The organism is Devosia sp. XGJD_8 (assembly GCF_046614475.1).
In the GTDB taxonomy this organism is placed as follows: Bacteria; Pseudomonadota; Alphaproteobacteria; order Rhizobiales; family Devosiaceae; genus Devosia.
The window spans coordinates 1,517,777-1,575,447 of sequence record NZ_JBKJHF010000001.1 but is presented as its reverse complement, the minus strand read 5'-3'; the positions used below and the strand labels follow the sequence as shown (position 1 = coordinate 1,575,447).

Genomic DNA, 57,671 nt, shown 5'->3' with positions numbered 1-57,671 from the left:
AGGGTGAGATCACCCCGGACGGGCACCAGAAGACCACCAATGGTGGCGTGGTGGGCTTTTTCAGCCTCGAAATGAGTTCCGAGCAGCTCGCCACCCGTATCCTGGCCGAGCAGGCAGAGATTTCCTCATCCGACATCCGTCGCGGCCGCATCCATGACAGCCAGTTTTCCAAGCTGGTGGATGTTTCCAACATGATGAGCAAACTGCCGCTCTATATCGACGACACCGGCGGCATCAGCGTGGCGCAGCTGGCGGCGCGTGCCCGCCGGCTGAAGCGGCAGAAGGGGCTCGATTTCCTGGTCATCGACTACCTGCAACTGCTGAGCGGCTCGTCCAAGGCGTCGAGCCAGAACCGCGTGCAGGAACTGACCGAGATCACGACGACGCTCAAGGCACTGGCCAAGGAACTGGAAGTGCCGATCGTGGCGCTGTCCCAGCTGTCGCGTCAGGTGGAATCGCGCGATGACAAGCATCCGCAACTGGCGGATTTGCGCGAATCGGGCTCTATCGAGCAGGACGCCGACGTGGTGCTGTTCGTTTACCGCGAAGAGTACTACCTCAAAAACAAGGAGCCCAAAGAGGGCACGCCAGAGCATATGACCTGGCAGGGGGAAATGGAAAAGGTGCACGGCAAGGCCGAAGTCATCATCGCCAAGCAGCGCCACGGCCCCACCGGCACGGTGCAGCTCAGCTTCGAGGCGCAGTTCACGCGCTTCGGCAATCTGGCACGCGCCGATTACCTCCCCGAGCGCATGGAATAGGCATGGCGCTGACGTCGGGCCTCGGGGGGCAACTCAGCATCGATCTCGGGGCACTGGCCCGGAACTGGCGGGCACTGGACAAGGTGAGCGCGGGCGCGCTGACGGGCGCCGTGGTCAAGGCCGACGCCTATGGCACCGGCATCACCATGGCCAGCAAGGCGCTGCATGCCGCCGGTGCGCGGTTCTTCTTTGCAGCGACGCCCGACGAGGGCATGGCGGTGCGCGCCGCAGTGCCGGATGCGCATATTTTCGTGCTGAACGGCCTCTATCCCGGCGCGGCGAACCTTTATATCCGGCAGAACCTGATGCCGATCATCTCCTCGATGGCGATGCTCGAGGAATGGCTGGCCAAGTGCCTGGAGCGCAACGAGGCCTATCCATCGGCCTTCCACTTCGATACCGGCATGAACCGCTTCGGCTTCCGCCTCAACGAGGCGAGCCTCGTGCGTGACCGGATCCAGACGCTGGGCTATGCGCCGCAGATGGTGATGAGCCACCTGGCCTGCGCCGACCAGCCCAACCATGAGAAGAACCGCACGCAGCTGGCGCTGTTCGGCTCGGTGATGAACCAGTTTCCGGGCGTGCCGGCCTCCCTGGCCAATTCGGCCGGGCTGATGACCGGGCGGGACTATCACTTCCAGATGGTGCGGCCGGGCATCGCCCTCTATGGCGGGCGGGCGGTCAATGGCCGCAAGAACCCGATGGCGCCGGTGGTGACCCTGCACGTGCCGATCCTGCAGGTGAAGGAAGCGCGTACCGGAGAGACCGTGGGCTATGGGGCGACCTATTCCCTCTCCCGCGACAGCCGGCTGGCGATCATCGGCCATGGCTATGCCGACGGCTTCTTCCGCTCCCTGTCCGGCAACAATATGCGGCCGGGCGGCAAGGTGGCGATTCGCGGCAAGCTCTGCCCGGTGATCGGTCGCGTCTCGATGGACCAGATCACCGTGGATATCACCGAGCTGGGAACGGACATTCCGAGCCCCGGCGAGGGCGCGGAAGTGCTCGGCAACCTGATCGGGGTGGACGACCAGGCGGATGCCGCCGGCACGATCGGCTACGAAGTGCTGACCTCGCTCAAGGGCCGCTACAGCCGCAACTATATCGGCGATGGCAATCTGCCGGCCTAGGTCTCCGCAAGTTCCTGATTTGTTCTTGCCTGTCAGCGCCAAGTGGGGTATCGAACGGGCAGTTGAAGAGGCGGTGAATGAGCGTCTTTATCGTCCTGCTGCGGGCCATCGGACCGGTGACGCACAAGGTCATGTCGATGGCGCAGTGGCGGGAGGCCGTCGTCGCTGAGGGCTTCGAGGCGCCCGAAACCTACGTGGCGACCGGCAACATGATCGTGGCGGGCGATGGCACGCCGGCAGCGGTAACCCGGCGCATGGACCGCATCGTGCACGCGCTGGGCCTAGGGCCCGGCAACAAGGCGGTGGTGCGCTTGCCGGGGCAATTGCGCACACTGCTGCGCGCCAACCCCTTTCCCGAAGCGGCGCTTGAGCGACCCAGCGAGATCGGTGTCTATTTCTTTGCCGGCGCCGAGCCCGACTTCACCTGGACCGGCGACTATCAGGGACCAGAACGCATCCATGTCGAGGGGCGGCACCTGATCGTCGATTATGATGGGCGCGGATCAAGCTCCCGTCTTCCGGGCATCATCGAGAAGAAATCGGGCCTAGTGACGGCCCGCAACTGGAACACGCTGCGCGGGCTGGTCGAGCGGGCTGCCGCATACAAGCCTTCAGGCAACACTTAAGGAATCGTCTTGGCCAAATCGCGTTCTTCCTTCGTCTGCCAGAGCTGCGGCGCCGTCTCCACGCGCTGGCAGGGGCGGTGCGATGCCTGCGGCGAGTGGAACACCATTGTCGAGGAAATCACCGATAGCGGCGTCGGCGCCGGGCCGAAATCGGCCAAGGCCAATGGGCGGCCAGCCAATCTGGTGCCGCTGTCGGGTGAGACCGAAAGCGCGGCGCGCGTCGTCACGGGCCTGGCGGAACTCGACCGGGTGACCGGTGGCGGCTTCGTGATGGGATCGGCCCTGCTGGTGGGTGGGGACCCCGGCATCGGCAAATCGACGCTTTTGTTGCAGGCCGCAGCGGCGCTGGCCAACCAGGGACGGCGCGTCGTCTATGTTTCGGGCGAGGAGGCGGTGGCACAGGTGCGCCTGCGGGCTCAGCGGCTGGGCCTGGGCGAGGCCAATGTGCTGCTGGCCGCCGAGACCAATGTCGAGATCATCCTGGCGACGCTGGAGAGCGGCCCTGCCCCCGACCTCGTCATCATCGATTCGATCCAGACGTTGTGGACCGACCGCGTCGACAGCGCGCCGGGCACGGTCACGCAGGTGCGCACGTCGGCACAGGCGCTGACGCGCTTTGCCAAGAAGAGCGGCGCGGCAGTAGTGCTGGTCGGGCACGTGACCAAGGACGGGCAGATTGCCGGCCCGCGCGTGGTCGAGCACATGGTCGATGCGGTGCTCTATTTCGAGGGCGACACCAGCCATACCTTCCGCATCCTGCGCGGGGTGAAGAACCGCTATGGCGCGACCGACGAAATCGGTGTCTTTGCCATGACCGAACTGGGGCTGGAGCAGGTCGCCAATCCGTCGGCACTTTTCCTCGATCAGCGCGACGAGGGCGCGGCGGGGTCGGCGGTGTTTGCCGGCATGGAGGGCACGCGGCCCATCCTGATCGAAATCCAGGCTCTGGTGGCGCCCTCCCCGCTGGGCACGCCGCGCCGGGCCGTGGTGGGCTGGGATTCCTCGCGCCTGTCCATGGTGCTGGCAGTGCTCGAGACGCGCTGCGGCGTGCGGATCGGGGCGAACGACATCTATCTCAACGTGGCCGGGGGCCTCAAGATCAACGAGCCGGCGGCGGACCTGGCGGTGGCGGCAGCGCTGATTTCCTCGCTGACCAGTTCGCCGCTGCCGTCGGATTCGGTCTATTTCGGCGAGATTTCGCTGGCGGGCGGGGTGCGGCCGGTGGTGCACGGGTCACTGCGGCTGCGCGAGGCGCAGAAGCTGGGGTTCAAGTCGGTCTCGACCGGCCGGCTGAGCAATGCCGACCGCAATTCCGGGCTGGACGTGTCCGAATTCACCGCCCTATCGGAACTGGTGGGGCGCATTGCCGCCAATGGCAAGCCGCGCGAGCCGGAGCGCGACGAGTGGTAGGGCGGCGACACCGCATCCGCTTTTCGGGGAGATCGCGCGCGCTGATGCCCGGCACCCTTGGCATGGCGACACAAAGCGGCTAAACGAAGCGCCACAATGCCGGGGCGGCAACTGGAGCTAAGCGAAGACATATGCTGACAGCGTTCGACGTTGGTGTGGGTGTGCTGGTGCTGATTTCGGCAATCCTGGCGACCGCGCGCGGTTTGACCCGCGAAGTGCTCTCCCTGGCGACCTGGGCCGGCTCGGCCGCCATCGCCATCTATATGTGGCAGTATCACCCCGAAATCGCGCGGCAGTATATCGCCGAGGCCATCGTTGCCGATATCGCGACCGTGGTCGTGACTTTCATCGTCGCGCTGATCGTGCTGCACCTGTTGACCATGCGCATCGCCGATTTTGTCGTCGACAGCCGCGTCGGACCGATCGACCGGACGCTGGGCTTCGTGTTCGGCGTGCTGCGCGGCGTGCTGATCGCCATTGTCATCACCATTTTCGGCACTTGGCTGCTGCCCAACAATCTGCCGGCCTGGGCTGCGGAATCGCAATCGCTGCCGCATCTGCGCAATATGGGCCAGACGCTGATCTCGCTGCTGCCGGAAGGTCTTGAGCAGCAGGTCACGGACATGCTGCAGGGTGGCACGGGCCTTACCGATGACCCCGAGGCACCAGCCGCACCGGTCGACGAAGGCACGGATGCGACCGAAGACAATACGGTCGAGCCGGCCACAGCACCCGCAACGCCGCAGGTCTGATCATAATCGGGTGAGCGCGCCGCGCTCGCCACAACCCTGACCGTCTTGCGAGGCAATGGTCCGGGTGAGCAAAATGGGCTATTGCGTGGGGACCGCCCGCCCCTCCTGGCCCGGCCGCGCATGGCGGCACGCAGTCCCAGGGCAGCATTGGCATGGAGACCCCGGTGAACCATCCGAGCGACGACAGTTTCAGTCTTGATGGCGACACGCTGCATGAAGAGTGCGGCGTGTTTGGCATTTTGGGGCATAGCGATGCCGCGACGCTGACGGCGCTGGGGCTGCATGCCCTGCAGCATCGCGGCCAGGAAGCAGCCGGCATCGTCAGCTTCGACGGACGACAGTTCTTTACCGAAAAGCGCATGGGCCTGGTGGGCGACCACTATACGGACCCGGCTCTGCTGGCCAAGCTGCCCGGCTCGATGGCCATGGGCCATACGCGCTATTCCACCACTGGCGAAGTGGCGCTGCGTAATGTGCAGCCGCTGTTTGCCGAGCTGGAAGATGGCGGCATTGCTATCGCCCATAACGGCAATTTTACCAATGGACTGACGCTGCGCCGGCAGATCATCGCGACCGGTGCTATCTGCCAGTCGACCTCGGACACGGAAGTCGTGCTGCACCTGGTGGCGCGTTCGCGGCACAGCTCGACCACCGATCGCTTCATCGACGCCATCCGCCAGATGGAAGGCGGCTATGCCATGCTGGCGATGACGCGCACCAAGCTGATTGCAGCGCGCGACCCGATCGGTATAAGGCCGCTGGTGATGGGTGAGCTGAACGGCAAGCCGATCTTCTGCTCGGAGACCTGTGCGCTCGATATCATCGGCGCGAAGTATATCCGCGACGTGGAAAACGGCGAGGTCGTGATCTGCGAAGTGCAGCCGGATGGCTCGATCAGCATCGAGGCGCGCAAGGCGGCGCGACCGGCGCCGGAGCGGCCATGCCTGTTCGAATATGTCTATTTTGCCCGCCCCGACTCGATCGTGGCCGGGCGCAGCGTCTATTCGGCGCGCAAGCGCATGGGCATCAACCTGGCCAAGGAAGCCCCTGTCGAAGCCGATGTGGTGGTGCCGGTGCCCGATGGCGGCACGCCGGCGGCCATCGGCTTTGCGCAGGCCAGCGGCATTCCGTTCGAGCTCGGCATCATCCGCAACCACTATGTCGGGCGCACCTTCATCGAGCCGACGCAGTCGATCCGCGCCTTTGGCGTCAAGCTCAAGCATTCGGCCAATCGCGCCGAGATCGCGGGCAAGCGGGTCGTGCTGATCGACGATTCCATCGTACGCGGGACGACCTCGGTCAAGATCGTGCAGATGATGCGCGAGGCGGGCGCCACGGAGGTCCATATCCGCGTCGCCAGCCCGATGATCTATTTCTCGGACTACTACGGCATCGACACGCCGGACCCGGAAAAGCTGCTGGCCAACCAGCATGAGAGCCTGGAATCGATGTGCAAGTTCATCGGCGCAGATTCGCTGGCTTTCCTTTCCATCGACGGGCTCTATGACGCGGTGGGCGGCGAGAAGCGCAATCCCAAGGCGCCGCAGTTCACCGACCATTATTTCACGGGCGACTATCCGACGCAGTTGACCGATCTCAACGGCCGCTCCAAGAACGAGCCGAAACAAATCTCCCTGCTCAAAGAGGCTGGTTAATGGCTGGAACACAGGACCGGACCGGTCAAGATCTGGCCGGCAAGGTCGTCCTCGTCACCGGTGCATCGCGCGGCATCGGCTATGCGGCCGCCATCGAGGCGGCGCGCCGGGGTGCCCATGTGGTCGCCGTCGCCCGCACCGTGGGTGGGCTCGAGGAACTGGACGACGAAATCCAGGATCTGGGATCGGCAGCAACGCTGGTGCCGCTCGACCTGCGCGATGGCGATGCCATCGACCGGCTGGGCGCGGCGATCTTCGAGCGCTGGGGTGCGCTGGACGGGCTGGTGGCCAATGCGGGGCAGCTGGGCGTGCTCAGTCCCCTGCCCCATGTGAAGCCGGAAGACTTCGACAAGGTGATGGCGGTCAATGTCACCGCCAATTATCGCCTGCTGCGCGCGACCGACCTGCTGCTGCGGCAATCGACAGCGGGCCGGGCCGTGTTCGTCTCCTCATCCGCGTCGCGGTCGGCCAAGCCCTTCTGGGGGCTCTATGCCGCCAGCAAGGCGGCGCTGGACGCACTGGTGAAGTCCTATGCCGGGGAAGTGGCGCAGACCAAGGTGCGCGTCAACGCCTTCTATCCCGGTGCGGTGCGCACGGCGATGCGCGCCAAGGCCATGCCGGGCGAGGACCCCGAGACCCTGCCCAAGCCGGCCGATATCGCGCCCAAGCTCATCGACATGCTCAGCCCCGCGCTGAAGGAGAACGGCAAGCTGTTCGACGTCGTCACAGGCGCGTTCGAGGATATCTAGAGCCATGGTGGCGCTGCGGCCCTATCGCCCCGATGACCTCGAGGCGCTCTACGAAATCTGCCTGCTCACGGCGGATTCAGGCAAGGACGCTTCCCCGCTCCACCATGACCGCAAGGCGATCGGGCATATCTATGCGGCGCCCTATGGGGTGCTGGAGCCCGAGCAGGTGTTCGTCGCCGAAGACGACCAGGGCGTTGCGGGCTATATCGTCGGCACATTCAATACCGATGGCTTCAACGCGCGGCTGGAGCAGGACTGGTGGCCAGCGCTGCGGCAGCATTATGCGGATGTGCCCAAGGCGGAGCTGACCGCGACGGATCGTCAGCGGATCGGCGCGATCATGGAGCCCTCGCTCAACCCGCCCGACATCGTGGCGCAGTATCCCGCCCATATCCATATGAACCTGCTGCCGCGGCTGCGCGGGCAACGGGTGGGCACGGCCTTGCTGGATCGGTGGATCGCCCAGGCCCGCGCGGCGGGTGTGACGGGCATTCACCTCGGGGCCAATCCCGCCAATTCCGGGGGTATCGCCTTCTGGACCCGCAGCGGCTTCAAGCCGCTCCGCACCGATGGCGCTGCATGGTTCGGGATGACGCTCTAGGGCACTGATATCGCGGCCCCCACCCGGCCTCCCCCTGACAGGGGGAGGAGCAATCCTGTTCGGGACAGTATCGAACCCTTAGCCTACCTTGCTCATCAGGACCTTGTCGATGCGGCGGCCGTCCAGGTCGACGACTTCGAATTTCCAGCCATTGTGCTCGAAGGTCTCACCGACCTTGGGCAGGTGATTGATGACCGAGAGCACGTAGCCGGCGACGGTTTCGAACTTGGCGTCGCGGGGGATGGCAATCTTGAGCTTGTCGCCGAACTCGTCGACCGGCATCCAGCCGGCCACGAGGTAAGAGCCGTCCTCGCGCCTGACCAGCGCCGGGTCATCGCCGGTCTCTTCCTGGAACACACCGGTGATGACCTCCAGGATGTCGCCGGAGGTCACGATGCCTTCGAAGTGGCCGTATTCGTCGACGACGAGGGCCATGTGGACGGTGGAGTTGCGAATGGCGCGGACGACGTCCAGCGCCTCGGCATGTTCCATCACCACCGGCACGGGCTGGACGAATTTGCGGATGTCGAGCGGCAGGCCATTGGCGAAGACGCCGATGATGTCCTTGATCGCCACCACGCCAATGATTGAATCGGCGTCGCCGTCCTGAACCAGCAGCCGCGAGCGGTGCGTGCTCAGGATCGTGCTGCGGATTTCGTCGCTATCGTCGGACAGATCGACCACATCGACATCGAGGCGTGGCGTCATCAGGCCGCGCGCGGAGCGGTCGGCCAGGCGCATGACACCCGAAATCATCGAATGCTCGTCCGTCTCGATGACGCCGGCGGTAGTGGCCTCGGCGATGATGGTCTTGACCTCTTCTTCGGTGACCTTTTCCTCGGATTCACCGGACTGCCCCAGCAGGGCCAGGACGCCCTTGCCGGAGACATCGAGCAACCAGACGACGGGTGAGCCGATCGCGGCGACCATCTTCATGGCCGGGGCGACGCGGGCGGCGACGCCTTCTGCGTCGCGCAAGGCGATCTGCTTGGGCACCAGCTCGCCGATGATCAGGGAAATGTAGGTGATGAGCACGACGACAACGCCGACGCCCAGAACGTCGGCGATGTTGCCGGCAACGCCCACCGATTCCAGCCAGTCGGTCAGGCGCAGGCCTAGCGTGGCACCCGAAAAGGCGCCGGAGAGGATGCCGACCAGGGTAATGCCGATCTGCACGGAGGAGAGGAACTTGCCGGGGTCGTCAGCCAGTTCGATGGCGACTGCGGCGCCCTTGTTGCCCTGGTCCGCCATGCCACGCAGGCGGGCGGGGCGGGCGGAAACAACGGCCAGTTCCGACATTGCCAACAGGCCGTTGACGATGGTCAGCACGACGACGATCAATATTTCTGCGTACACGATGTATCTTGGGAATGCGGCCCCGCTCTCAGCATCGGGTCGCTTTGGCCGGGATAATATAAGGCAAGAGCGCGCGATTGCACCATGGGTCTGGGAAATATGTCGCGCCCCGGACGGCGACCGCATATCGCACCGCTATTATGGGATGCGGCGGCAGAGGTTTGCTTTACAAGACCATAGCTGAAACTGGAGCGCGCCCATGCCCTTGATCGACAAGTTGCTGATCCTCGCCATTGCGGCGCAGGTGCTGCTGACGCTGGGCATCCTGATCTGGATGGGGTTCGAACGCGTGCCGCGCGTGGCGCGGGGCGAGATTGCCATCAAGGATATTGCCGTGGAACGGGAGGCCTATCCGCTGCAGGCGCGGCTCCTGTCGAACAGTTTCGACAACCAGTTTCAATTGCCGGTGCTATTCTATGTGGCGGCGCTGATTGCCCTGTGGAGCGGCGGCGCCGGCTGGGTTGAGCTGGCCCTGGCATGGCTGTTCGTGGTGCTGCGCTATGTGCATGCGGGCGTGCATGTCACCACCAATCGCGTCTATCGCCGGTTTGCCGTCTATTGCGCGGGCCTTGTGGTGCTGGCGCTTCTATGGCTATGGCTCGTGCTGCGTATCGTCATCCTAGCCCCGAGTATCTGAATGCGTCTTCCCGGCCGCCTTTCTGCCGCCATTGCCGTGCTGACCGACGTGGAAACGCGCAAGCGCCCCGTGTCCGAGGCTCTGAAGGCCTGGGGGCTGAACAACCGCTTTGCCGGCGCGGGCGATCGCGCCGCCATCGGCAACCTGGTCTATGACGCCCTGCGGCGGCGGGCCTCGCATGCCGCGCTGATGGGTAGCGACACGCCGCGGGCGCTGGTGCTGGCCGTGGCCATGCGCGACTGGAACCAGGACCCTGCCGCGTTGAACGCGTTGTTTGCCGAGGACAGCCATGCGCCCGAGCCGCTGACCGAAGAGGAAATGACGCGGGCTGCCGGACAGCTTTCCGATGACACACCGGGCTGGGCCATGGCCGATATGCCCGAATGGCTGGTGCCGTCGCTGGAGCGGGGCCTGGGCGAGAACTGGATTGCCGAGGGGCAGGCGATGGCCGGGCGGCCATCGCTCGACCTGCGCACCAACCTGCTCAAGGCCAGCCGCGAACGGGTGATGAGATCGCTGGCGCGGTTCAACCCGGCCGAAACGGCGATCTCGCCGGTCGGCGTGACCATGCCGGCCGGTCCGGGCGATGCGCGGACGCCCAATGTCACCACGGACGAGGGCTATCTCAAGGGCTGGTTCGAAGTGCAGGACCAGGGCAGCCAGATCGTGGCGGCCCTGGCGGGCGCCAAGCCGGGCGAGCAGGTGCTCGACCTGTGCGCCGGTGCCGGAGGCAAGACGCTCGCCCTGGCCGCCGCAATGGGCAACAAGGGGCAGATCTTTGCCTATGACAGCGACCGCAGCCGGCTGGCGCCGATCTATGACCGGCTCAAGCGCAATGGCGCGCGCAATGTGCAGGTGCGGGCGCCGCAGCCGGGCGCGCTGGACGATCTTGTCGGCAAGATGGACCGCGTGGTGATCGATGCGCCCTGCACCGGCACCGGCACATGGCGCCGGCGGCCGGACACCAAGTGGAAGCTGTCGCCCGAGCTGCTGGCGCAGCGGGTGACCGAACAGGCGGCGATTCTTGCCGAGGGGCAGCGTTATCTCAAGCCAGGCGGGGTGCTGGTCTATATTACCTGCTCGATCCTGCCCGAGGAGAATGACGACCAGGTTGCGGCATTCATCGCCGCCAATCCCGGCTTTGCCTCGGTGGCTCCAGCCGAGCTGTGGCAGGCGGCCTTTGGGACCGCCCTGCCCCCGAACCTTTCGACCAGCCAGTCGGGCATTGCCCTCACGCCACTTCGCACCGGGACAGACGGGTTCTACTTCAACGCGCTTCGGCTGGCTGCATGATGCCTGACAACCTGGAAACGGGGATTCCCGTCTGGGCGTTTGCAGCAGGGGCCGTTGCGGTGATTGCGGCAGCCTTCGCGGCGGTGTGGTTCATGTTTCCGGCGCCAGACACGCGGCACGATCTCGTGGCGCCATCCGGCAGCGCCCGGATCGAGCTCGGGGAATTGTGCGGTGATGGCGGCTGCAACCGTGTCGCCATTCTCGATGTTGGCGGGGTGCGAACCGGCTGTCCGCTGGCGCTTTCCGGCAACCGGCCGCTGTTCGGCGATGTGACGGCACAGTGGTCGGCCGATGAAGCCAGTGTGGTGGTGGCCTACGCTGCCGTGGACGGCAGCACGGGCACTCTGACGATTGCGCGGGCGGACTGTACGCTGACCCAATAGTGAACCAGCCGTGCCGGGCGTGCGTTCAAGGGGGAGCTGATCGCAACACGAGCACAACAATGACCACCCCTTCCCTGGCTGACTACAAGTCGCCCCGTTCCTGGCTCACGCTGGGGATATTCCTGGTTGTCGTGATCGGCGTTGGTGCGCTTATCGGCACGCAGTCCGTGCCCGGCGCCTGGTATGAAGGCCTGACCAAGCCCCCGTTCAATCCGCCCAACTGGATTTTTGGCCCGGTCTGGTTCACGCTTTACGTGATGATCGCGGCGGCAGGCTGGCGCATCTGGATGATTGCCCCCGACAGCGGCGCCATGAAGCTGTGGTTCGCGCAGATGGCAGTGAACTGGGTATGGTCGCCGATCTGGTTCATCGGACAGATGCTGTGGCCGGCCTTTGCAGTGATCGTCGTGCTGCTGGCGCTGATCGTGGCGTTCATCGTCGCGGCCCGGCGGCATGATGGGATCGCCGCCTGGCTGTTCGCGCCCTATCTGGCCTGGGTGAGCTTTGCCAGCGTGCTGAACCTGTCCATCGCCCTGCTGAACTAGCCGGGACGGGCTTCGAGCCCGCGAGCCCAACGGACAACCGGACGCTCGAGCAGGTAGAAGCTCAGCGTGCCCAGGGCCACGCTGAGCGTTATGGCGAGCGCGCTCGACCACAGCCAGATGGTCCAGCCACCGTCGAGCCAGGTCTGGAAGGCAGGGGGCAGAAGGCGCGCCACGAGGCCAATGACCAGGAAATGCCAGACATAGATGCCGAAGGATATGTTGGCGAGGAACCTGCTCGGCGGGTTGTCGAGCAGTCGTCCTGCGGCGACTGACGAGGGCAGCGCGATGAGGGCGACGCCGATGGCCAGGGGCATCCAGGGATAGGCATAGGGAATACCCAGCAGGCCATAGCCTTCGCTGGGGCTGCCAATATGGGCGGCCATGATCCAGATGGTTGCCGCGATGGCGAGCAGGCCGACCAGATCAAACAGCCAGTGACGCATGGTGGCCAGCGCAACCTGGATGCCGGCCGCCAGGGCGCCCAGTGCGAAGATGGCAAAGAATCCGAGCGGGTTGAAGCGCGGCATCCAGGCCTTGGCGCCGCCGATCAGGCCATGCTCCCAGCCCCGCGCGACCTCGTCGATGGGTGCCCATTGCACGATCATCCAATGCAGCGCCAACGCCAGGCCGATCACCGCGATCCAGGCGAGCCGCGCCGCATGCCCCCTGAGGCGCAGCGCGAAAAGGGCAGCGAGGCAGAGCGGCAGCAGCAGGTAGGCGGTGACTTCGAAACCGATCGACCAGAGGGGGCCATTGTTGTCGACAGGGAACAGGGTCACCCAGTGCCAGTCACTGACGAGCAGGAAGCCGGCGAGGAAGCGCAAAACGTGCTCAGTATCGAGCGGGGAGCCGCTGATTGTGACGCTGAGGGTGAAGCTGACGATGAGGGCCAGCCAGAAGCCGGGCAGGATGCGGGCCGCGCGCCGCAGCGCGTAGATGCGCAGCGAGGGCATGGGGGCGTTGCGGTCCAGCGCCAGCCAGAATGGACGCGCCAGCAGGAAGCCGCTCAGCACGAAGAAGATGGAGACGCCGAAGCTGCCAGTGACCAGGAAGCCCATGATGGGACGCGCTGCCGAGGGGACATTGCCCATATCCATCCTGAACGCCAGGTGATGGAACAACACCATGAGACAGGCGGCGGCACGCAGGAAATCCGCGCCAAGCAGTCGCTGTTGGGTCAATTGGCAATCCTGCACCGTTGCGGCGACAGGCCTGCCCGAGCCTATGGCCGCGGTCAAGCGGGTTGCGGTGCCGACAACCTGCCTGCGTGTTCGAAGCGGCGCGCCCAGAGCATGATCGGCGCCTCCATCCAGCGATAGGACAGTGTGGCAATGACCATCGAGATGGCGATGATCACGAGGCTTGCAACGAGGAATTTGGCGGGGTCGGCAATCGTGCCTTGGGTGAGTTCGGGCACCCAGTAGAGACGGACCAGTTCGAGTACCAGATAGTGCCAGACATAGATGCCGAAGGAGATGCGGGCGAGATAGGCGACGGGCGGATTGTCCAGAACGCGCCCCACGAGGCGGCCCGAAGGCGCAAAGGCGAGCGCAGAGGCGACGAGCAGTTGAAAGGTCGGGAATTCATGGGGGACGCGCAGCCAGCCGTAGAATTCTCCGCCGCCTGCGAGGCCGCTGACCCAGATCATCCAGCCGGCCGCCGCGATGGCAGCCACGGCGAGAAGATCGAAGATGAACGAGCGGCGATGCGCCAGAAGGGTCTGGATGCCGCCGGCCCACGCGCCGATGGCGAACATGGCGAAGAAAGCGAAGGGGTTGAACCAGGGCATCCAGGTCTTGGCGCCGCCCTGCAGGCCGTAGTTCCAGCCCTTGCGGAAGGGGTCGACCACGACCGTGTTGCTGAAGATCCAGTGGCCCCCCAGCGCAGCAGCGATCACGACCAGCCAGGCCAGGCGGGCCGGCCAGCCCGCTATCCTGCCCCGGGCGAGGCCCAAGAGGGCGAGGAAGCCCAGGGGCAGCAGCACATAGGATGTCACCTCGAAGCCGATGGACCAGAGCGGGCCATTGATCTCGACGGGGAAGAGCGTCGTCCAGTGCCAGTCGCTGACCAGCAGGAGCCCGGCGACGTAGCGCAGCCAGAGCCAGGCATCGAGCGCGAAGCCGAAGACCGTGACGCTCAGGATGAAGGTCACGGTCAGCGCCAGCCAGAAGCCGGGCGCGATGCGGGCGGCCCGGCGCAGCGCATAGATGCGCAGCGACGGCAGGGGCCGGCCGGCATCCAGGGCCTGCCAGAATGGCCGGGCGAGGAGGAAGCCACTCAGGACGAAGAACATGGCAACGCCAAAGCCGCCCACGCTGTTGAAGACCTGGGCGAAGGGATTGCTGCCGAGTTCGCTGCGGAAATCGATGCGTTGCGCCAGATGATGGAAGAGCACGATGAAGCAGGCGCTGGCCCGCATGAAATCGGCGCCATAGAGGCGGTTTTCGCTGTCGCTCATCTGTCTCCCCCAGATGTGCCATTCGGCATCTGTCTGTGGGGATTACAGCTGCCATTGTTGGCGGCAATCCGCAATGCTGTCCTGCTGCAGTTGGACTTGCGGAATCTGTGCCGGGACGATATGGCCTCGCCATGAAAACCCCCGAGACTGCCGCCCCCGACGCCATCCTCATCGTGGACTTCGGTTCGCAGGTCACCCAGCTGATCGCGCGCCGCATTCGAGAGACGGGTGTCTATTGCGAAATCCACCCGTTCAACAAGGCGGCAGAGGCCTTTGCGGCGCTGCGGCCCAAGGGTGTCATCTTTTCGGGCGGACCGGCTTCGGTGACCGAGGAGGGCAGCCCCAGGGCGCCACAGGCGATCATCGATTCCGGACTTCCCATCCTGGCCATCTGCTATGGGCAGCAGACTTTCTGCCTGCAGCTGGGCGGCAAGGTCGAGGGCGGGCACCATCGGGAATTCGGCCGGGCCGATGTCGAAATCCTCGAGCCCAGCGCGCTCTATGAGGGTATCTGGCAGGTCGGCGGCAAGTATCCAGTCTGGATGAGTCACGGCGACCGCGTCACCGAGCTGCCCGAGGGCTTCAAGGTCATGGCGACCTCGCCCAATGCACCATTCGCCATTGCCGGCGACGAGGCGCGCAAGTGCTACACGACCATGTTCCATCCCGAGGTCGTGCATACGCCCGATGGCGGCAAGCTCTTGGCCAATTTCGTGCACAAGATCGTCGGGCTGCAGTCCGACTGGAACATGCATGCCTATCGGCAGAAGATGGTCGAGAAGATCCGCGCCCAGGTCGGCACGGGCAAGGTGATCTGCGGGCTCTCCGGCGGCGTCGATTCCTCGGTTGCGGCCGTGCTGATCCATGAGGCAATCGGCGACCAGCTGACCTGCATCTATGTCGACCACGGGCTGATGCGTCTCAACGAGAGCGAACAGGTCGTGACCATGTTCCGCGACCAGTACAATATCCCGCTGGTGCATGTGGACGCGTCCAAGGTGTTCCTGCGCGAGCTTGATGGGCAGTCGGACCCCGAGACCAAGCGCAAGATCATCGGGCGGCTGTTTATCGAGACCTTCGAGGAAGAAGCCCGGAAGCTGGGCGGCGCGCAGTTCCTGGCGCAGGGCACGCTTTATCCGGACGTGATCGAGTCGGTGTCGTTTACCGGCGGCCCCTCGGTGACCATCAAGAGCCACCACAATGTGGGCGGGCTGCCCGAGCGCATGAACATGCAGTTGGTCGAGCCGCTGCGCGAGCTGTTCAAGGACGAGGTCCGGGTGCTTGGCCGCGAACTGGGCCTGCCCGAGAGCTTTATCGGTCGCCACCCCTTCCCCGGCCCCGGCCTTGCCATTCGCTGCCCGGGCGGCATCACGCCCGAAAAGCTGGATATCCTGCGCCAGGCCGATGCCATCTATCTCGACGAGATCCGCAAGTCGGGCCAGTATGACAAGATCTGGCAGGCCTTTGCCGTGCTGCTGCCGGTGCAGACGGTGGGCGTGATGGGCGACGGGCGGACCTATGAGTTTGTCTGCGCGCTGCGGGCGGTGACCTCGGTCGACGGGATGACGGCGGACTTCTACCAGTTCGACATGAACTTCCTCGGCAAGACGGCGACCCGCATCATCAACGAGGTGCGCGGCATCAATCGCGTCGTCTACGACGTGACCAGCAAGCCGCCCGGCACGATCGAGTGGGAATAGCAGGCAAAACGCAGGAAATTCGCCAGCATGCTTGCAGCAATCCGCCGGATTGCTGGCGTTTGCTTTCCACCGGCAGCATGTTAAACGTGCGCCCGAATTCACTGATGACCTAGGCAGGCCATGTCCGAACAGAATATTTTCCGCGAAGTCGACGAGGAGCTGCGCAGCGATCGCATGCGCGCCCTGTGGCGTCGTTTCGCGCCCTATGTGATCGGCGCCGCCGTGGGCGTGGTCGCCATCGTGGCGGTCAATGAAGGCTGGTCTTGGTATCACGCCAACAATGCCGCGCAGTCTTCCGACGAACTTTACACCGCGTTCGACCTCATCGATGGCGGCGACCTGCCTGGCGCCCAGAGCCAGCTCGACGCGCTGATCGCCCACGGTTCGGGCAGCTACCCGGTGCTGGCGCAGTTCCGCAAGGCGGGCGTTCTGGCCAGGGAAGGCGCGACGGCAGATGCCGTTGCCGCCTATGACGCGCTGGCCAATGGCCAGTCCAATCCCCGCCTGCGCGAGCTGGCGCTGGTGCTGGGCGGCACGCTGCTGGTCGATAGCGGCACACTGGCCGATGTCGAATCCCGCGTGGGCAGCATTGCCGTCGAAGGCAGCCCGCTGCGCAATGCAGCGCGCGAAGCGCTGGGACTGGCACAATACAAGGCCGGCGATTTCACTGCGGCGCAGGAAAGCTTTGAGGCCGTCATCAACGATCCGATGACGCAGAGCAGCACGCGCAACCGCATGGGCTATTACCTGGCCCAGCTGCTGGCGCAGGGCGCCGTTGCGGCAGCGCCGGAAGCGGACGCTGCCGATGCGGCAGCGACCGCCATTGACGAAATTGTCAGCGATGAAGCCCCTGCCGCCGAAGCCCCGGCCGAGGTGGCCCCTGCTGAAACAACCGAGGCCGTGCCGGCCGCGCAATAGCGGCCGCCACACCTCACGCCGGATCGGAACCCAGAACGCATGACCGTCACCGTTGCCATTGTCGGTCGTCCCAACGTCGGCAAATCCACCCTGTTCAATCGCCTCGTTGGTCGCAAGATCGCGCTGGTCGATGATACGCCGGGCGTGACCCGCGACCGCCGCGAGGCGGAGGGCCGGATTGCGGACCTGACCTTCCGCATTCTCGACACGGCCGGCTATGAGGACGTGACCGACGGGAGCCTGGAAGACCGGATGCGCCAGCAGACCGAGCTGGCGATCAAGGAAGCCGATGTCATCCTGTTCATGATCGATGCGCGGGCCGGCGTGGTGCCGCTCGACGAGCGCTTCGCGCAGGTCCTGCGCAAGGCGGGCAAGGATGTGCACCTGGTCGGCAACAAGGCCGAGAGCGGCGCGGCCGAGGCCGGGCTGGTGGAAGCCTACCGGCTGGGCTTTGGCGAGGCCATTGCGCTGTCGGCCGAGCACGGGCTCGGCCTGGCGGAGCTCTATTCCATTGTGTCGGCGGCCATTGACCGCGTCGCCGCCGAGAAGGAAGGGACCGAGATCGGCGATCTCGACGAAATGCCCGAGGTTGATGTCGACATCACCGAGGACATGCTGGAAGGCGAAGGCGAAGAGGCGACGCTGCGCTGGAATCCCAAGCGCTACCTCAACGTGGCCATTGTCGGCCGCCCCAATGCCGGCAAGTCGACGCTGATCAACCGCATGGTGGGTGAAGACCGCGTGCTGGTCGGGCCCGAGGCCGGCATTACCCGCGACAGCATCCTGGTGCCGTGGGAATGGGAAGGCCGGGTGATCAACCTGGTCGACACCGCCGGCATCCGCCGCCGCGCCCGGGTGACCGAGAAGCTCGAGAAGCTGGCCGTGGGCGACAGCCTGCGCTCGATCCAGTATGCCGAAGTCGTCGTGCTGATGCTCGATGCGACCATTCCCTTCGAGAAGCAGGACCTGGCGCTGGCGGACCTCGTGGAACGCGAGGGGCGCGCCCTGGTCATTGCGCTCAACAAGTGGGACCTGATCGAGGACAAGAACGAAGCCCTCAAGGTGCTGCGCGAAGAGTGCGAGCGGCTGCTGCCGCAGCTGCGCGGCGTGCCGCTGGTGACCCTGTCGGGCCTGACGGGCAAGAATATCGACAAGCTGATGGACGCGATCTTCAAGATCGAGCGCAACTGGAATTCGCATGTGTCCACCGCGCGGCTCAACCGCTGGCTGGCCGGGATGGTCGAGGGGCACCCGCCTCCGGCCGTGTCGGGCCGCCGGCTCAAGCTGCGCTACATGACGCAGGCCAAGACCAGGCCGCCGAGCTTCATCCTGTTCGCGTCGCGGCCGGATGTGCTGCCGACCTCGTATCAGCGCTACCTGGTCAACGGGCTGCGCGACGCCTTCGACATCAAGGGGACGCCGATCCGGCTCTGGGTGCGTGGCGGCAGCGAGAACCCCTATAACGACAAGCAGAAGCGCCGACTTGGATAACAAAAAACCCGCGGATCGCTCCGCGGGTTTCTTGTTTCTGGACGGTGCTATCGCCCGCTGCGGTAGTTGGGGGCTTCCCTCGTGATGATGACGTCGTGGACGTGGCTTTCGCTGAGGGCGGCGCCGGAGATCTTCACGAAGACGGAGTTGTCGCGGAAGTCCTTGAGGTTGTGGGCGCCCGTATAGCCCATGGAGGCGCGCAGGCCTCCGGCGAGCTGGTGCAGCACGGCGCCGGCGGCGCCCTTGTAGGGCACCTGGCCCTCGATGCCCTCGGGGACCAGCTTCATCTGGTCGCGCACATCCTGCTGGAAGTAGCGATCGGCAGAGCCGGAACCCATGGCGCCGACCGAGCCCATGCCGCGATAGGATTTGTAGGAGCGGCCCTGGTAGAGGTAGACTTCGCCCGGGCTCTCGTCGGTGCCCGCAAGGAGTGAGCCAATCATGACGCAGGAGGCGCCACCGGCCAGGGCCTTGGCCATATCGCCGGAGAACTTGATGCCGCCATCGGCGATGACGGGAATGCCCTGGCGGGCCCCCTCCTCCGCGCAGGCCATGACGGCCGCCAGCTGGGGGACACCGACGCCGGCGACGATGCGAGTGGTGCAGATCGAGCCGGGGCCGATGCCCACCTTGATGGAATCGGCGCCAGCATCGATCAGCGCCTTGACGGCCTCGGCGGTGGCGACATTGCCGGCGACGATGCGGGTGGAATTGCTCTCGCGCTTGACGCGCTCGACGGCCTCGGCGACGCGCACGGAATGACCGTGGGCGGTATCGATGACCAGGAGGTCCACGCCAGCGTCGATGAGCGCCAGCGAGCGCTCGAAGCCCTGGTCGCCGACCGTGGAGGCGGCAGCGACGCGCAGGCGCCCCTGATCGTCCTTGACGGCGTTGGGATTGAGCTGGGCCTTTTCGATGTCCTTGACGGTGATGAGACCGGTGCAGCGGTAGTCGGCATCGACGACCAGCAGCTTTTCGATGCGGTGCTTGTGCAGGAGCACCTTGGCTTCGTCCTTGCTGACGCCGTCACGTACGGTGACCAGTTTTTCGAAGGTCATCAGCTCGCGGATGGGCTGGGCCGGATGTGAGGCGAAGCGCACGTCGCGATTGGTGAGGATGCCGACCAGCTTGCCGATGGCGCGACCGCCCTTGCCGCCATTCTCGACAACTGGGATGCCGGAGATGCGGTTGGACTGCATCAGAGCCAGGGCATCGGCCAGAGTGGCGTCGGGGCCGATGGTGATGGGGTTGATCACCATCCCGCTCTCGAAGGACTTGACCATGCGAACCTGCTCGGCCTGCTCGGCGGCGGTGAGGTTCTTGTGGATCACGCCCATGCCGCCGGCCTGGGCCATGGCAATGGCCATGGCGCTCTCGGTGACGGTATCCATGGCCGAAGACAGGATGGGAAGATTGAGCGCTATGTCCTTGGTGACATAGGTGGAAATGTCGGTTTCGGTGGGCAGGACATCGGACCGCGCCGGCTGCAGCAGCACGTCGTCAAAGGTCAAAGCCGCATCGCCGGTGATGGTGGTAATAATCTTCGCCAAGGCCAGACCTTTCCTGCCTTCTGATCGGATCAGAAATGTTGGAATGTGAACCGGCCGATGGACTCGGCGGGCTCGGGTTGGCGAGGGTCAATAGCACCGGGCGGGCGGCTTGCATAGGGGTGGGCGATGCAGGCCAGCCGGGGCGGCCCCGCCCTGGCTGCATGCCTTGGGACGCCGGGCGATCAAATCTACCATACAAGCGCCCTTTCAGCTTTTCAGCTTTGGCTACGGGGTCCATAGTTGTACCGGTCGCATTCGCGCCCTGCCCCGATTCCTCCCGGTCTGCTTGTCGTGATCCGCGTCACCCCCCTCATCCTGGCGGTCGCCCTGTTCATGGAACAGATGGACTCGACCGTCATCGCCACGTCGCTGCCGGCGATCGCGGCCGATATCGGCACCGAGCCGATCGCGCTCAAGCTGGCGCTGACGGCCTATTTCGTGGCGCTGGCCATCTTCATTCCGATCAGCGGCTGGATGGCCGACCGGTTTGGCGCCAAGAACATCTTCCGGCTGGCGATCCTCGTCTTCATGCTGGGGTCGCTCGCCTGCTCGTTTTCGTTCTCGCTCGAGAGCTTCGTGGTGTCGCGGTTCTTCCAGGGCATTGGCAGCTCGATGATGACGCCGGTGGGGCGGCTGCTGCTGGTGCGCTCGACGCCGCGGAGCGAACTGGTGGGGGCCATGGCCTGGCTGACCATTCCGGCCCTGCTGGGGCCCCTGACCGGCCCGCTCATCGGGGGCTTTCTCACCACCTATCTGAGCTGGCACTGGATCTTCTGGATCAATATTCCGATCGGCATCGCCGGGATCATCCTGGCCGGCATTTTCCTCAAGGTGCCGGACGCGCGCATTCCCCGGCCGATCGACGCCGTGGGGTTCATCCTGGCCGGCATCGCCTTTGCCGGCTGCGTGTTCGGCCTGTCCGTCGTCAGCCTGCCCGCTTTGCCGCTGGTCTATGGCTACCTGACCATCGCCATCGGGGCCGTTTCGGGCATTTTCTATTTCCTGCATGCCAAGCGAACGACATTCCCGCTGCTGGACCCGGCGCTGCTGCGGCACAAGCTGTTTCGCGCCTCGATCCTGGGCGGATCGTTCTTCCGCATCGGCGTTGGGGCGGTGCCCTTCCTGCTGCCGCTGATGCTGCAGCTGGGATTTGGGCTCAATCCGTTTCAGTCGGGGGCCATTACCTTCGTTTCGGCCATTGGCGCGATCATGAGCAAGTTCATCGCCGAGCGGGTGTTCGCGCGCTTCGGCTTTCCGCGCATATTGGGGTTCGCGGCGCTGTTCGGCGGGTTGCTGATCGCGGCGCAGGGGCTGTTCAGTATCGATACGCCGATCCCGGTAATGATGGCGGTGTTGCTGGCGGGCGGCGTGCTGCGCTCGGTATTCTTCACCGGCACCAATGCGCTGGGCTATGCCGATGTGAGCGACGAGGAGGCGAGCCAGGCGACAGCGATCGTTGCCGTGTGCCAGCAGCTCAGCATCGCCTTTGGCGTGGCAGTGGCCGGCGGCATTCTCGAAGTCAGCACCCGCATGCATGGCGGGGAGCTGTCGCTATTTGATTTTCAGCTTGCGTTTTTCGTGGTCGGCGGGCTCAGCGCGCTGGCCGGATTGATTTATTGGCGACTGCCAGCCGATGCCGGGCACGATGTTTCGGGCCACAAGGCTATCGCAAAGGAGTGACCGGGATTTCCCGGCAACAGATATTTGTCACGCACCGTGCCCCTCATCCTCGCCACCGCCCTGTTCATGGAGAACATGGACTCGACGGTGATCGCCACCTCGCTGGCCGCCATTGCCGCCGATATCGGGACGGACCCGATCTCGCTCAAGCTGGCGCTGACGGCGTATCTCGTGGCGCTGGCCATCTTCATCCCGATATCGAGCTGGATGGCCGACCGGTTCGGGGCGCGCAACGTGTTCCGCGTGGCCATGCTGGTCTTCATGCTCGGCTCGATCGGCTGCGCGCTGTCCAGTTCGCTGCTGCAGTTTGTCGGCGCGCGCTTCGTGCAGGGCATGGGTGGCGCAATGATGGGACCGGTGGCGCGGCTGGTGCTGGTGCGGGCGACCCCGCGGCACCAGCTGGTGGACGCCATGGCCTGGCTGACCATTCCGGCGCTGATCGGGCCCATTCTGGGCCCGCCGTTCGGCGGCTTTCTCACCACCTATTTTTCCTGGCACTGGATCTTCATCATCAATGTGCCGATCGGCATTCTGGGCATTGTGCTGGTCGGCTTCGCGCTGCCCAATACGCCATCGCGCAGCGCGCCGCGGCAGATCGACCGCAAGGGGTTCGTTCTGGCCGGTGCGGCCTTTGCGCTGTTTGCCTTCGGCTGCTCGGTGATGAGCCTGCCGGCGCTGCCCCCGGTGATCGGCGCGGTGGCTGCCTCGATCGGCATAGGCATCGGCGCCATCTATGTGCGGCATGCGCTGAGCACGGAATATCCGCTGCTCGACCTGCGTCTGCTGCGACTGCCGGTGTTTCGCATCTCGGTGGTGGCGGGGACGTTTTTCCGGCTGGGCCAGGGGGCGGTGCCGTTCCTGTTTCCGCTGATGCTGCAACTCAGCTTCGGGATGAGCCCGTTTGAATCGGGGATGATCACCTTTGTCAGCGCCATCGGGGCACTGGTGGCCAAGTTCGTCTGCAACTGGATCTTTGCCCGCTTCGGTTTCAAGTATCCGCTGGTGCTGGCGACGGCCATTTCATGCCTCGGGATCCTGGCCATGGGGCTCTATACGCCGGCGACGCCGCTGCCGCTGATGTTGGGCATCCTGACCTTTGTCGGCTTCTGGCAATCGGTGTTCTGGACGGGCTCCAACGCCTTCGTCTTTGCCGATGTGGAGGACAAGGATGCCGGGCAGGCCAATGTGATCAGCCAGGTCTGGGGCCAGCTGATGTTCGCCATGGGCGTGGCGCTGGGCGGCGGCACGCTGGAACTGGTGCATCGCATGCGCGGCGAGGGACCGCTGGTGCTGGCCGACTTCCAGATGGCGTTCTTCGTGGTGACCGCGGTGGGGGCGATCGCCACCGTGCTGTTCCTGCGGCTGCCGAACAATGCCGGTCACCAGCTGACGCGCGGCGGCGGTGGCGAGCACTGAAGGGCCCCTACCTCTCCCTTCGCGGGAGAGGTGAAGGCTAGCGGTCGTAATCGCCTTCGCCCTGCACGGTATCGTTGGTGCCCTTGAAACCCTTGGCAATCAGGTAGGCTTCGGCCGAATCCTGGCGGCTGGAGGGGGGCTTGGCATGGAAGGTCGTCTTGAAGTGGCGCTTGAGCATGTGCAGCAGCTCATGCTCGGTGCCGCCCTGGAACACCTTGGCGACGAAGACGCCGCCGGGCGACAGCACGTCGAGCGCAAAGGCGGCGGCCACCTCGATGAGCTGGACGATGCGCAGGTGGTCGGTGGGGCGGTGGCCGGTGGTGGGCCAGGCCATGTCGCTCATCACGATATCGGCCTTCTTGCCGCGCATGGCCTCGATCAGCATGGCAGGCGCGTCATCGTCGGTGAAATCCTTCTGCAGCAGGATAACGCCGGGAATGGGGTCCATTTCCAGATAATCGATGCCGACAATCAGGGGATTGGCCGAGGTAGAGCCCGTCGCCTTGGCAGCAACCTGTGCCCAGCCGCCTGGGGCGGCGCCCAGATCGACGACGCGCATGCCCTTGCGGAAGAGCTTGTACTTCTCGTCCATCTCGCGAATCTTGAAGGCGGCGCGCGAGCGGTAGCCCTCGGCGCGGGCGCGGGCGACATAAGGGTCGTTGAGCTGGCGCTCCAGCCATTTGGTGGAGCTCACCTTGCGGCCCTTGGCCGATTTGACGCGGATCTTGAGATCCTTGTCGGACTTGCGGCCGCCTGTACCGAGAGCCTTATCCACCATTGCCATTCCTCCGCGGATATCGCACCGCACGGCTGTGGGCGCGGTCGGCGTCCATCAGCGAAATCAAGATGCCCTCGCGCAAGCCGCGATCGGCGACGCGCACGCGTTCGGTCGGCCATTCGCGCCGAATGGCCTCGAAAATGGCGCAACCGGGCAGGACCAGATCGGCGCGGTCGCGCCCGATGCAGGGATGGGCCACGCGGCGATCAAAGGGCATAGCCAGCAGCACCTTCATGGTCTCGTCGACCTCGCCGCGCTTCATCCACAGGCCATCGACCTTCTGGCGCTCGTAGCGCTCTAAGCCGAGATGGAGCCCGGCCAGCGTGGTTACGGTGCCCGAGGTGCCGATCAGGTGCACGGGATGGGTGGCGATCATCTGGCGCAGCTTCTCGCGGCCGCGGAACTGGCGGAGATGCTCGGCGACATGGGCCACCATGGCCTCGAAGACCGCGGGGGAGACATCGACGCCGCCGAATTTCTCGGCAATGGAGACAACGCCCACCGGCAGCGACTGCCAGGAGCGGATCGAGGCGGACATGCGTCCCTGCGCCTTGGGGCGGCCGCCGCGAAAATCCATCCAGGCCAGTTCGGACGAGCCGCCGCCGATATCGAACATCAGCGCGCCCTGCGCCGTGCCCTCGATCAGGTCGGCACAGCCGGTAACGGCCAGCTCGGCCTCGGTCCGGCGATCGACGATTTCGAGATCGAGCCCGATTTCGGCCTTGACGCGGGCGAGGAAGGCCGGACCGTTCTCGGCGGCACGGCAGGCCTCGGTGGCGATCAGGCGCATGCGGGTGGGCTGGTGCTCGCGCAACTTGTTGCGGCACTGGCGCAGCGCCTCCATGGTGCGCTCCATGGCCGCATCGCCCAGGCGCCCGGTGACCGAGACGCCCTCGCCGAGGCGGACAATGCGGGTGAAGCCATCAAGGACGCGGAAGCCGTGATCATGCGGGCGAGCGATGAGCAGGCGGCAATTGTTGGTGCCCAGATCGAGCGCGGCATAGATGGGCCCGCGATGCCGGCGCGGATTGGGGGCGGCTGGTGTCCGCTTTTCCGCATCGGGGGGAGGCGAATCGCCCCCTGCCCTCCCCGCCGGTCCGGGACCGGACGGGGCACGGATCGCCGGCTCGTCCGGGGACGAAAGTGCGGCGGCGGACCGATCGGAATCGGTCACAGAAGTCTCCTGTCGTGCGCGGTCGCCAAAACCGGCCAAGCCGGTCGCGCCCGAACGCACTGTTGATTGCGTGTCGCCGACGACGGTAGTGCAAGGGGGCGGCGAGCGCAATGCCGGCGGCATGCAACGCGGACATGTCAGAGGCGCTTGCAATCTCGTCAGGCATTGTCTATGCAGTGCCCGCGCCGGACGCTCGCTGAGCCTCCCGCGTTACCGACGGCCTGAGGCCGATCCCTTGCTGGGGAATAGTTCAACGGTAGAACAGCGGACTCTGACTCCGTCAATCTTGGTTCGAATCCAGGTTCCCCAGCCATCTCTCTTTTCGCAATGATTTCAGTAATTTAGCAGAACGCTGTCACACCCTTTTGTCACACCTAAGTGGCTCACTCTAGGGCGGGTTGACGACGCACTGATTCCTGTCCATGCTCATGTTGCTCCCGGATGGGAGCTGGAAATGAAACCTGGAATGGTTTCGATCATGAGACGTCGCTGGATAGTGACAATGAGGCAGGCCCCTGTGGCCTTGCTGATGACGCGCATATTGCGGTCAATTGATCGAAGCCAGTCCCTCTTTGAGGAACTGGACTATGACGACAGAAACCACAAAACTTGTTATCCGCTTTGCTCTTGTTGCTGAGCAACCGAACCCTCGTGATGAGGATCGGCTGACCAGCGGCACGGAGGAAAACTCTATCGCTGGCATTAAGCGTTATACTGGCTTCGCTCGCGGCAAAGATCTCTATCCACTCTTCGACCACGTCTCGCTCGAGGCTAACCCACGCGCTGCAAAGGTTGGCGCCGTGGTCAAGGATATCCTCGAGTCGCTCAGCAGGACGCCCGACCTGTTTCCCTTTAAGTCCAAGGGAGTGCTCCTGGGCACGGCCGACTATGAAGCCTTGCAGCGCAACCGCTTCGAACTGCGCTTTAACGACCCTGCCTCGGAAGGGGTGCTCGATGGCGGACACAACATGCTCGCGATCGGCATGCATATGCTCTCTGCTGTTGCGGACGTGTCCAAGATCCAGCTCTGGGACGACATGAAAGAGTTGTGGGACGACAACCGCGTTGCCCTGGAGAAGGTCAAAGACCGCTTCGACTTTTTGGTGCCTGTAGAGCTCCTGGTGCCTTCGGACGTTGAAGACGAACGCGTGGTCTCCGACTTCGAAATGTCGGTGCTCGAGATCTGCGCCGCTCGCAACAACAATGCTCAGCTTACGCAAGAGACGAAGTCCAATAAGATGGGCTTCTATGATGAGATCCGTGGTCGTCTCGACAAGAGCATCGCGGATCGGGTGGAATGGAAAAGCAACGAGTGGGACAGCAATGAAGCTCGTCCTATCAAGGTCCGCGACCTGCTCGCCCTGGCATGGATCCCGCTAAATTTCGCCAATGAGAAGAAGCTGCTGCCGATCGACATTTCTGTCTCTCCGCAGAACATCTATCGCAACAAGGGCGAGTGCTCGAAGCAATTCGACAAGCTAATGGCCGATCCGTCTGTTTCTCAAAAAGTCGATGGTCCGATCCACGAGTTGCATAACGAAGTCGTCTCCAGCGCTTTCGACATTCTGGCGGATCTTCCCAAGCTCTACGACCGCATCTACGCGGACTTCCCTGAGGCATACAACTCGAACGGCTATCGCTTCGGCGGCAACAACATCGTCAAGATTTACGATCCAGCTCGTCGTGCAGCCGCCAAGGATAAGAGCGGCTTCGTCCTCACTCGCCCGACTACTCAATTTACGAATGAAGCAGTGGATTACCGCTATCCTGACGGGCTGATCATGCCTCTCGTATATGGCCTCAAGGGGCTCATGACGGTCAAAGACGGCTCCGTTGTGTGGGCGACGGAGCCGTTCGACTTCCTTGATAAGTATCTCTCCGACATTGCTGGGGCTTACCGCCTGGTGCTCGACATGGCCCGCTTCGATCCGCAGAAGTTGGCTAAGAACCAGGCCAGCCATGAATTCGCTGTCGGCGAATTTGAGAAGGCTCTCCTGAAGCACAAGGCCGCGCGAGCCGACGAAGGCGTCTTCGCCTAGCTGCAAAGCCCATTGACTGTTGAGGCGGCCCCATGCGGCCGCCTCTTTTTTATGCGGGTGCTGCACCGGCATCGATGATCATGCGCCACTTCTCCGGCCAGAGATCGTGCATACCGCCGAGCTGGTCGGCGACCAAGTATTCCTCAACCTGGCCGGAGAACGGACAGAGCTGCACGCCCATGCGCTGGCGAAGGGCAGGCGCTTGCTCTGGACGAGATGTCGGACCTGGTGGCCGCCATATATGACTGTGCCATCGATCCGAACGAATGGCCTCGAGCACTGGCGGCGCTTTGCGCGGCGATGAACTTCAAGAGCGCAGCGCTCAACCTGCGCACCTATCCGTCCGGCGACATTCTGCTGCTGTACACCAGCGGCATCGAGCAGCACTGGCTTGAAAAGCTACATGGATACGGCGCTGAGGCGCTGGAGCAGTGGGGCGGAATTGGCAAGCTCCTGACCTACGACCCCAACCAGCCGGCGCTAATGTCCGAGAAGCACAAGGAAGGGCTGACCGAGGCGAACCGCATCTATGTTGAATGGACCAAGCCCCGCGGAATCATCGACGTCATGGCATTCGGGCTTGCGCGTGATGGTGCCGCCGTGGGCACCATGGCGTTTGGTCGCCATCGCGATGCCGGCCCCGTCACCGAGCGTGAGCTTTCGCTGGCGCGCTTGCTAATTCCGCACCTGCAGAGATCCGTTGCCATATCGCGCCTGCTGGATATCGGCTCCATCAAGTCGGATATGTTCCAGAGCGTGGTCGATGCGCTGTCCGTGGGTGTGGTCGTCACCGACGTCAGCCTCAAGATCATTCATGCCAATCAGGCCGCGCAACGGATGCTGTCCGCAGGTGCGCCGGTGAGTGCCGTCAACGGTAGGCTATCCGTGCCGTCTCCAGGCGCTACACCAGCGCTTTCAAGGGCGGTGACGAAGGCCGCGACGGATGAGAAATCTCTGGGATCCAATGGCTTTGGGATACCCTTGCGGCTGGGAGACCAGACCCATGTCTTCCACGTCCTGCCTCTTCGCTCAGGGCAGATCCGGCCCACGGTCAGCGTGTCAGCCGACGCTGCTATCTTCATTACCCCGTCACGAAAATCACCGCTCTGGCCCGAACTGGAGATAGCCTTCCTGTTTGATCTGACGCCCGCGGAGGCCAAGGTCTTCGAAAAGATTTCGGCAGGAGCGTCACCGCGGCAGATCGCGGCCGAGACCGGCGCGGCCCAGAGCACGATCAAGACCCACCTGCTGCAGGTATTCGCAAAGACCGGTTGCCACCGCCAGGCCGAGCTTGTTGCCCTGGCCTCATCCCTCAAGTTGCCAGTCTGGTGACTATCAACCAGCGATGTGGATGGTCAGAGTCGCTGCGCGCCCCCTGTTTGGATTTTGGATCACCTTTGGCGCCTCCCCGAAAACCGACGTTGCATGATTCCGTCAGCAGCCGTCAGGCGCATCCATATTCGACGATAGAATCCATTTGCCGACAGCTCTCGTGCTGGTGCTGCCGGTGTCCCAAATAGGCAGCAAAGTCTCGTATGGGGAAAACGGACTCACTGGTTTGGGCATTGGCGCGACCCGTGCGGACATCCGCCGATTGTCATTCATGTCGTGAGTTTGCGCCACTCACCATCGGCGTTTCGTCGTGGAACTTGGGCGAAAAACTCCGCATAGGGGCCCGAAGTCGCGAGGGCAAATAGCTGCTCCAGCGCGGCCATTGGCTCGTCAGACGCATCAACTCTCAAATCCAGATCAGGATAGGCCTGTGTCGTATAGACGCGCAGGGCGGCGGAGCCGATGCCGCGGCTGTCGCCGCCTGCCGCAGCACCCGCCAGCAGGGCGGCAAGTAACCTGCCCGCGAAGCCCGCCTTGTGTTGACAGTGATAGCCCGCCAGCATCTCATCGAGCACTGCCGGACCCGTCAGCATGTTCCCGGCCAGCGCCACTCCCGCTGCCGTGAGATGCCCTGCATAGGGCACACATCGTTCGCCGGTCCATCCCTCGGACGCGCCGTTGGCATCAACGACGATGACTTGACGCTGGCGCGCTTCGGTGTCCCGAGCGAGCGCGGCCTGCAAGGCCGCAGCGGCCGGGTGCTCATCCAGCAGCGCCAGCGTGTCGATCGCCAGATAGGGGTTTGTCATGGCCTGGGTCGCCACCGCACCCACACGACTGCGGCCATGCGGCACCAGTGCCCCGACCATGGGCCCGGCCGTGGCCGTGGCGATACCCAGGGCGCCCGTATCGGGATCACGGGCCACGATGGAAAAGGTCATCACGCATCCTAACGCATAGACTATTTATCATCACAAATTGACGGTGCTCGAAATTTATGATGATAAATTACCAGAGTTCTTTTCTCACGGTCCTTTTCGCGAGGCAAGAGCGAGGGAAAGCAAGGAGGTTTCACATGATCCGCAAATGGAAAGCTATCGCGCCGCTACTGCTGGCCGCTACGGCACTGACCCTAGTCTCGCCGGCCATGGCGCAGACGCCGCCCAATATTCTGGTCGTCGGCCAGATCGCCGAACCGGCATCGCTTGATCCGCATGTCTCCACCGCCGCCAACGATTTCCGCATCGCGGTCAACATCTATGACGGCCTCGTGCGCAACAGGCCGGGCACGCTCGAAATCGAGCCGGCTCTGGCGACCGACTGGACCATTTCCGATACGGGCCTGGAATATACCTTCAACCTGCGCGAGGGCGTCACGTTCCATGATGGAACCCCCTTCAATGCCGAGGCGGTGAAGTTCAACTTCGACCGCATGCTCGATGAGGACCATCCCTTTGCCGCGACCGGCCCGTTCCCGCTGGCCTTCTTCTTCTCCGCGGTCGAGAGCGTCGAGGTGGTCGATGACCTGACGGTCAAGTTCACGCTCAACGAGCCCTTCGCCCCTTTCATGTCAAATCTGGCCTCGCCCACCGGCCTCATCGTCTCGCCGGCCGCAGTCGAGGCCTCGGGCGCCGACTATGGCCGCAATCCGGTCGGCACCGGCGCGTTCAAGTTTGAGGAATGGCAGTCCAATACCAGCGTGGTCGCCTCGCGCAACGAGGACTATTGGGATGGTGCACCGTCCCTCGAAGCGGTGATCTTCCGCCCGATCACCGATGCAAATACCCGTGTCGCCGAAATGCTCTCCGGTGGCATCGACGTGCTGCTCGAGACCCCGCCAGACAACGTTGCCCAGTTCCGCGATGATGCCAATTACAGCGTGGTCGAGGCCGTCGGGCCCCATGTCTGGTATGTCATGCTCAATGCCAAGGAAGGCCCCTTTGCCGATGTGCGCGTCCGCCAGGCGGTGAACTATGCCGTCAACAAGGAAAGCCTCGTCAACGACGTGCTGCAGGGTACGGCAGACGTCTCGGCCGGTCCGATCCCGCCAGCTTTCAACTGGGCCTATAATGAAGAGGTCACCCCCTATCCCTACGACCCCGAAAAGGCCAAGGCATTGCTGGCCGAAGCCGGGGCCGAGGGCGCGACTGTCACCTTCCTCGTGACCGAGGGCGGCTCGGGCATGCTTGATCCCGTCCCCATGGGCACCGCCATCCAGGCCGACCTGGCCGCGGTGGGGCTCAATGTCGAGATCCAGACCTATGAGTGGAACACTTTCCTCTCCGAGGTCAATCCGGGCCTCGAGGGCAAGGCCGACATGGCCGAAATGGCCTGGATGACCTCCGATCCCGACACCCTGCCCTTCCTGACCCTGCGCACCGCGGCCTTCCCCGCCGAAGGCGGGTTCAACTCGTCCTACTATTCCAATCCGGAAGTCGATGCCCTGCTCGACCAGGCCCGCATCTCCACCGATCCGGCGGAACGCGGCGAACTCTACAAGCAGGTCCAGGCGATCACACACGAGGATGCCCCCTGGCTCTTCGTTGCCAACTGGAAGCAGAATGCCGTCGTCACCAGCGCGGTGGGCGATTTCGAACTGCAGCCAGATTTCGGCCTGGTGCTCCGAGACGTGACCAAGCCATAAACCAGACAGCCGGGTGAGGGCCCTACCCTCACCCGGCTCGACGTCGGACATGCCCGTGCCTCGTTTGCGCCCAGTGCAGACCAAGGCGCGCGGCAGGTTGCAACGGCGCTGACAACATGGGGGGTACCCGACATGACGGCTTATATCGGCAAGCGTCTGCTGGCCGCCATCCCGGTCATCCTGGGACTGTCTATCATCGTCTTTCTGGTGATGAAGCTGATCCCGGGCGATCCGGCCCAGGCTCTGCTCGGCTCCTATGCCACGCCGGAAAATGTCGCCCGCATCAATCGCGCTCTGGGCCTCGACCGTTCCTGGCCCGAGCAATATGTCATCTGGGTAGGCAATCTACTCCAGGGCGATTTCGGGCGCTCCTATATCCTCAACCGGCCGGTTCTTGACGAGGTGATCGAGCGCTTCGGCGCCACGTTGATCCTGGCCGGCGCATCACTGGTCATCTGTTCCATTGTGGGCATTCTGGCCGGCATCGCCTCGGCGGTGCGCCAGTTCGGCTGGACGGACCGGATCGTCACCTTCTTCGTACTGGTCGGCATTTCCATGCCGGCCTTCTTCCTGGGCCTGGTCTTCATCCTGTTCTTTGCCGTGCAGTGGCGCCTGCTGCCGGCCTCGGGCATGTATGCCGTCTATGGCGGCGGCGACCTGGCCGACCTGTTGCGTCATCTGATCCTGCCAGCCGGAACCCTGGCCATTGTCGCCACCGGCGTCGTCGCGCGCCTCACCCGCGCCGCCATGCTCGAAGTGTTGCGCCAGGATTTCATTCGGACTGCCCGGGCCAAGGGCCTCAGCGAGAACGCCGTGATCTACCGCCATGCCTTCCGCGCGGCGCTGGTCTCGGTCATTCCAGTGCTGGGCATCCAGGCCGGCTTCGTCCTCGGTGGGGCGGTCTATATCGAGACCGTGTTCCAGTGGCCTGGCCTCGGCCAGATGCTGGTCAAGGCCGTCTCCACCCGTGATCTCCTCCTGGTGCAGGGCGGGGTTCTGGTCGCGGCCACGGTCTATGTTCTCGTCAATCTGCTGGCGGACGTCGCTCAGGCCATGCTCGATCCAAGGCTGAAGGCATGACCCCAAGCGTGACCACCCAGCCATCTCCCAATAGGCGCCGCAGCAATTGGCAATTGCTGATGGCCAACCGCCTCGCCGCGGCGGGCCTGTTCATCTTCGGCTTCATTCTGCTCGTGGCCATTCTGGCGCCGGTGCTGCCCATGCCCGACCCTAACATGACCGATCAGCCCAATCGCCTGCTGCCCCCGCTCAGCCAGGGCCACCTGCTGGGCACCGATCACCTGGGCCGCGACATTCTCTCGCGCCTGATCTGGGGCACGCAAATCTCCCTCATCGTCGGCATCAGTGCCACCGCGCTGGCGGCCCTGTTCGGCTCGCTGATCGGCCTCGTGGCCGGTTATGCCCGCGGCGTTACCGACAGTGTGCTGATGCGCTTTGTCGATATGCTCATGGCCTTTCCCTATATCCTTCTGGCCATTGCCATAGTTGCCGCGCTCGGCCCTGGCCTGCTCAATGCGCTCTACGCCATTGCGCTGGTCAACATTCCCTTCTTTGCTCGCAATATCAGGGGCGTGACCGTATCGATCCGCAATCGTGAATTCGTCGACGCGGCGCGCCTTTCGGGCAAGAGCCATGCCTCGATCCTGTTCACCGAGGTGCTGCCAAACGTGCTGCCCGTCATCGTCATCTCCATGTCGACCACCGTGGGCTGGATGATCCTCGAGACCGCCGGCCTGTCCTTTCTGGGTCTTGGCGCACAACCGCCCACGGCCGATCTGGGCTCCATGCTCGGCCAGGCCCGCGCCCAGCTCTTCACTGCGCCGCATGCCTCGATCATTCCCGGTGTCATGATCTTCGCGCTGGTGATGAGCATCAACCTGCTCGGCGACGGTGTCCGCGACGTGCTCGATCCACGCCTGCGCTCCGGCGCCCTCGATCGTCCCCTCTCGGTCACCCGCATTGCGCGGCAGACCACGCCGCCGGCGAGTCTGGCCGAGGCCCCGGTGCTGGTGGTCGAGCATCTCTCCACCGGCTTTGCCAATGGCGGCGCCGTGACGCCGGCCGTCCGCGACGTCAGCTTCCGCCTGGGCAAGGGCGAGTGCCTCGGCATAATCGGGGAAAGCGGCTCGGGCAAATCGGTGACGGCGCTGTCGCTGATGGGTCTGGTGGCCTCGCCGCCCGGCGTCATCACCAGCGGCGCGGTCTATATCGGCGGGCAGGATGTGCTCTCGCTGCGCGAGCAGGAGCTGATCGCCCTGCGTGGCGCCCGCGTCGCCTATGTGTTCCAGGATCCCTTGACTACACTGCACCCGCTCTTCCCGGTTGCCACCCAGATTGCCGAGGCGGTGATGGCCCACAACCAGGTGAGCAAACGCGCGGCCCACCAGCGCGCCCTTGAACTCATGCAGACGGTGGGCATTCGCGACTCTGCCGATCGGGCCAGCGCCTATCCCCATGAGCTTTCGGGTGGCCAGCGCCAGCGCATTGGCATCGCCATGGCCCTGGCCAATGACCCCGACATCATCATTGCCGACGAACCCACCACGGCGCTCGACGTGACGGTGCAGGCGCGCATCCTCGAATTGCTGCAGGACCTGCGCCGCGAGCGCGGTCTGGCGCTCCTGCTCATCACCCACGATTTCGGCGTCGTCGCCCAGGTCTGCGACCGCGTCGCGGTGATGAAGAATGGCGAGATCGTTGAGCAGGGTGAAACCGCCTCCATCCTGCGCGCACCCCAGCACGACTATACCAAGCGCCTCATCGCCTGTGTGCCCGAACTGGGCGAGGGCCATGCCTTCCTTGACCGCGTCCGCCCGCTGTTCGAGGAGATCAGGCCATGAGCCAGCCGGCAGTCGATATGCAGAACCTGGTCAAGACCTTCGGTGGTGGTCGCAACCTCTTTGGGCGTTCGGCCAGCGAGGTCCACGCCGTCCGGGGCATTTCGTTGACCCTGCAACGGGGCGAAACACTAGGCATCGTGGGCGAGAGCGGCTCGGGTAAATCGACCCTGGCGCGCATGCTGGTGGGGCTGGAACACCCGACTTCGGGCAATATGGCCATCGAGGGAAAACCGTGGTCCGAGCTGGCCGCGTCGGGTACCCGCGCCTTTGGCCGGGCCATCCAATATGTGTTTCAGGACCCCGTCGCCTCGCTCAATCCACGCAAGACCATCGGTGAAATTCTCGACGTGCCACTGCGCCTGCTTTGCGGCTATGACCGCGACCGTCGCGCCCGCCGCAAGCAGGAACTCGTCGACGCCGTGCAGATGCCGCTCGATACGCTCGAGCGCTATCCGCACGAATTTTCCGGCGGCCAGGCCCAGCGTATTGCCATTGCACGGGCGCTTGCTGCCGAGGCACGTATTCTGGTGCTCGACGAGCCGGTCAGCGCGCTCGACGTCTCGGTCCAGGCGCAGGTCCTGCTGCTGCTGCAGCAATTGCGGGACGAGCTTGGCCTATCCTATCTCTTCATCAGCCACGATCTGGCCGTGGTGGAATCGATTTCCGATCGTGTCGCCGTCATGTATCTGGGGGAAGTGGTGGAAACTGGTCCCGCCGCCCGGCTTTTTGCCACCCCGCAACACGATTACACCAGGGCCCTGATCGCCAGCGCCCCCCGCCTGACGGTATCGGACAGCCCTCCATGAGCGAACTCGACTCCCCAGAGACACCCGCGGCGGCGGCAGGTCCTCGCCGCAAGCGCACCGACGAAATCGTGGATGCCATCAAGCGCATGATCGTCGAGCACGGGCTGGCGCCAGGCGACCGCCTGCCGCAGGAACGGGAGCTGATCTCCCAGTTCGCCGCCGGCAAGAGCACGGTGCGCGAGGCGCTCAAGGCATTGGAGGTTCAAGGGCTCATCTCGGTGCGTACGGGGCCGGGTGGTGGCGCCTTCATCGAGCGCATGTCGGAAGGCCGGGCGATGAGCCTGCTGTCCAACTTTCTGTTCGCCAAGAACTTGTCCATCGCCAATATCTACGAGATGCGCAAAGTTCTGGAGCCGCAGGTCGCCGCCAGCGCCACGCCCCATATCGATGAAGCGGGCCTCAAACGCCTCGAGGCGATCATCAGCATCTACGACCACGAGCCGGCGGATCCCACCGAGCGCTGGAACCAGCGCATGGCCGAACTCGATTTTCATGGTGTCGTAGCGCAGTATTCCGACAATCCCATCCTGGCCTTTACCTGCCGGTTCCTGCAGCGCCTGCTCAAGGACCTCACCATCGCTCAGGACATCTATGTCCACCCCGAGCCCGTATCCCGCGCCCGTGGCATTCAGCACCAACGCGATCTCATCGCAGCCATGCGGCGCCGCGACGCCGAGGCGGCAGCTGCCATTCTTTCAGTGCATATGGCCGAGGCCGAACAGCACATGCTCGATCTTCAAGCCAAGCTGATGGACCGTTTCCTGACCGAAGAGGCGACGCCGGCCCGCACCAGAAAGCGCCGCACCGCATGATCGATCAGAACTACCTTCTCGACCGCCTGCTGCAATTGCTCAAGACGCCCAGTCCGGTCGGCATGACTGGACGCGCAACCGAGCTGGTCGATTCCTGGCTGCGCGAACTCGGCTATACCCCACGATATACCCGCCGGGGCGTCCTTCATGTCGAGGTGGGTGAGGGCGCCCCTCGCCGCGCCTTGGCCGTGCATCTGGACACACTTGGGGCCATGGTGAGCGAACTCAAGCCCAATGGCCGGCTGGCTTTGCGCAATACCGGGACCTGGGCGGCGCGCTTTGCCGAGGGGGCCCGTGTCACCATTTTTTCCGATACTGCAGAACACCGCGGCACGATCCTGCCGCTCAAGGCCTCCGGCCATCGCTTCAATACCGAAGTCGATAGCCAGCCTGCCGATTGGGACAATCTGGAAATCCGCGTCGACGCCATCCTGCCCGACCGGCCCAGTCTGATGGCCGCCGGTTTCAACGTCGGCGACATGGTGGCCGTCGATGCCCAGCCTGAAGTGGTGGATGGGTTCATCGTCTCCCGCCATCTCGATGACAAGGCGGGCTGCGCTACCCTGCTGGCCGTGCTGAAATCCATCAGCGACGGACAACTCAAGGTGTCGGTGCCCTTCCAGGCCATGTTCACCATCGGCGAGGAGATCGGCATTGGCGGCACGCATGGCTTCGGCCCGGACGTCGAGGAACTGCTCGCCATCGACAATGCCGTGACCGCGCCCAACCAGGCTTCGCGCGACGATGCCGTGACCATCGCCATGCGAGACCGCCAGGGTCCGTTTGACGCGCATATGACACGTCAGTTGCTGGCCCTTTGCCAGCGCGACGGCATCCGGCATGAACGCGACACCTTCCGCCACTACCGCTCCGACAGTGCAGCGGCGGTGGAGGCCGGATGGGATCTTCGTGTGGGTCTGGTATGCTTTTCACTGGACAGCTCCCACGGCTGGGAGCGAACGCACTCATCCTCCCTGCTGGAACTTGGAAAGTTGCTGGTCGCATATCTGGGAGCCGATCTTGCGCCGGCGGGCAGCCGAGAATGACTAATCCCACAGGCCGAAATGGCCCCCCGTTTGCGAGCCCAACACAAGTCTAGCCGCGAGCCGGCGACGCAGCTCTGGCCCGCGCCGCTGAAAATTGCAAAATCAACGCCGACACAGATTTGACTGGAGGCGCTGCAATAGGGTCTGCCCCCTACGGCGCCAGTGCCTCCCTCAGCGCCAAGCCCGTCGTCGTTCGCAGGTCCAGGTCGGCTTCGATGTGGTCGATGTGGGTCAGCAGGAGGGTACTGGCGCGGGGGCCGTCGTGGGCTTCGAGGGCGGCCAGGATGTCGGCGTGGTCGTTGTGGCCGCAGCTGGAGGCGCCGGAGCGGCCGTAGAGGGCGATAACCAGGGAGGAGCGGGCGACCAGCTCTTCCATGAAGCGCAGCAGGATGGCGTTGCCGGCCACGCTGGCGAGCAGCAGGTGGAAATCGCCCGAGGCATGGATTTCGGCGCGGCGGGCGGTTGGGCCGCGTTCGCCCATCAGCCGGCTTTCATCATGCAGGCGGGCGCGGAAGGTGGCGATTTCGGCCGTGGTGATGCGCTCGGCGGCGGCGCGGGCAATGCCCGGCTCGATGAGGCGGCGGGACTGAAACACCTGCCGCGCCTCGTCCGGCGTGGGATTGGCGACGAAGGCGCCGCGATTGCGCTCGGTCCGGACCAGGCCCTCGAAGGCCAGCGCCTGCAGGGCGGCGCGCACGACGGTGCGGCTGACATCGAACAGGGTGCCGACCTCGGCCTCGTTGAGCTTGGTGCCGGGCGCCAGGCGGCGGTCGACAATGGCATCGCGCAAATGATCGCGGATCATCGCCGCACGGTCTTCGGCGACGAATGGTCCGCTGAAAGTCTGGTCTGTAAGCGTCATGGTTCACCCGGTCGGCCATTCATAGGAAGAATCGCGCCGCAACGGAAGCGGCAAGTCGCATACAGACGCCAGCTAGGATTGCATACAATCTTGGCAGATAATGGGAACACTTGCACAGGAATCAGGCATTTCGTGGCGCTGCCCATTTATCGCACATTACCGATGAAGGTGAATTGAACCCGAATATCAATGGGTTATTGCGTGCGGCCGAGTCTGGCACGGCGGATGCATAGAGTTTCCCGACAATCGGGGGACGCTGGATGTCGAAAGCTGCCGAGATCGATATCGCATCGGTTTCCAAAATCTACGGCAAGACCACGGCGGTGGATGCCATCAGCCTGAAGATACCGGCGGGCAGCTATTGCTGCCTGCTCGGGCCCTCGGGCTGCGGCAAGACCTCGACGCTGCGGATGATTGCCGGGCATGAAAGCGTTTCGATCGGCGACATCGTGCTGGGCAAGGATGTGGTGACCCACCTGCCCCCGGCCAAGCGCGGCACGGCGATGATGTTCCAGTCCTATGCGCTGTTTCCGCATCTGGACCTCGTCGACAATGTCGCCTTCAGCCTCAAGATGAGCGGTGTCGACAAGGAAACGCGCCGCGCCAGGGCGCTCGACATGCTCAGGCTGATGCAGATGGATGCCTATGCCAGCCGCAAGCCGGCGCAGCTATCGGGCGGACAGCAGCAGCGCGTGGCGCTGGCAAGGGCGCTGATCACCGACCCTGAAGCGCTGCTGCTGGACGAGCCGCTGTCGGCGCTCGACCCGTTTCTTAAGATCCGCATGCGGGCCGAGCTCAAGAAGCTGCAGAAGCAGCTCGGCATCACCTTCGTGCATGTGACCCACAGCCAGGAAGAGGCCATGGCGCTGGCCGACCTCATCGTGGTGATGAGCGACGGGCGCATCGAGCAGGCGGCGACCCCGCGCGAGGTGTTCGAGCGGCCGGCCACGGCTTTTGTCGCGCGCTTCATGGGCGATCACAATGTGATTTCCGGCAAGGTGGCGGGTTCATCCAGCGGGCTTGTCAGCTTTGAGGTAGTGGGCGGCGCAACATTTTCGGCCTCGGGTGCGCTCCGCCCAGCGGGCACGGATGTCGACGCCGCCATACGCACCGATCACGTGCGGATCGGGGAGAGCCCGGTCAAGGGGCTGGGCTTTACCGGCATCGTCTCCAATCTCGAATATCGCGGCCCGACGGTGAAGCTCACCATCGAAGGCGCCGGCATTGCCGAATTCACCGCCATCATCACCGACACGGCCTTTTACGCGACGCCCGTCGCGGTGGGCGAGGCGGTGCCGCTCCATTGGGACGCCGGGGACGCGATCATCCTCGGCTCACCCGATCGTTAAGACCAGCCAGCAACAGGGACATCAGGCTATGACAGAGACCACCAAGACGACCGGCATTTCCCGCCGTAACCTGCTCAAGACCGGCGCGGCCGCCGTGGCCGGCACGGCGCTCGGCTCGGGCGTCATCACCGGCTTCCCCACGATCTGGGCGCAGAACCCGATCACGCTGCGCCAGTTCGGCACCGGCGTGTCGAACCTCAATGCCATTGCCGAGAAGTGTAAGGAAGACCTGGGCATCACGCTGGAAATGACGGCGACGGACTCCGACGCCGCAGCCCAGCGCGCCGTGACGCAGCCGGACAGCTATGACATTGCCGATATCGAATACTGGATCCTCAAGAAGGTGTTCCCCACCGGGGTGATCCAGCCGATGGATACAAGCCGCCTGACCTATTACGACAAGATCGTGCCGCTGTTCAAAACCGGCAAGCTGCTGCCTGACAGCGTCATCGCGCAGGGTACCGCGCCGCATACGGTGGGCTTTGTCGATGGTCCGGACAGCAAGGAATTCGCCAAGGGCGAGACGGGCTGGTTCACCATGGTGCCGACGATCTACAATGCCGATACGCTGGGCATCCGCCCCGACCTGGTCGGCCGCGACATCACCACCTGGGCCGATATCATGGACCCGGCCTTCAAGGGCAAGACGGCGATCATCAACGTGCCCTCGATCGGCATCATGGATGCGGCGATGATCATGGAAGCCATGGGCAATATTACCTATGGCGACAAGGGCAACATGACGACGGCCGAGATCGATGCGACCATCGATTTCCTGATCAAGGCCAAGCAGGACGGGCAATTCCGCGCCTTCTGGAAGAGCTTTGACGAGAGCGTCAACCTGATGAGCTCGGGCGAGGTGGTGATCCAGTCCATGTGGTCGCCGGCCGTTGCCGCCGTGCGCTCCAAGGGGATCGAATGCAAGTACCAGCCGCTCAAGGAAGGCTATCGCAGCTGGGGCGGCGGGTTGGGCCTGGCCGCGCATCTGGAAGGCGCGCAGCTCGATGCGGCCTATGAATATATCAACTGGTACACGTCGGGCTGGGTCGGCGGCTACCTCAACCGGCAGGGCTATTACTCGGCGGCCATGGAGACAGCCAAGGAGCACATGTCGGCCGACGAATGGGGCTTCTGGATTGAGGGCAAGCCGGCCCAGGGCGACATCCTGGCGCCCGACGGCACGGTCATGGAAAAGGCCGGCGCCGTGCGCGATGGCGGCTCGTTCGAAGAACGCATGGGCAAGGTCGCCTGCTGGAACTCGGTGATGGACGAAGACCGCTACATGGTCCGCCGCTGGAACGAGTTCATCGCGGCCTAGGCCGCTCGACACTCGGCTTCCCTCTCCGCGCGGGGAGGGGAGCCACGGACTTATCCTCCCACCGGGGCGAGGGTGTAGACTGCGCGCAGGAGGACGATCGGACATGAACACGCTGCTTACGCGCGCCACGCCCTATCTGCAGGCAACGCCGCTGCTGGTCATTCTTGGCTTCTTCCTCGCCATTCCGATCCTGCTGCTGCTGGTCGTCAGTTTCTGGGACTATGACTTCGCCGGGATGTATCCCGACTTCATGACGCTCAACTATGCCGAGACGCTGGGCAGCTGGGTCACCTGGCGAACCTATGGCAATACGCTGAAATTCGCGGTCACGGTCTGGGCCATCACCGCCTTTGTCGGCTTCTGGGTGGCCTATTTCCTGGCCTTTCACGTGCGGACAGCAACCATGCAGATGGTGCTGTTCCTGGTCTGCACGGTGCCGTTCCTGACCTCCAACATCATCCGCATGATCTCGTGGATCCCGGTGCTGGGGCGGAACGGGCTGATCAATTCCGGGCTGGTGGGCGCCGGGGTGGTCGAGCAGCCGATCGAGTGGCTGCTCTATTCGGATTTTGCCGTCGTGCTGGCCATGGTGCACCTTTACACGCTGTTCATGGTGACACCGATCTTCAACACCATGATGCGCATCGATAAATCCCTGGTCGAGGCGGCGCGCGATGCCGGCGCGGCGGACTGGCAGATCATCTGGAATGTCATCCTGCCGTTGGCCAAGCCGGGCATCGCCATCGGGTCGATCTTCGTGGTGACGCTGGTTATGGCGGATTTTTCCACCGTGCAGGTGATGAGTGGCGGGCAGAGCGCCTCGGTGGCGCTGATGATGCGCAACCAGATGAGCCTGCTGCAATATCCGGCGGCGGCGGCCAATGCGATCGTGCTGCTGGTGGTGGTGCTGTTCATGGTCGCGGGCATTCTGCGCGTGGTCGATATTCGCAAGGAGCTGTGAGATGGGCGGCGAAAAGCGGACAGCCGGCTTTTATGTGCTTGCAGCGTTCTTCGTGCTGTTCGTGCTGTTTCTCTACGGACCGCTCTCGGCGGTGTTCATCCTCAGCTTCCAGGGGCCACAGGGCGGGCTGACCTTTCCTCTGAATGGCGTGTCGCTGCGCTGGTTTCAGAACCTGTTCGAGACGCAGGCGGTGGGGAATTTCGGCGCCAGTTTTGGGCGCTCGCTGATGCTGGGACTGATGGTTATGACGGCGACCGTGCTGGTGTCGCTGCTGGCGGGTCTGGCCTTCCGGCGCAAGTTTGTCGGGGCGACGTCGCTATTCTACCTGACGGTGGCCAGCCTGGTGGTGCCGTCGATCATCGTGTCTCTGGGCATTGGCGTGCTGTTCCAGCAGGTGGGGTTCCGGCCGGCCTGGTTCAGCTCGGCTTTTGGCGCGCACCTGACCTGGACCCTGCCTTTTGGCGTCCTGATCATGTTCGCGGTGTTCAACCGCTTCTCGCCCTCCTACGAGGAAGCGGCGCGCGACCTGGGGGCGAGTTCGTGGCAGACCTTTGCCCATGTCGTTCTGCCGATGATTGCGCCGAGCCTGATCGGGGTGGGGCTGTTCGGTTTCTCGCTGAGCTATGATGAATTTGCCCGGACGCTGATGACGTCTGGCAGTTCCAATACGCTGCCGCTCGAGATCTATGGCATGACCACAAATGTGACGACGCCAGTGCTCTATGCGCTGGGGACGGTGACGACGCTGTTCTCGTTCCTGGTTATCCTGGCAACACTGGGCGCCATTCTGCTCCTCAACCGTCGCCGGGCGCGCGCATGACCCGCATTGCCGTCGTCAATCCCAACACCACAGCCAGCATGACGGCAACGATCGGCCACGCAGCCCGCCTGGTGGCGGGATCAGGGACCGAGATCGTCGCGGTTACGTCGAGCATGGGGCCGGTATCGATCGAGGGCTATTATGACGAAGCCTTCGCCCTACCCGGCCTGCTGCGCGAGATCGGCCGGGCAGAGCGCGAGGGCATGCAGGCAGCGGTCATCGCCTGCTTTGACGATACCGGGCTGGATGCGGCGCGAGCCATGGTGCGGATGCCAGTGATCGGCATTTGCGAGGCGGCGCTGGCGACGGCATCGTTCATCGCCAAGCGCTTCACCGTGGTAACGACGATGGAGCGCTCGCGCGTCCCTATCGAGGAACTGGTGCAGCGCTATGGCATGGCCGGGCGGGCGCGGGTGCGGGCGGCCAATATTGCCGTACTGGCGCTGGAAGACCCCAATTCGGGAGCGCGGGACCGGCTGCGCAACGAGATCGTGCGGGCCATCGCCGAGGACAATGCCGAGGCCATCGTGCTGGGCTGCGCGGGTATGGCCGACTTGGCGCAAACGCTCGCCCACGAATTCGGCATGCCGGTGATCGACGGGGTGGGTGCGGCGGTAAAGCAGGCCGAGGCGCTGGTGGCGCTAGGCCTTGGGACCAGCAAGCGCGGCGCCTATGCCGCGCCGGTGGCCAAGCCCTATCTGGGCGCGCTTGCCGAGTTTGCTCCAGCATGACGCGGGTGATCCGCAGGCTGGACTGGGCTGCGGCGGAAGGATGGAATCCCGGCCTGGGTGACGCCCTGCCCTTCCAGGCGGCCGACCCAGACGGGTTTATCGGCGCCTTTGTGGATGGGGTCATGGTGGCCGGTATTTCGGCGGTGGCCTATGACGAGCGCTTCGGCTTTATCGGCCTCTATATCTGCCACAAGAACTGGCGCGGCCAGGGGCACGGCAAGGCAGTGTGGGATGCTGGGATGGCGCATCTGGGAAGCCGAACGATCGGGCTCGATGGGGTGCCCGAGCAGCAGGCCAATTATGGTCGCATGGGGTTCGAACAGACCTACGAAACCATTCGCTTCAGCGGAACACTGGCGCGCCAGACATCCGCGGCGCGGCCGGCCGAGCTGGACGCGGTTGCGCGCTATGACCGTGCTTGCTTTCCGGCAGAAAGACGAGACTTTTTAAGGGCCTGGCTGTTGCCACCCAACCGGTGCCTCGCCGTTTCAGTGGGGGGCGCCGTGCGGGGATATGCAGTGTCGCGGCCTTGTGTGGAAGGGTACAAGATCGGGCCGTTGTTTGCCGATACTGCGGAGGTGGCGCTCGAGCTGATGGGAGCGATGACTGGTCCGCTGCACATTGATGTGCCAGTGCAGCAGGTGGACTTTATCGAGGCGCTGCGAGGACAAGGATTTGTACCCCGTTTCATGACTGCACGCATGTATCGGGGACCGGCGCCCAGGCTGGAACAGCATCGGGTGTTCGGAATTACCAGCCTGGAGCTGGGATAGGAACGCAAGGTTGATTGTATCAGGATTCCTGATATGCCTTTGTCGATCCTGCGATGTCCGGAACCGCCAGCCACATGAGCCGCAACTTTCTTGTCGTCGACCCTGAAGAAGACATCGAGGTGCTCAAGGGTCTGGCGTCGCCCATCCGGGTCCGGATCCTCAAGCTGCTGCATATGCAGGGCGCGATGAACGGCAATGATATTGCCGAGAAGCTCGACCTGCCGCAGTCGACCGTTTCGACCAATATCCAGATCCTGGAAGGCGCGGGGCTGATCCGCACCGAGACGCAGAAGGCGCGCAAGGGTAACCAGAAGATCTGCCACTCGACGTTCGACGAAGTGCTGGTGATGTTCAAGGAAGACATCAAGCCACTGAGTTCGAACACAATCGAAGTGGCAATGCCACTGGGGCTCTATACCAGTTGCGAAGTCTCGGCGCCGTGCGGGCTATGCTCGGTAGATGGCATTATCGGCCTGCTCGACGTGCCCGACACATTTCTCGATCCCGACCGGATGAAGACGGGCCTGATCTGGTTTACCCGGGGCTATGTCGAATACCAGTTCCCCAACAATGCCAAGCTGAGCCAGCACAAGATCGAGGCCATGGAGTTTTCGATGGAGCTGAGCTCGGAAGTGCCCGGCACGTCCGCCGACTGGCCGAGCGACATTACCCTGTCGGTCAATGGCACCGAAATCGGCACCTGGATGAGCCCTGGCGATTTCGGCGACAAGCGCGGCGTTTACACGCCGGATTGGTGGAAGCTGAAGGGCAGCCAGTACGGCAAGCTCAAGAGCTGGCGGGTGACGCTGGACGGCACCTATGTGGACGGGGTGAAGATTTCTCCGATCTCGCTGGTGGATCTGGACCTGGCCAACCACCACTCGATCCGCCTGCGCATTGCCGTCAAGGACGACGCTAAACATCCGGGCGGCATCAATATTTTCGGTCGAGGCTTCGGCAATTACGACCAGGAAATCATCATGCGGCTGCAAACGGCGCGCTGAAAACAAATAATCATATTTTTGCCTCGCGACCCTTGCGCGATCCTCAAGGCCTCGTTTACAACGGGGTAACTGATATAAATCAGAAAAACGGGATTAGAGGGAGGACGTCGTCGTGAAAGCGTCTGTGGTTGCGCATAAGGACTATACGATCAGCAAAATCGATGATCGTGTCTATGGGGCATTTCTCGAGCATCTCGGGCGGGCCGTGTATGAGGGCATATACGAGCCGGACCATCCGACGGCCGACAAGGATGGCATGCGCGGCGACGTGGCCAAGCTGGTCAAGGACCTCAATGTCCCCGTGGTCCGCTATCCCGGTGGCAACTTTGTCTCGGCCTATAACTGGGAAGACGGCATCGGGCCGCGCGAGCAGCGTCCGACCCGGCTGGACCTGGCCTGGCATACCTCCGAGAGCAATGCGGTGGGCGTGCATGAATTTGCCGACTGGTGCGCCACTGTCGGCACGGAGATGATGCTGGCGGTGAACCTGGGTTCGCGCGGCGTCGACGAGGCGCGTAACTTCCTCGAATATGTGAACCATCCCGGCGGCAGCTACTGGAGCGACCTTCGCATCAAGAACGGCCGCAAGGAGCCCTGGAACGTCAAGATGTGGTGCCTCGGCAACGAGATGGACGGGCCCTGGCAGGTCGGCCACAAGGATGCCGACGAATATGGCAAGCTGGCCGCCAACACGGCGCGCGCCATGCGCATGTTCGACAAGTCGCTGGAGCTGATCGTCTGCGGCTCATCGCATATGGACATGCCGAGCTTCCCTGACTGGGAACGCATCGTGCTCGAGCATACCTATGAGCATGTCGACCATATCAGCCTGCACATGTATTTCGCCAATCGCGACGACAATACGCCTAACTATCTGGGGCTGAGCCACAAACTCGAGCGCTATATCGACACCGTCGCCTCGACCATCAAGCAGGTGAAGACCAAGAAGAAGTCCAGCAAGGACATCTATATCTCTTTCGACGAGTGGAACGTCTGGTACCATTCCAACAAGAAGGATCGCGAGATCCTGGACGGCAATGGCGGCTGGCCGCATGCGCCGGGCCTCTTGGAAGACATCTACAATTTCGAAGACGTGCTGATGGTCGGGCTGATCCTCAACACCTTTATCCGCCGCTCGGATGTGGTGAAGATCGCCTGTATTGCGCAGCTGGTGAACGTCATCGCCCCGATCATGACGGAAAAGGGCGGCCCGGCCTGGGCGCAGACGATCTACTACCCCTATTACTTCGCTTCGGTCTTCGGCCGCGGCACGGCCTTGCAGCTGGCAACCCGTTCGCCCGGTTACGAAACCACTCATGCCAAGGACACCCCATTCGTGGACGTGTCCGGCGTGCACAATGAGGAAGACGGGACGCTGAGCTTCTTCCTGGTCAACCGGCACACGAGCGAAAGCATCGACACCGAAGTAAGCCTGCAGGGCTTCGGCAAGGGCACGATCATCGACCACCAGGTGATGACCCATCCAGACCTCAAGGCGGTGAATACGGCCAAGAAGCAGGATGAGGTTGCGCCGAAGAAGGGCGATGGCGCCAAGATCGATGGCGATACGCTCAGCGTCAGACTGCCGCCCTATTCGTACCAGATGGTGCGGGTGAAGCTCTAGCGGTCCGGGCCGCGGCGCCACAAAAGCGCCGCGAGTCTGACCGGTGAATGAACGACGTCAGACCCTGAAATCACCGCACTTTACGTGGGGCGTACCGGCATCGGTGCGCCCCACATTATTGTGTATCATGATTTCCGATTTACATCATGAAGCACGTTGACAGCCCCGATTGGCTGGTTAAGTATGACTTATGATGGCGCCCAAACGCGCCGCGAGCGGGAATGCGAAACGCATCCCAAAAGGGAGGATTTGATGGACAGACGTAGCTTCATGCTCGGCACCGCCGCCGGCGCATTGTTGATTTCGGCCAAGGGCCTTGCCTTCGCGCAGGACGCCGCTGGCTCCGCACCCGATCTCAACCAGTTTCCCCGCAACGAGACCGTGATCGTTCACAACCCGGAAGGCGTGATACGCAATCCGGGCTGGTTCAACTTGTGGGCCAATGGCGGCGGCGGCCTGAGCACGGGCCTGCAGCAACTGACGGCCGACACCTTCTGGTACATCGACCCCGATGCCGGCATCGAGGGCGCGAGCGAAAACGCCATCTACTACTCGCTGGCCGAAGGTCCGTGGGAATATAACGACGACTTCAGCGAGATGACGGTGCGACTGCGCCAGGGCATCCTGTGGAGCGATGGCGTCGAATTTACTGCGGACGACGTGGTGTTTACCGTCGAAAAGCAGGCGGCAACGCCCGGCACCGGCTGGTATGGCGCCTTCTCGACCCAGGTCGCAAGCGTCACGGCCGAAGACAAGTACACGGTCAAATTCGTGCTCAACGCGCCGAATTCCCGCTTCCACACCACCTTCTCGGTGCGCTGGAACGCTGCCTGGATCATGCCCAAGCATGTGTTCGAGGGTGTCGAAGACATCGTCGCGTTCGAGAACAACCCACCGGTCAGCCTTGGCCCCTACACGCTGCATTCGTTCGACCCGAACGGCACCTGGTATATCTGGGAAAAGCGCGCCGACTGGGACAAGACCACGATGGCGCTGGTTGGCGAACCGAAGCCGAAATATGTCATCTACCGGAACAACATTTCGACCGACAATCGCCTGATCGAAATGCGCAACGGCAACCTGGACATGATCCACGACCTGTCGCCGGAAGGCACGTTCTCGATCGTGGAACAGGATCCGGACGTGCAGGGCTGGTTCCCGGGCTTCCCCTATGCCCATCCCGACCCGACCCTGCCAATGGCCGTGTTCAACCTGCAGAACCCGATGTTCCAGGACAAGCGCGTGCGCTGGGCGCTCACGCTCATGCTGGATGCACGGGCGATGTCCATGGCGTCTTATCGTGGCGCTGCAACCCTGTCGGCGATTTCCATCCCGCCAACGGGCACGCATCCGCGCGACTACCATGCGCCACTGCAGGAATACCTGACCAACTTCGAGATCGACACCGGCACAAGGGTGATCAAACCCTACGACCCCGATGTCGGCCTGCAGATCGCCGAAATGGTGCGTCCGCAGTTTGGCGATCAGGTGCCAACCGATCCGGACGCCATCCGCAACGCCTTCGGGTATGGCTGGTGGAAGACCGATGTCGCGGCGGCAGAAGAGCTGCTCACGGCTGCCGGCTTCACCAAGAACGGCAATCAGTGGATGATGCCGGATGGCCAGCCATTCGCCTTCAGCGTGCTGATTCCGCAGGAAGGCGTGATCAACCGCCTCGGCGTGATGATCGCCCAGAGCTGGAGCCAGAACGGCGTCCAGGCCACGGCAGAAGTCGCGACCGATATCTGGGATCGTACCGGAGCCGGTGACTTCGACGTGGAAATCGGCTGGGCCGTGGAAACCTATGGCGGTCACCCCGATCTCGCCTTCTTCCTCGACAGCTACCACTCGTCCTTTGTTGTCGAACCCGGCGAAACCCAGCCAGGCCGCAACTGGATGCGCTGGAAAGATCCGCGCCTCGACGAGATCATCAACAAGGTGCGCGGCATCGACTTCAACGATCCCAAGGCCCTCGAATACGGGATCGAGTTCGTCAAGCTGCATCTCGAGGAGATGCCGAACATCCCGATCATGTCCTACAACGTGTTCTCCATGCAGTCGAACAGGTTCTGGACGGGTTGGCCGAGCGCCGAAAACCCCTATGCGAACCCGGTGACCAACTGGTCCAACGCGAAGTACATCTTCACGCAGATCACCCCGGTAAGCTGACAGCGTCCTCCCGGATGGCGGGGCCGAAAGGCTCCGCCGCTCCGAGGGGTGCGGTGTCTTCGCACCCCTCGCATTGTCTTCTGGCGGCGATGCCGTCACGAACGCCGTCTTCCCTTCTCCCCTTGAGGGAGATGGTGCCCGAAGGGCGGATGAGGGGTCAGAGCCATCCAATTGCGGTGAAGCATGGCATGGCGCAGCACCCTCACCCGGAAATCCGCTGAACGCGGGTTTCCACGCTCTCCCCCAAGGGAGAGGGGAAATCGAGCAAGTGGACAGTCTGGACCACTCGGCCATAGGCCTCGTGGCCTTCTCACCTCAAATCGCTCCACCGGAGCGATTTGCCCAAGGGACGGTTCGAAGTATGCATGGTTACCTGTTGTTTGCCGGGAAGCGCGCGCTGCTGATGTTGGCAGTGATCTTCTTTGGCGTGTCTCTGACTTTCCTGGTGACACACCTGTCGCCCATCAACCCGGTGGAAGCGGCGCTGGGCCGCATGACGGCACGGTCGGTGTCCAATCCGGAAGCGATCGTGGCCATGCGCGCCGCGCTGACCGAGCTCTATGGCGTTGAAGCGCCGCTCTGGTCGCAATATCTCAATTTCTGGGGCCGCCTGGTGCGCGGCGACCTTGGGCCATCACTCATGGCCTTTCCCACGCCGGCCATGACGCTGGTGATGCGCGCCATGCCCTGGACGGTGACACTGCTGACCGTTGCCACGCTGATCACCTTCGTGGTGGGCAATATCCTGGGCGGTCTGGCCGGCTACAGCCAGAACAACAAGTTCCTCAAGGCCTTCGGTATCGTGGCGATCGCCATCCAGCCGGTGCCCTACTACATCGTCGCCTTCATCCTGCTGATCATCTTCGGGTTCCTGTGGCCGATCCTGCCCATTTCAGGTGGCTTCGCCATGAATGTCACGCCGGGCATGAACTGGCCCTATATCAGTTCGGTACTGCAGCATGCGATCCTGCCCGCGAGCTCGCTGGTGCTGGTCGGCTTCGGCGGCTGGTTCCTGGGCATGCGGGCGCTGGTCAGCAATGTGGTGACCGAGGACTATGTGACCTATGCCGAACTGGCTGGGGTCAAGAAATCGACCATTGTCGGCGGCTATGTGATGCGCAATGCGCTGGTGCCGCAACTGACGGCGCTGGCCATGGCGCTGGGCGGCGTGTTCTCCGGCACTGTCATCACCGAGCAGGTGTTCAACTATCCGGGCCTGGGTTCGCTGCTGATCGATGCGGTGAATGCCGGCGACTATTCGCTGGTGCTGGCGGTTTCGACCGTGTCGGTGACCGCGGTGGCCATCGCCATCTTCATCGTCGACCTGCTCCATCCCCTGCTCGATCCACGCATAAGGGCGGAGTAGCACCATGTTTGCCGTATTCCGCGACCTCATTCGCTACAATATCGAATTCGCCATCGGCGTCGTGCTGGTGACCATCGTGGTGCTCTTCGCCCTGCTGAGCTTCTTCTCACCGGTCGATACCTCGCTCATCTATCTGACCATCCCGGATCAGCCGCCCTCCTGGCAGTACTGGTTCGGCACCAATTCGCGCGGCCAGGACATGTTCTGGCAGCTCAGCACGGCGCTGCGAAACTCGCTGACCTTCGGCCTGATCGTGGCGCTGATCAGCCGGGTCATCTCGATCACCGTCGGCCTGCTGGCCGGCTATCTCGGTGGCTGGGTCGACCGGGCGTTGATGTTCGTCAACGACATCTTCGTGGCCGTGCCGATCTTCCCGGTGCTGGTGCTGTTCTATTTCGTGCTGCGCAACAACATGGACAGCCTGACGCTGGCACTGATCATGGCGTGCTTCGGCTGGCCGTTCGACGCCCGGCTGATCCGCTCGGTAGCGCTGGGGCTCAAGCATCGCGAATTCACCCGCCATGCCGTATTTGCCGGGATGAGCACGCGCAAGGTGCTGCTGGAAGAGCACCTGCCCTATGTGATGCCGATCGTGTTCGCCACCTTCATGAACAACATGCTGTGGTCGATCGGGCTGGAGGTGACGCTGGCTGTGCTCGGCTTCACCAATATCAACAACCCCACCTTTGGCACGGTGCTCTACTGGGCCAATTCGCACTCGGCCATGGTGGTGGGCGTGTGGTGGTGGATCGTGATCCCGGTCATCCTGATCGTGATGACCTTCCTGGGCCTGTTCCTGCTGGCCATGAGCATGAACGAATATATCGACCCACGCAGCCGTCTTCGGAGGATGGGCGCATGAGGGGGGAAGGCTTAGTTCTTTCTCCCCTTGAGGGAGAAGGTGCCCCGAAGGGGCGGATGAGGGGTCTTTGCGACAGCCGCAAACCCAGAGCCTGGGGGAAGAACCCCTCACCCGTCTCGCGCTGCGCGCGATCCACCTTCTCCCTCAAGGGGAGAGGGGGAGCCCGAGTTGGTAGAGAGTATTGCGCATGACCCAAGACCTGCTCAAAGTCGACGGCCTCAAGGCCTATTACCAGATGGACTATTTCGGCGTGACCCGGGAGGTGCGGGCGGTCGACGATATCACCATGACCATCCGCAAGAACGAGGTCTATGGCATTGCCGGGGAAAGCTCGTCGGGCAAGACGAGCTTCATCAAGGTGCTGGCCGCCGCCATAAGACCGCCGATGCGGATCGTGGCGGGGACGGTGAAATACGACTTCAAGAACGGGCCGATCGATGTTGCGACGGCCTCGGAAGCCCAGATCGAGGGCATCCGCTGGCGGCACCTGAGCTACATCATGCAGGGCTCGATGAGTGTGCTCAATCCGGTGCGGCGCATCGGCAAGACCTTCGAGGACTTTGCCAAAAGGCCCCTGGGCCTGTCGGGCGAGGCCTATCGGGCGCGTATCCTCAATCACCTGGAACGGCTGAAGCTGCCGGCCGACGTGCTGCGGGCCTATCCGCATGAACTGAGTGGCGGCATGCGGCAGCGCGTGACCATCGGGCTGGCGACGGTGTGCCACCCCGAATTCGTCATTGCGGACGAGCCGACGACCGCGCTCGACGTGGTGGTGCAGAAGGAAGTGCTGGGGCTGATCCGCGAGATCCAGCAGGACATGGGAAGCTCGGTGGTGTTCGTCACCCATGACATGAGCGTGCATGCCAATATGGCTGACCGGGTGGGTATCATCTATGCCGGCCGGCTGGTGGAGGAAGGGCCGACGCGGCAGATGTTCTTCGCTCCCAAGCATCCGTATACGGCGCATCTGGTGGCCAGCCTGCCCCGCATCGGCGACACGACGCAGCGACCGGCACTGGAAGGGCGGCCGCCGAGCCTGGCCAATCCGCCCGCGGGCTGCCGGTTTCATCCGCGCTGCCCGCTGGCGATCGACAAATGCAAGACCGAAGTGCCACCGCTCGAAACGGTGGGGCCGGACCATCGCACCGCCTGCTGGCGGTGGCGGGATGTAGAGCCGCTGGTCAAGCCGCAGGCCATGCAGGGGGTGATCGCATGAGCAATCTCCTTGAGGTCAGCAACGTCTCCAAGCGATTCACCATGGGCGGGCTGTTCGGCCGAAAGACCGTGGACGCGGTGGATGATGCCAGCCTGACGCTGAGCGCGGAAACGCCGGAAATCTTCACCATTATCGGGGAGAGCGGCTCCGGCAAGACGACGCTGGCCCGCATGATCCTGGGGCTGGAACTGCCCAGCAGCGGGGAAATCAGCTTTCGCGGCAAGACGGTGAGCCATCGTGTCGGGCGGCAGGAGCGGCTGGAATTCATGGCCAATGTGCAGCCGGTGTTCCAGAACCCGTTCGAGGCATTCAATCCGCTCAAGCGCATCGACCGCTACCTGGAATCGACGGCCAGGCGGTTCCTCAAGCTCAGCCAGCGGGACGACCTCGATGGCGCCATGGACGGGGCGCTGCAGAAGGTGGGGCTGAGCCTGGCCGAAGTGAAGGGCCGCTATCCGCACGAAATGAGCGGCGGGCAATTACAGCGCGCGGCTATCGCGCGGGCGCTGATCCCCAATCCGCCGCTGCTGGTGGCAGACGAGCCTGTATCGATGGTGGATGCGTCGCTGCGGATGAGCATCGTCAACCTGCTCAAGAGCCTGCGCGACGACCTGGGCGTTTCGGTCATCTACATCACGCATGACCTGGCGACAGCCTATTACATTTCCAACCGGCTGATCATCATGCAGCGCGGGCGGATCGTCGAAATGGGCGATGCGCGCACGGTGCTGGACAATCCCGAGCATCCCTATTCGCGGCTGCTCAAGGCGAGCGTGCTGAGCACCGAGGATGCCGGCGACGGCAAGCTGGCGACCGATCCTGGCATGGTCACGCTCGCGGGTGAGCTGGTGGGACGGCCGGGCCGGCTGGTGGATCGGGCCGATGGGCGGATGGTGAGGGTCTACGGCTGATGAGTGCTCCGATCTATCGCGATCCGATTGCCGATGGGGCGGCGGATCCGACCGTCATCCGCAAGCAGGGCACGAACGAATGGTGGATGTTCTACACCAACCGGCAGCCGGCGGCGGAGGGGCCGAATTTCACCTGGATCCATGGCTCGCCGATCGGGATCGCGGTGAGTACGGATGACGGGGCGAGCTGGACCTATCGCGGCACGGTGGCGGGGCTGGATGACCCCAGGGATGTCGGGCAGCGCAATACGCACTGGGCGCCGGAGGTGATCTGGGCCGAGGGGCAGTATCACATGTGGCTGAGCTATATTCCGGGCGTGCCGGACAACTGGCCGGGCGTGCCGCGGACGATCACGCATTTCACCAGCCCCGATCTCGAGACCTGGACGCGCATTGGGCCCCTGAGCCTCAACGGGCCGCGGGTGATCGATGCCTGCATGCTCAAGTGTCCCGATGGGCTGTGGCGCATGTGGTACAAGGACGAGGATGCCGGCTCGAGCACCTGGAGCGCTGTCAGCACGGACCTGTTCGAGTGGCGGCAGGAGGGTATGGTGCTGCCCGGCTCGCCGGACGGGCCGCCGCATGAGGGGCCCAATGTGTTCGTGCTGGGCGGCTGGCACTGGCTGATCGTCGATGAGTGGCGGGGCCAGGGTGTCTATCGCTCGGATGATGCGGTGAACTGGACGCGGCAGGGGCTGATTGCCGACCAGCCGGGAGCCGACCCGATGGACCGGCGGTTTGCGCGGCATGCCGATGTGGTGGTCGTGGGCGAGCACGGGGCGATGTATTATTTCACCCATCCCGAGTGGGAAGAGACGCGTGACAAGGCCGGACCGCCCGATGTGGCGGCGCGCAAGACGGCGGTGCATCAGGGGCGGTTGACCGTGGTGGACGGGGTGCTGGTGTTCGAGCGGGACGTGCCGGCCGGGATGGCGCTGCTGCGGGCCTGATCAACGTGCGGACGGGCGCTCGAACAGGATCGAGGCGTGTTCCTTGTAGGTGGTGCGGGCGTATTCGGTGTAGCCGAGCCGGGCGGCCAGCCGCAGCGATGGCGCATTGTCCGGATCAATCAGGCAGACGGTGCGGGGCATGGATTGATCGGCCCAGTCGAGGACGGCGCCGAGCGCCTCCCGGGCCAGGCCCCTGCCCTGAAATTGCGGCAGCATGGCCCAGCCGGCCTCCGGGGTAGCGCCCAGGGATGGTTCGATGTCGCGGTGAAAATCGGCGAGACCGAACTCGCCGACAATGCCGCCGGTGGCCCGGTCCGAGGCGAGGAAATAGCCGTAACCGAGCAGTTGCCAATGTCCGGCATAGTGCAGCATGCGGGACCACACCTCTTCGGGCGTGCTGGGGCGGCCGCCAATGTAGCGCGTCACATCAGGGTCGGCCCAGAGGGTGCAGCAGGCGGCGAAGTCGGCTGCCGTGTGGGCGCGGAGGACGAGGCGGTCGGTGATGAGGATCGGCTGCAAGAGCTTGGACACGCTGGGACTCATCATGCTCCCTGTGAGCACTTCCATTGTTTCGGCAGGCCCCCTCACCCGGCGCTATCGCGCCGACCTCTCCCCCGAAGGGAGAGGTGAAGAGCGTCAGCCGCCCGCGATGGCGGTGCGGGGCATTTCGGATAGGATTTCGGCCTTGCCGTTGCGGATGATGACGATTTCCTCGAGGCGCAGGCCGAAGCGGCCCTGGAGATAGATGCCCGGCTCGATGGAGAAGACCATGCCCTCTTCAAGCACCGTCGGGCTGGTGGCGGTGATGTAGGGCGTTTCATGCACGTCGATGCCGAGCCCATGGCCGGTGCGGTGCAGGAAATTGGGGCCATAGCCGGCTTCGGTGATGACGTCGCGGGCAGCCTTGTCGACGGCGCTGGCCGCCACGCCCGGCCGGGCGGCGGCGATGGCGGCGGTGACGGCGCGATCGAGGATGGCGTGGATCTCTTCAAAGCCCTGCGGCTTGCTGCCGAAATAGCCGACACGGGTCATGTCGGAGGGGTAGCCGTGAATGCGGCCGCCGGTATCGATCAGCACGGCGTCGCGATCCTTGAGGCGCGTGTCGCCGGTATGGTGATGCGGGAAGGCGCCGTTGGGGCCGAAGCAGACCGAGCAGAATTCGGTGGTGGCGCCATGAGCCTTGTAGAAATCGCGGATGACGGTGGCGACTTCGTATTCGGTGATGCCGGGGCGAAGCGCGGCAAAGCCGGCGGCCATGGCGGCGTCGTTGAGCACGGCGCTCTTCTTGAGCGCATCGTATTCGGCATCGTCCTTGCGGGAGCGGAGATAGCCGACCGTGTCCTGGGTGAAGCGGCGGCGCGCGCCGGGCAGTGCGTCGAGCACGAGCAAGGCGAAATCGGTGCGCATGGTTTCGTCGAGGACGATGGAGGGGGACGCTGGGACGCCGGTGGCGGCGAGCAGGTCCTTCAGCGCAACGTCCGGGCCATCGGCATCGGCCCAGGGGAAGAAGGGCAGATCGGTATGCTGGCGGGCGCTGTCGACATTGAGCGCGGGCATGAGGAAGCCAGCAAAGGTCGGCGACACCATCAACAGGACCGGGCGCTCATCGCCATGCGGCGAGAGATCGGCCAGATAGAGCATGTGGCTGGAGGGTCCGATGACCACAAGATCGGTACCGGTTTCGGCCATCCGGGCGCGGAGATTGGCGAGGCGGGTCGTGAGGGTGGGGTTCATGGTGGGCTCGGATGGTTGTGTCTAGTGTGCTGCTGGACCAAAGGGGTTCTCGTCACCCCCTCCTAGATCCCCAATTACGGGGAGGTTTCGCTCCACTCCTGGGGCGAGGTCAGATTGGCCCACGAAGGAAGGGCGAACGAGAAACGCCAACCTACAGCGGATACGCGGAAGGATCGCAGCCCCTCATTCGCCCCTTCGGGGCTCCTTCTCCCACGAGGGGAGAAGGGATCGCGTTTGCGGTACGCCTTGGCCATTCGAGCAGAGCTCTCATGGCCTAGCGACCTCCAATCGCTCCACCGGAGCGATTGGCCTGCTGGGACGGTCGTTATTCCTTCGTCACGAGGCGGTAGTAGACGAAGTCGGAGGTGGCGCCGTTGACGAAGCCGTTGACGGCATCGGCCATGGCGACCTGCTTGGCGGCCTGGAACATGATGACGATCGGGCTTTCGGCCTGGACCTGCTTCTGCAGTTCCACATAACGCTCGTTGCGAGCGGTCTGATCGGCTTCGGCCAGGGCGGCAGTGACTTCGTCATTCATCTCCTGGGGCACGGCCCAGGCGTTACGCCAGGTCGTGGTTGCCGTGTAGTTGTCGTCGGCATTGTTGGAGTTGTAGGCGAAGGCCTTAGCGTTGGAGTGCGGGTCCATGAAGTCCGGGCCCCAATAGAGCAGCATGGCCTGGTGGGTGCGCTCACGGTACTTGGTGATCACCTGGGCGCCGGTGCCGGGCAGGATCTCGAAGTTGATGCCGGCTTCGGCAAAGCCGGCCTGCAGCGACTGCGCAATGTCGGTGAACGGCGCCGAATTGATCACGTCGAGGGTGACGTCGATCGGCGTGGTGATGCCGGCATCAGCCAGGATCTGCTTGGCCTTTTCGACGTCATAGGTGAATGGCGTCTCGTCATAGGAGCCGGGGAAGCCCTTGGGCCAGAAGGCCTGGTGCTTTTCCATCTGGCCGGCGAGGAAGGACTGGGTCATCCCGTCGTAATCGACGAGGTAACGGGCAGCTTCCCACACGGCCGGAGGGGTGAGCTCTTCGGTCTTCTGGTTGAAGGACAGGAAGTGGACGGCGGCCTGGGGATAGGTTTCCACCTTGATGCCGTCGCCCAGACCGGAAATCTGGTCGGGGGTCAGGTTCTTGGCCATGTCGACATCGCCCGAGGTCAGCAGCAGCTGCTGGGTGGCGGCTTCGGCGACGTGACGGATGAGCACCTGCTTCATGGCGGGGGCGCCGCGGAAGTAGGTTTCATTGGCGGTGAGACGAACGATTTCGGCCGGGCGATAGTCGGTCAGCACGAAGGGGCCGGAGCCGGCCGAATTGGTGTTGAGCCAGGCATTGCCCCAGTCTTCACCTTCGACATGCTGGGAGACCAGCACTTCGTCGACGATGGAGGCCGGACGGGAGGCCAGCACGTTGAGCACGAAGGCAGAGGCGAAATCGCCTTCCCACTGCACCACGACCTTGCCATCGACGATGGTGACCATGGAGTCGATGTTTTCCGGGGTCCAGCCGAGCTGGGTGAGGATAAAGGCCGGCGTGAGGTTGAGCGTGACGACGCGCTTGAAGGAGTAGAGCACGTCTTCGGGGCGGACCGGATTGCCCGAGGCAAAGGTCGCGTCGCGCAGGGTGAAGGTGATGGTCTTGGCGGCTTCGTCGGCCACCCATTCGGAAGCAAGGCCGCCGACAAGCGCGGTTGTGTCCTCGGCTTCGTACTGCACCAGGCGGTCATAGACGTTGGTGTTGATCTCGCCGGAGGTGAATTCATAGGCCTGGGCGGGATCGAGCGCGACGATGTCATCGATGTTCTGGGCAATGACCAGGGCATCGGCAGGCGTGGCGGCATAGACGGCGCCGGCTGCCAGCGGCAGCGTAAGCGCGGTCGCGAGCAAAGCAGCTCTAAACAGCTTCATGTGCGTTTCTCCTTTTTGACGACTTTTTTCTTCACCGGCTTGGGGCCGGGTTTTGCAACCGCCGCGACCTGCCGCGAGGGCTTGGCCGAGGAACGGAAGAGGGTAAGCGTGCCAGTCCAGAGGAGGCGCGCGGGCTGGTCGGTGTGGTTGGACCAGGAATGGGGGCGGTTGCCGCGGAAGTGCAGGCTATCGCCAGCGCTCATCACCATCTCGTCGCCATCAAGGCGCTGGGTGATGGAGCCTTCGAGCACATAGAGGATTTCCTCGCCCTCATGCGCCACGGTTTCCGAGCTGTAACCGGGCGGCACGGTCATGACGAAGCTGGAGAGCAGGTTGCCGGGAAAATCGGTGCCCAGCCGCTCATAGATGATGGATGAGCCATCAAGGGAAAAGCGGTTGCGCTGGCCGGAGCGGGTGAGCGCAGCCTGGGCCGTGGGGGCGGACACGAAGTAGTCGATGCCGACGCCCAGCGCCCGGGCAATGCTGGCCAAAGTGCCCAGCGACGGGGT

At 63.8% G+C, this 57,671-nt stretch carries 51 protein-coding genes and 1 tRNA gene (2 of these 52 running past the window's edge); 40 read left to right on the top strand and 12 right to left on the bottom strand.

From position 1 onward, the window contains the following. The 8 genes from ACLI1C_RS07355 to ACLI1C_RS07320 form a co-directional block, all read left to right on the top strand. Nucleotides 1-761: the 3' portion of a replicative DNA helicase gene (locus ACLI1C_RS07355; protein ID WP_411396228.1), read on the top strand. Its footprint begins 727 nt before the window's first position; 761 of the gene's 1,488 nt are visible here — the last part of the coding sequence; its start codon lies off the left edge, out of view; the stop codon is at nt 759-761. Nucleotides 762-763: 2 nt separating this feature from the next. Beyond that, nucleotides 764-1,891 (top strand): alanine racemase, encoded by a 1,128-nt coding sequence (gene alr / locus ACLI1C_RS07350; RefSeq protein ID WP_411396227.1) that lies wholly within the window; start codon nt 764-766, stop codon nt 1,889-1,891. A 77-nt stretch (nt 1,892-1,968) separates the two neighbouring features. Further along, entirely contained in the window at nt 1,969-2,517 is a 549-nt protein-coding gene (locus ACLI1C_RS07345) for a DUF1697 domain-containing protein (protein ID WP_411396226.1), read from the top strand. 9 nt (nt 2,518-2,526) lie between these two features. Next, nucleotides 2,527-3,927, top strand: coding sequence for a DNA repair protein RadA (radA, locus tag ACLI1C_RS07340; protein WP_411396225.1), 1,401 nt, complete (start codon nt 2,527-2,529; stop codon nt 3,925-3,927). 131 nt (nt 3,928-4,058) lie between these two features. After that, a complete protein-coding gene (locus ACLI1C_RS07335; protein WP_411396224.1) occupies nt 4,059-4,679 on the top strand; it encodes a CvpA family protein in 621 nt (206 codons plus the stop codon). A 164-nt stretch (nt 4,680-4,843) separates the two neighbouring features. Continuing rightward, nucleotides 4,844-6,334, top strand: a complete 1,491-nt coding sequence (gene purF, locus ACLI1C_RS07330; protein WP_411396223.1) for an amidophosphoribosyltransferase — start codon at nt 4,844-4,846, stop codon at nt 6,332-6,334. Next, nucleotides 6,334-7,083: an SDR family NAD(P)-dependent oxidoreductase gene (locus ACLI1C_RS07325; protein WP_411396222.1), complete on the top strand. Its 750-nt coding sequence runs from the start codon at nt 6,334-6,336 to the stop codon at nt 7,081-7,083. Before purF ends, ACLI1C_RS07325 begins: the two co-directional genes overlap by 1 nt. 4 nt (nt 7,084-7,087) lie before the next feature. Further along, on the top strand, nt 7,088-7,684 hold the full coding sequence (locus ACLI1C_RS07320; protein WP_411396221.1) for a GNAT family N-acetyltransferase: 597 nt from the start codon (nt 7,088-7,090) through the stop codon (nt 7,682-7,684). 78 nt (nt 7,685-7,762) lie between these two features. Here ACLI1C_RS07320 and ACLI1C_RS07315 read toward each other — a convergent pair whose 3' ends face one another. After that, a complete protein-coding gene (locus ACLI1C_RS07315) occupies nt 7,763-9,025 on the bottom strand; it encodes a hemolysin family protein (RefSeq protein ID WP_411398252.1) in 1,263 nt (420 codons plus the stop codon). 214 nt (nt 9,026-9,239) lie between these two features. On the opposite strand from ACLI1C_RS07315, the gene ACLI1C_RS07310 reads away from it, so the two are divergent. From ACLI1C_RS07310 to ACLI1C_RS07295, 4 genes are read left to right on the top strand one after another with little or no spacing between them, the layout of a single operon-like run. Continuing rightward, on the top strand, nt 9,240-9,677 hold the full coding sequence (locus tag ACLI1C_RS07310) for an MAPEG family protein (protein WP_411396220.1): 438 nt from the start codon (nt 9,240-9,242) through the stop codon (nt 9,675-9,677). Next, nucleotides 9,678-10,970, top strand: a complete 1,293-nt coding sequence (locus ACLI1C_RS07305) for an RsmB/NOP family class I SAM-dependent RNA methyltransferase (RefSeq protein ID WP_411396219.1) — start codon at nt 9,678-9,680, stop codon at nt 10,968-10,970. Beyond that, the gene (locus ACLI1C_RS07300; RefSeq protein ID WP_411396218.1) at nt 10,967-11,353 is read left to right on the top strand and encodes a hypothetical protein; all 387 of its coding nucleotides are present in this window, start codon (nt 10,967-10,969) and stop codon (nt 11,351-11,353) included. The genes ACLI1C_RS07305 and ACLI1C_RS07300 overlap by 4 nt, the downstream gene beginning before the upstream one ends. A 59-nt stretch (nt 11,354-11,412) precedes the next feature. Then, the gene (locus ACLI1C_RS07295; RefSeq protein WP_411396217.1) at nt 11,413-11,898 is read left to right on the top strand and encodes a TspO/MBR family protein; all 486 of its coding nucleotides are present in this window, start codon (nt 11,413-11,415) and stop codon (nt 11,896-11,898) included. On the opposite strand, the gene ACLI1C_RS07290 is transcribed toward ACLI1C_RS07295, so the two are convergent. Both ACLI1C_RS07290 and ACLI1C_RS07285 read right to left on the bottom strand, forming a co-directional pair. Then, nucleotides 11,895-13,079: an acyltransferase family protein gene (locus ACLI1C_RS07290; protein WP_411396216.1), complete on the bottom strand. Its 1,185-nt coding sequence runs from the start codon at nt 13,077-13,079 to the stop codon at nt 11,895-11,897. The two genes, ACLI1C_RS07295 and ACLI1C_RS07290, sit on opposite strands and share 4 nt — an antisense overlap. A gap of 53 nt (nt 13,080-13,132) precedes the next feature. Further along, nucleotides 13,133-14,356 (bottom strand): acyltransferase family protein, encoded by a 1,224-nt coding sequence (locus ACLI1C_RS07285; RefSeq protein WP_411396215.1) that lies wholly within the window; start codon nt 14,354-14,356, stop codon nt 13,133-13,135. A gap of 131 nt (nt 14,357-14,487) precedes the next feature. Between ACLI1C_RS07285 and guaA the strand changes: the two genes are divergently transcribed. The 3 genes from guaA to der all read left to right on the top strand — a co-directional run bounded on the left by guaA (nt 14,488) and on the right by der (nt 18,465). Then, nucleotides 14,488-16,056 carry a glutamine-hydrolyzing GMP synthase gene (guaA, locus tag ACLI1C_RS07280; protein WP_411396214.1) on the top strand — a complete coding sequence of 523 codons (1,569 nt, stop codon included), beginning with the start codon at nt 14,488-14,490 and terminating at the stop codon, nt 16,054-16,056. A gap of 120 nt (nt 16,057-16,176) precedes the next feature. Beyond that, nucleotides 16,177-16,974 carry a tetratricopeptide repeat protein gene (locus tag ACLI1C_RS07275; protein ID WP_411396213.1) on the top strand — a complete coding sequence of 266 codons (798 nt, stop codon included), beginning with the start codon at nt 16,177-16,179 and terminating at the stop codon, nt 16,972-16,974. A gap of 39 nt (nt 16,975-17,013) precedes the next feature. Next, complete coding sequence (der, locus tag ACLI1C_RS07270; RefSeq protein ID WP_411396212.1) at nt 17,014-18,465, top strand: ribosome biogenesis GTPase Der; 1,452 nt, start codon at nt 17,014-17,016, stop codon at nt 18,463-18,465. Between the two features lie 47 nt (nt 18,466-18,512). Here the strand turns inward: der and guaB are convergent, their stop codons facing one another. Further along, complete coding sequence (gene guaB / locus ACLI1C_RS07265) at nt 18,513-20,015, bottom strand: IMP dehydrogenase (protein ID WP_411396211.1); 1,503 nt, start codon at nt 20,013-20,015, stop codon at nt 18,513-18,515. Between the two features lie 291 nt (nt 20,016-20,306). Between guaB and ACLI1C_RS07260 the strand changes: the two genes are divergently transcribed. Next, complete coding sequence (locus ACLI1C_RS07260; RefSeq protein ID WP_411396210.1) at nt 20,307-21,695, top strand: MFS transporter; 1,389 nt, start codon at nt 20,307-20,309, stop codon at nt 21,693-21,695. A gap of 24 nt (nt 21,696-21,719) precedes the next feature. Continuing rightward, a complete protein-coding gene (locus ACLI1C_RS07255; protein WP_411396209.1) occupies nt 21,720-23,111 on the top strand; it encodes an MFS transporter in 1,392 nt (463 codons plus the stop codon). 37 nt (nt 23,112-23,148) lie between these two features. Here the strand turns inward: ACLI1C_RS07255 and ACLI1C_RS07250 are convergent, their stop codons facing one another. Next, nucleotides 23,149-23,889: an RlmE family RNA methyltransferase gene (locus ACLI1C_RS07250; RefSeq protein WP_411396208.1), complete on the bottom strand. Its 741-nt coding sequence runs from the start codon at nt 23,887-23,889 to the stop codon at nt 23,149-23,151. Further along, entirely contained in the window at nt 23,879-25,063 is a 1,185-nt protein-coding gene (locus ACLI1C_RS07245; protein ID WP_411396207.1) for a Ppx/GppA phosphatase family protein, read from the bottom strand. The genes ACLI1C_RS07250 and ACLI1C_RS07245 overlap by 11 nt, the downstream gene beginning before the upstream one ends. A gap of 239 nt (nt 25,064-25,302) precedes the next feature. On the opposite strand from ACLI1C_RS07245, the gene ACLI1C_RS07240 reads away from it, so the two are divergent. The 3 genes from ACLI1C_RS07240 (at nt 25,303) to ACLI1C_RS07230 (ending at nt 28,434) form a co-directional block, all read left to right on the top strand. Continuing rightward, nucleotides 25,303-25,376: transfer RNA gene (locus ACLI1C_RS07240), tRNA-Gln, on the top strand. 274 nt (nt 25,377-25,650) lie between these two features. Continuing rightward, nucleotides 25,651-27,102 carry a hypothetical protein gene (locus ACLI1C_RS07235; protein WP_411396206.1) on the top strand — a complete coding sequence of 484 codons (1,452 nt, stop codon included), beginning with the start codon at nt 25,651-25,653 and terminating at the stop codon, nt 27,100-27,102. Between the two features lie 216 nt (nt 27,103-27,318). Then, a complete protein-coding gene (locus ACLI1C_RS07230; protein ID WP_411396205.1) occupies nt 27,319-28,434 on the top strand; it encodes a helix-turn-helix transcriptional regulator in 1,116 nt (371 codons plus the stop codon). A 269-nt stretch (nt 28,435-28,703) separates the two neighbouring features. Here ACLI1C_RS07230 and ACLI1C_RS07225 read toward each other — a convergent pair whose 3' ends face one another. Next, nucleotides 28,704-29,375 carry a DUF1028 domain-containing protein gene (locus ACLI1C_RS07225; RefSeq protein WP_411396204.1) on the bottom strand — a complete coding sequence of 224 codons (672 nt, stop codon included), beginning with the start codon at nt 29,373-29,375 and terminating at the stop codon, nt 28,704-28,706. A gap of 206 nt (nt 29,376-29,581) precedes the next feature. Here ACLI1C_RS07225 and ACLI1C_RS07220 point away from each other — a divergent pair, with 206 nt between their 5' ends. The 6 genes from ACLI1C_RS07220 (at nt 29,582) to ACLI1C_RS07195 (ending at nt 36,603) form a co-directional block, all read left to right on the top strand. After that, the gene (locus ACLI1C_RS07220; RefSeq protein ID WP_411398251.1) at nt 29,582-31,078 is read left to right on the top strand and encodes an ABC transporter substrate-binding protein; all 1,497 of its coding nucleotides are present in this window, start codon (nt 29,582-29,584) and stop codon (nt 31,076-31,078) included. Nucleotides 31,079-31,210: 132 nt separating this feature from the next. After that, nucleotides 31,211-32,158: an ABC transporter permease gene (locus tag ACLI1C_RS07215; RefSeq protein ID WP_411396203.1), complete on the top strand. Its 948-nt coding sequence runs from the start codon at nt 31,211-31,213 to the stop codon at nt 32,156-32,158. Then, complete coding sequence (locus tag ACLI1C_RS07210; RefSeq protein ID WP_411396202.1) at nt 32,155-33,939, top strand: dipeptide/oligopeptide/nickel ABC transporter permease/ATP-binding protein; 1,785 nt, start codon at nt 32,155-32,157, stop codon at nt 33,937-33,939. The genes ACLI1C_RS07215 and ACLI1C_RS07210 overlap by 4 nt, the downstream gene beginning before the upstream one ends. Then, nucleotides 33,936-34,745, top strand: coding sequence for an ATP-binding cassette domain-containing protein (locus tag ACLI1C_RS07205; protein ID WP_411396201.1), 810 nt, complete (start codon nt 33,936-33,938; stop codon nt 34,743-34,745). Before ACLI1C_RS07210 ends, ACLI1C_RS07205 begins: the two co-directional genes overlap by 4 nt. Further along, nucleotides 34,742-35,557, top strand: coding sequence for a FadR/GntR family transcriptional regulator (locus ACLI1C_RS07200; RefSeq protein WP_411396200.1), 816 nt, complete (start codon nt 34,742-34,744; stop codon nt 35,555-35,557). Before ACLI1C_RS07205 ends, ACLI1C_RS07200 begins: the two co-directional genes overlap by 4 nt. Continuing rightward, complete coding sequence (locus ACLI1C_RS07195) at nt 35,554-36,603, top strand: osmoprotectant NAGGN system M42 family peptidase (RefSeq protein WP_411396199.1); 1,050 nt, start codon at nt 35,554-35,556, stop codon at nt 36,601-36,603. The genes ACLI1C_RS07200 and ACLI1C_RS07195 overlap by 4 nt, the downstream gene beginning before the upstream one ends. 151 nt (nt 36,604-36,754) lie before the next feature. On the opposite strand, the gene ACLI1C_RS07190 is transcribed toward ACLI1C_RS07195, so the two are convergent. Next, on the bottom strand, nt 36,755-37,465 hold the full coding sequence (locus ACLI1C_RS07190; protein ID WP_411396198.1) for a GntR family transcriptional regulator: 711 nt from the start codon (nt 37,463-37,465) through the stop codon (nt 36,755-36,757). A gap of 260 nt (nt 37,466-37,725) precedes the next feature. Here ACLI1C_RS07190 and ACLI1C_RS07185 point away from each other — a divergent pair, with 260 nt between their 5' ends. The 14 genes from ACLI1C_RS07185 (at nt 37,726) to ACLI1C_RS07120 (ending at nt 53,519) form a co-directional block, all read left to right on the top strand. Further along, complete coding sequence (locus ACLI1C_RS07185; RefSeq protein ID WP_411396197.1) at nt 37,726-38,814, top strand: ABC transporter ATP-binding protein; 1,089 nt, start codon at nt 37,726-37,728, stop codon at nt 38,812-38,814. A gap of 28 nt (nt 38,815-38,842) precedes the next feature. Beyond that, nucleotides 38,843-40,132: an ABC transporter substrate-binding protein gene (locus ACLI1C_RS07180; RefSeq protein ID WP_411396196.1), complete on the top strand. Its 1,290-nt coding sequence runs from the start codon at nt 38,843-38,845 to the stop codon at nt 40,130-40,132. Nucleotides 40,133-40,235: 103 nt separating this feature from the next. Then, entirely contained in the window at nt 40,236-41,093 is an 858-nt protein-coding gene (locus tag ACLI1C_RS07175) for an ABC transporter permease (RefSeq protein ID WP_411396195.1), read from the top strand. Between the two features lies 1 nt (nt 41,094). Beyond that, entirely contained in the window at nt 41,095-41,913 is an 819-nt protein-coding gene (locus tag ACLI1C_RS07170; RefSeq protein WP_411396194.1) for an ABC transporter permease, read from the top strand. Then, the gene (locus ACLI1C_RS07165) at nt 41,910-42,644 is read left to right on the top strand and encodes an aspartate/glutamate racemase family protein (protein WP_411396193.1); all 735 of its coding nucleotides are present in this window, start codon (nt 41,910-41,912) and stop codon (nt 42,642-42,644) included. The genes ACLI1C_RS07170 and ACLI1C_RS07165 overlap by 4 nt, the downstream gene beginning before the upstream one ends. Next, complete coding sequence (locus ACLI1C_RS07160) at nt 42,641-43,417, top strand: GNAT family N-acetyltransferase (protein WP_411396192.1); 777 nt, start codon at nt 42,641-42,643, stop codon at nt 43,415-43,417. The genes ACLI1C_RS07165 and ACLI1C_RS07160 overlap by 4 nt, the downstream gene beginning before the upstream one ends. 74 nt (nt 43,418-43,491) lie before the next feature. Beyond that, nucleotides 43,492-44,421: an ArsR/SmtB family transcription factor gene (locus ACLI1C_RS07155; protein ID WP_411396191.1), complete on the top strand. Its 930-nt coding sequence runs from the start codon at nt 43,492-43,494 to the stop codon at nt 44,419-44,421. A gap of 112 nt (nt 44,422-44,533) precedes the next feature. After that, the gene (locus tag ACLI1C_RS07150) at nt 44,534-46,045 is read left to right on the top strand and encodes an alpha-N-arabinofuranosidase (RefSeq protein WP_411396190.1); all 1,512 of its coding nucleotides are present in this window, start codon (nt 44,534-44,536) and stop codon (nt 46,043-46,045) included. Between the two features lie 270 nt (nt 46,046-46,315). Beyond that, nucleotides 46,316-48,214 carry an ABC transporter substrate-binding protein gene (locus tag ACLI1C_RS07145; protein ID WP_411398249.1) on the top strand — a complete coding sequence of 633 codons (1,899 nt, stop codon included), beginning with the start codon at nt 46,316-46,318 and terminating at the stop codon, nt 48,212-48,214. A 361-nt stretch (nt 48,215-48,575) separates the two neighbouring features. Next, complete coding sequence (locus ACLI1C_RS07140) at nt 48,576-49,580, top strand: ABC transporter permease (RefSeq protein WP_411396189.1); 1,005 nt, start codon at nt 48,576-48,578, stop codon at nt 49,578-49,580. Nucleotides 49,581-49,584: 4 nt separating this feature from the next. Next, nucleotides 49,585-50,442, top strand: coding sequence for an ABC transporter permease (locus ACLI1C_RS07135; protein ID WP_411396188.1), 858 nt, complete (start codon nt 49,585-49,587; stop codon nt 50,440-50,442). Nucleotides 50,443-50,629: 187 nt separating this feature from the next. Further along, nucleotides 50,630-51,658 carry an ABC transporter ATP-binding protein gene (locus tag ACLI1C_RS07130; RefSeq protein ID WP_411396187.1) on the top strand — a complete coding sequence of 343 codons (1,029 nt, stop codon included), beginning with the start codon at nt 50,630-50,632 and terminating at the stop codon, nt 51,656-51,658. Continuing rightward, the gene (locus ACLI1C_RS07125) at nt 51,655-52,569 is read left to right on the top strand and encodes an ABC transporter ATP-binding protein (protein ID WP_411396186.1); all 915 of its coding nucleotides are present in this window, start codon (nt 51,655-51,657) and stop codon (nt 52,567-52,569) included. Before ACLI1C_RS07130 ends, ACLI1C_RS07125 begins: the two co-directional genes overlap by 4 nt. Then, nucleotides 52,569-53,519, top strand: a complete 951-nt coding sequence (locus ACLI1C_RS07120) for a hypothetical protein (protein WP_411396185.1) — start codon at nt 52,569-52,571, stop codon at nt 53,517-53,519. Before ACLI1C_RS07125 ends, ACLI1C_RS07120 begins: the two co-directional genes overlap by 1 nt. On the opposite strand, the gene ACLI1C_RS07115 is transcribed toward ACLI1C_RS07120, so the two are convergent. The 4 genes from ACLI1C_RS07115 to ACLI1C_RS07100 all read right to left on the bottom strand — a co-directional run. Beyond that, nucleotides 53,520-54,050, bottom strand: coding sequence for a GNAT family N-acetyltransferase (locus ACLI1C_RS07115; protein ID WP_411396184.1), 531 nt, complete (start codon nt 54,048-54,050; stop codon nt 53,520-53,522). A 105-nt stretch (nt 54,051-54,155) separates the two neighbouring features. After that, on the bottom strand, nt 54,156-55,253 hold the full coding sequence (locus ACLI1C_RS07110; protein ID WP_411396183.1) for a M24 family metallopeptidase: 1,098 nt from the start codon (nt 55,251-55,253) through the stop codon (nt 54,156-54,158). A 325-nt stretch (nt 55,254-55,578) separates the two neighbouring features. After that, the gene (locus ACLI1C_RS07105) at nt 55,579-57,162 is read right to left on the bottom strand and encodes an ABC transporter substrate-binding protein (protein WP_411396182.1); all 1,584 of its coding nucleotides are present in this window, start codon (nt 57,160-57,162) and stop codon (nt 55,579-55,581) included. Next, nucleotides 57,159-57,671: the 3' portion of a helix-turn-helix domain-containing protein gene (locus tag ACLI1C_RS07100; protein ID WP_411396181.1), read on the bottom strand. 162 nt of this gene lie beyond the right edge of the window; the window shows 513 of its 675 coding nt (coding positions 163-675); its start codon lies beyond the right edge, outside the window; its stop codon occupies nt 57,159-57,161. The genes ACLI1C_RS07105 and ACLI1C_RS07100 overlap by 4 nt, the downstream gene beginning before the upstream one ends.

Excerpts from the sequence above, each read along its gene's own strand:
- alr (WP_411396227.1), top strand. The coding sequence starts at position 764 with ATGGCGCTGACGTCGGGCCTCGGGGGGCAACTCAGCATCGATCTCGGG.
- ACLI1C_RS07345 (WP_411396226.1), top strand. The coding sequence starts at position 1,969 with ATGAGCGTCTTTATCGTCCTGCTGCGGGCCATCGGACCGGTGACGCAC.
- ACLI1C_RS07335 (WP_411396224.1), top strand. The coding sequence starts at position 4,059 with ATGCTGACAGCGTTCGACGTTGGTGTGGGTGTGCTGGTGCTGATTTCG.
- ACLI1C_RS07325 (WP_411396222.1), top strand. The coding sequence starts at position 6,334 with ATGGCTGGAACACAGGACCGGACCGGTCAAGATCTGGCCGGCAAGGTC.
- ACLI1C_RS07320 (WP_411396221.1), top strand. The coding sequence starts at position 7,088 with ATGGTGGCGCTGCGGCCCTATCGCCCCGATGACCTCGAGGCGCTCTAC.
- ACLI1C_RS07310 (WP_411396220.1), top strand. The coding sequence starts at position 9,240 with ATGCCCTTGATCGACAAGTTGCTGATCCTCGCCATTGCGGCGCAGGTG.
- ACLI1C_RS07305 (WP_411396219.1), top strand. The coding sequence starts at position 9,678 with ATGCGTCTTCCCGGCCGCCTTTCTGCCGCCATTGCCGTGCTGACCGAC.
- ACLI1C_RS07300 (WP_411396218.1), top strand. The coding sequence starts at position 10,967 with ATGATGCCTGACAACCTGGAAACGGGGATTCCCGTCTGGGCGTTTGCA.
- ACLI1C_RS07295 (WP_411396217.1), top strand. The coding sequence starts at position 11,413 with ATGACCACCCCTTCCCTGGCTGACTACAAGTCGCCCCGTTCCTGGCTC.
- ACLI1C_RS07285 (WP_411396215.1), bottom strand. The coding sequence starts at position 14,356 with ATGAGCGACAGCGAAAACCGCCTCTATGGCGCCGATTTCATGCGGGCC.
- guaA (WP_411396214.1), top strand. The coding sequence starts at position 14,488 with ATGAAAACCCCCGAGACTGCCGCCCCCGACGCCATCCTCATCGTGGAC.
- ACLI1C_RS07275 (WP_411396213.1), top strand. The coding sequence starts at position 16,177 with ATGTCCGAACAGAATATTTTCCGCGAAGTCGACGAGGAGCTGCGCAGC.
- der (WP_411396212.1), top strand. The coding sequence starts at position 17,014 with ATGACCGTCACCGTTGCCATTGTCGGTCGTCCCAACGTCGGCAAATCC.
- ACLI1C_RS07250 (WP_411396208.1), bottom strand. The coding sequence starts at position 23,889 with ATGGTGGATAAGGCTCTCGGTACAGGCGGCCGCAAGTCCGACAAGGAT.
- ACLI1C_RS07235 (WP_411396206.1), top strand. The coding sequence starts at position 25,651 with ATGACGACAGAAACCACAAAACTTGTTATCCGCTTTGCTCTTGTTGCT.
- ACLI1C_RS07230 (WP_411396205.1), top strand. The coding sequence starts at position 27,319 with ATGTCGGACCTGGTGGCCGCCATATATGACTGTGCCATCGATCCGAAC.
- ACLI1C_RS07225 (WP_411396204.1), bottom strand. The coding sequence starts at position 29,375 with ATGACCTTTTCCATCGTGGCCCGTGATCCCGATACGGGCGCCCTGGGT.
- ACLI1C_RS07220 (WP_411398251.1), top strand. The coding sequence starts at position 29,582 with ATGGCGCAGACGCCGCCCAATATTCTGGTCGTCGGCCAGATCGCCGAA.
- ACLI1C_RS07215 (WP_411396203.1), top strand. The coding sequence starts at position 31,211 with ATGACGGCTTATATCGGCAAGCGTCTGCTGGCCGCCATCCCGGTCATC.
- ACLI1C_RS07210 (WP_411396202.1), top strand. The coding sequence starts at position 32,155 with ATGACCCCAAGCGTGACCACCCAGCCATCTCCCAATAGGCGCCGCAGC.
- ACLI1C_RS07205 (WP_411396201.1), top strand. The coding sequence starts at position 33,936 with ATGAGCCAGCCGGCAGTCGATATGCAGAACCTGGTCAAGACCTTCGGT.
- ACLI1C_RS07200 (WP_411396200.1), top strand. The coding sequence starts at position 34,742 with ATGAGCGAACTCGACTCCCCAGAGACACCCGCGGCGGCGGCAGGTCCT.
- ACLI1C_RS07195 (WP_411396199.1), top strand. The coding sequence starts at position 35,554 with ATGATCGATCAGAACTACCTTCTCGACCGCCTGCTGCAATTGCTCAAG.
- ACLI1C_RS07190 (WP_411396198.1), bottom strand. The coding sequence starts at position 37,465 with ATGACGCTTACAGACCAGACTTTCAGCGGACCATTCGTCGCCGAAGAC.
- ACLI1C_RS07185 (WP_411396197.1), top strand. The coding sequence starts at position 37,726 with ATGTCGAAAGCTGCCGAGATCGATATCGCATCGGTTTCCAAAATCTAC.
- ACLI1C_RS07180 (WP_411396196.1), top strand. The coding sequence starts at position 38,843 with ATGACAGAGACCACCAAGACGACCGGCATTTCCCGCCGTAACCTGCTC.
- ACLI1C_RS07175 (WP_411396195.1), top strand. The coding sequence starts at position 40,236 with ATGAACACGCTGCTTACGCGCGCCACGCCCTATCTGCAGGCAACGCCG.
- ACLI1C_RS07170 (WP_411396194.1), top strand. The coding sequence starts at position 41,095 with ATGGGCGGCGAAAAGCGGACAGCCGGCTTTTATGTGCTTGCAGCGTTC.
- ACLI1C_RS07165 (WP_411396193.1), top strand. The coding sequence starts at position 41,910 with ATGACCCGCATTGCCGTCGTCAATCCCAACACCACAGCCAGCATGACG.
- ACLI1C_RS07160 (WP_411396192.1), top strand. The coding sequence starts at position 42,641 with ATGACGCGGGTGATCCGCAGGCTGGACTGGGCTGCGGCGGAAGGATGG.
- ACLI1C_RS07155 (WP_411396191.1), top strand. The coding sequence starts at position 43,492 with ATGAGCCGCAACTTTCTTGTCGTCGACCCTGAAGAAGACATCGAGGTG.
- ACLI1C_RS07145 (WP_411398249.1), top strand. The coding sequence starts at position 46,316 with ATGCTCGGCACCGCCGCCGGCGCATTGTTGATTTCGGCCAAGGGCCTT.
- ACLI1C_RS07140 (WP_411396189.1), top strand. The coding sequence starts at position 48,576 with ATGCATGGTTACCTGTTGTTTGCCGGGAAGCGCGCGCTGCTGATGTTG.
- ACLI1C_RS07135 (WP_411396188.1), top strand. The coding sequence starts at position 49,585 with ATGTTTGCCGTATTCCGCGACCTCATTCGCTACAATATCGAATTCGCC.
- ACLI1C_RS07130 (WP_411396187.1), top strand. The coding sequence starts at position 50,630 with ATGACCCAAGACCTGCTCAAAGTCGACGGCCTCAAGGCCTATTACCAG.
- ACLI1C_RS07125 (WP_411396186.1), top strand. The coding sequence starts at position 51,655 with ATGAGCAATCTCCTTGAGGTCAGCAACGTCTCCAAGCGATTCACCATG.
- ACLI1C_RS07120 (WP_411396185.1), top strand. The coding sequence starts at position 52,569 with ATGAGTGCTCCGATCTATCGCGATCCGATTGCCGATGGGGCGGCGGAT.
- ACLI1C_RS07110 (WP_411396183.1), bottom strand. The coding sequence starts at position 55,253 with ATGAACCCCACCCTCACGACCCGCCTCGCCAATCTCCGCGCCCGGATG.
- ACLI1C_RS07105 (WP_411396182.1), bottom strand. The coding sequence starts at position 57,162 with ATGAAGCTGTTTAGAGCTGCTTTGCTCGCGACCGCGCTTACGCTGCCG.